Origin of the sequence: Alysiella crassa DSM 2578, assembly GCF_000745955.1 — a bacterium.
In the GTDB taxonomy this organism is placed as follows: domain Bacteria; phylum Pseudomonadota; class Gammaproteobacteria; order Burkholderiales; family Neisseriaceae; genus Simonsiella; species Simonsiella crassa.
Window position 1 is genome coordinate 1 of sequence record NZ_JQKH01000012.1, and the last position, 46110, is coordinate 46110.

The 46110-nt window shown below is 45.6% G+C and carries 43 protein-coding genes and 1 tRNA gene; 15 read left to right on the forward strand and 29 right to left on the reverse strand.

What is annotated here, in order from left to right; genetic code table 11:
• Positions 1–280: 280 nt before the first annotated feature.
• Both aroG and Q338_RS03245 read left to right on the forward strand, forming a co-directional pair.
• A complete protein-coding gene (gene aroG, locus Q338_RS03240; protein WP_034291898.1) occupies positions 281–1324 on the forward strand; it encodes a 3-deoxy-7-phosphoheptulonate synthase AroG in 1044 nt (347 codons plus the stop codon).
• Between the two features lie 118 nt (positions 1325–1442).
• The gene (locus tag Q338_RS03245; RefSeq protein WP_147293673.1) at positions 1443–3245 is read left to right on the forward strand and encodes a tetratricopeptide repeat protein; all 1803 of its coding nucleotides are present in this window, start codon (positions 1443–1445) and stop codon (positions 3243–3245) included.
• Positions 3246–3304: 59 nt separating this feature from the next.
• On the opposite strand, the gene Q338_RS03250 is transcribed toward Q338_RS03245, so the two are convergent.
• Entirely contained in the window at positions 3305–3889 is a 585-nt protein-coding gene (locus Q338_RS03250) for a Maf family protein (protein ID WP_034291902.1), read from the reverse strand.
• 120 nt (positions 3890–4009) lie between these two features.
• Between Q338_RS03250 and Q338_RS03255 the strand changes: the two genes are divergently transcribed.
• The 3 genes from Q338_RS03255 (at position 4010) to Q338_RS03265 (ending at position 5409) form a co-directional block, all read left to right on the forward strand.
• A complete protein-coding gene (locus Q338_RS03255; RefSeq protein ID WP_034291904.1) occupies positions 4010–4507 on the forward strand; it encodes a YceD family protein in 498 nt (165 codons plus the stop codon).
• Between the two features lie 36 nt (positions 4508–4543).
• Positions 4544–4723: a 50S ribosomal protein L32 gene (rpmF, locus tag Q338_RS03260; RefSeq protein ID WP_034291907.1), complete on the forward strand. Its 180-nt coding sequence runs from the start codon at positions 4544–4546 to the stop codon at positions 4721–4723.
• 155 nt (positions 4724–4878) lie between these two features.
• Positions 4879–5409: a phosphoribosyltransferase gene (locus Q338_RS03265; RefSeq protein ID WP_034291909.1), complete on the forward strand. Its 531-nt coding sequence runs from the start codon at positions 4879–4881 to the stop codon at positions 5407–5409.
• Between the two features lie 140 nt (positions 5410–5549).
• Here the strand turns inward: Q338_RS03265 and sstT are convergent, their stop codons facing one another.
• A complete protein-coding gene (gene sstT, locus Q338_RS03270) occupies positions 5550–6836 on the reverse strand; it encodes a serine/threonine transporter SstT (RefSeq protein ID WP_034291911.1) in 1287 nt (428 codons plus the stop codon).
• Positions 6837–7147: 311 nt separating this feature from the next.
• Here sstT and Q338_RS03280 point away from each other — a divergent pair, with 311 nt between their 5' ends.
• Genes Q338_RS03280 through Q338_RS13680 form a run of 3 tightly spaced genes read left to right on the forward strand, consistent with a single transcriptional unit; the run spans position 7148 to position 9446 of the window.
• On the forward strand, positions 7148–7822 hold the full coding sequence (locus tag Q338_RS03280) for a lysophospholipid acyltransferase family protein (protein ID WP_034291916.1): 675 nt from the start codon (positions 7148–7150) through the stop codon (positions 7820–7822).
• A complete protein-coding gene (locus Q338_RS03285; RefSeq protein ID WP_034291918.1) occupies positions 7806–8753 on the forward strand; it encodes a phosphatidate cytidylyltransferase in 948 nt (315 codons plus the stop codon). The genes Q338_RS03280 and Q338_RS03285 overlap by 17 nt, the downstream gene beginning before the upstream one ends.
• Before the next feature lie 60 nt (positions 8754–8813).
• A complete protein-coding gene (locus tag Q338_RS13680; RefSeq protein ID WP_051968461.1) occupies positions 8814–9446 on the forward strand; it encodes a DUF4303 domain-containing protein in 633 nt (210 codons plus the stop codon).
• 369 nt (positions 9447–9815) lie between these two features.
• On the opposite strand, the gene Q338_RS03300 is transcribed toward Q338_RS13680, so the two are convergent.
• Together Q338_RS03300 and Q338_RS03305 are read right to left on the reverse strand one after the other, a co-directional pair.
• Complete coding sequence (locus tag Q338_RS03300) at positions 9816–10103, reverse strand: hypothetical protein (protein ID WP_244773408.1); 288 nt, start codon at positions 10101–10103, stop codon at positions 9816–9818.
• Positions 10104–10185: 82 nt separating this feature from the next.
• Positions 10186–10959: a hypothetical protein gene (locus Q338_RS03305; protein ID WP_147293672.1), complete on the reverse strand. Its 774-nt coding sequence runs from the start codon at positions 10957–10959 to the stop codon at positions 10186–10188.
• 173 nt (positions 10960–11132) lie between these two features.
• Here Q338_RS03305 and Q338_RS03310 point away from each other — a divergent pair, with 173 nt between their 5' ends.
• Both Q338_RS03310 and Q338_RS03315 read left to right on the forward strand, forming a co-directional pair.
• The gene (locus Q338_RS03310) at positions 11133–15071 is read left to right on the forward strand and encodes a translocation/assembly module TamB domain-containing protein (RefSeq protein ID WP_084693506.1); all 3939 of its coding nucleotides are present in this window, start codon (positions 11133–11135) and stop codon (positions 15069–15071) included.
• A 99-nt stretch (positions 15072–15170) separates the two neighbouring features.
• A complete protein-coding gene (locus tag Q338_RS03315; RefSeq protein ID WP_034291926.1) occupies positions 15171–15431 on the forward strand; it encodes a hypothetical protein in 261 nt (86 codons plus the stop codon).
• Positions 15432–15518: 87 nt separating this feature from the next.
• Here the strand turns inward: Q338_RS03315 and glyA are convergent, their stop codons facing one another.
• Positions 15519–16769 (reverse strand): serine hydroxymethyltransferase, encoded by a 1251-nt coding sequence (gene glyA, locus Q338_RS03320; RefSeq protein ID WP_034291928.1) that lies wholly within the window; start codon positions 16767–16769, stop codon positions 15519–15521.
• Positions 16770–17147: 378 nt separating this feature from the next.
• On the opposite strand from glyA, the gene Q338_RS03325 reads away from it, so the two are divergent.
• Entirely contained in the window at positions 17148–17813 is a 666-nt protein-coding gene (locus tag Q338_RS03325) for an SgcJ/EcaC family oxidoreductase (protein WP_084693508.1), read from the forward strand.
• Positions 17814–17928: 115 nt separating this feature from the next.
• Here the strand turns inward: Q338_RS03325 and ubiG are convergent, their stop codons facing one another.
• The 3 genes from ubiG to mnmE all read right to left on the reverse strand — a co-directional run bounded on the left by ubiG (position 17929) and on the right by mnmE (position 20300).
• Positions 17929–18654, reverse strand: a complete 726-nt coding sequence (ubiG, locus tag Q338_RS03330; protein WP_034291930.1) for a bifunctional 2-polyprenyl-6-hydroxyphenol methylase/3-demethylubiquinol 3-O-methyltransferase UbiG — start codon at positions 18652–18654, stop codon at positions 17929–17931.
• A 109-nt stretch (positions 18655–18763) separates the two neighbouring features.
• Positions 18764–18839 (reverse strand) — tRNA-Lys (locus tag Q338_RS03335).
• 84 nt (positions 18840–18923) lie between these two features.
• Positions 18924–20300, reverse strand: coding sequence for a tRNA uridine-5-carboxymethylaminomethyl(34) synthesis GTPase MnmE (gene mnmE / locus Q338_RS03340; RefSeq protein ID WP_034291932.1), 1377 nt, complete (start codon positions 20298–20300; stop codon positions 18924–18926).
• Positions 20301–20418: 118 nt separating this feature from the next.
• Here mnmE and Q338_RS03345 point away from each other — a divergent pair, with 118 nt between their 5' ends.
• Positions 20419–21759 (forward strand): NCS2 family permease, encoded by a 1341-nt coding sequence (locus Q338_RS03345; RefSeq protein WP_034291934.1) that lies wholly within the window; start codon positions 20419–20421, stop codon positions 21757–21759.
• 90 nt (positions 21760–21849) lie between these two features.
• On the opposite strand, the gene Q338_RS15450 is transcribed toward Q338_RS03345, so the two are convergent.
• From Q338_RS15450 to Q338_RS03390, 10 genes are all read right to left on the reverse strand, one after another.
• The gene (locus Q338_RS15450) at positions 21850–21942 is read right to left on the reverse strand and encodes a hypothetical protein (RefSeq protein WP_169815840.1); all 93 of its coding nucleotides are present in this window, start codon (positions 21940–21942) and stop codon (positions 21850–21852) included.
• A gap of 283 nt (positions 21943–22225) precedes the next feature.
• Positions 22226–23167: a DUF2272 domain-containing protein gene (locus Q338_RS03350; RefSeq protein ID WP_115723595.1), complete on the reverse strand. Its 942-nt coding sequence runs from the start codon at positions 23165–23167 to the stop codon at positions 22226–22228.
• 9 nt (positions 23168–23176) lie between these two features.
• The gene (locus Q338_RS03355) at positions 23177–23884 is read right to left on the reverse strand and encodes an SEL1-like repeat protein (protein WP_147293671.1); all 708 of its coding nucleotides are present in this window, start codon (positions 23882–23884) and stop codon (positions 23177–23179) included.
• A gap of 86 nt (positions 23885–23970) precedes the next feature.
• Positions 23971–26298: a type I DNA topoisomerase gene (gene topA / locus Q338_RS03360; protein WP_034291938.1), complete on the reverse strand. Its 2328-nt coding sequence runs from the start codon at positions 26296–26298 to the stop codon at positions 23971–23973.
• Between the two features lie 57 nt (positions 26299–26355).
• Positions 26356–26724 carry a hypothetical protein gene (locus tag Q338_RS03365; protein WP_034291940.1) on the reverse strand — a complete coding sequence of 123 codons (369 nt, stop codon included), beginning with the start codon at positions 26722–26724 and terminating at the stop codon, positions 26356–26358.
• Positions 26725–26845: 121 nt separating this feature from the next.
• Positions 26846–27574: a DUF6882 domain-containing protein gene (locus tag Q338_RS03370; protein WP_034291941.1), complete on the reverse strand. Its 729-nt coding sequence runs from the start codon at positions 27572–27574 to the stop codon at positions 26846–26848.
• A gap of 122 nt (positions 27575–27696) precedes the next feature.
• Entirely contained in the window at positions 27697–28233 is a 537-nt protein-coding gene (locus tag Q338_RS03375; protein ID WP_034291943.1) for a hypothetical protein, read from the reverse strand.
• A 41-nt stretch (positions 28234–28274) separates the two neighbouring features.
• Entirely contained in the window at positions 28275–28895 is a 621-nt protein-coding gene (locus Q338_RS13685; protein ID WP_051968464.1) for a hypothetical protein, read from the reverse strand.
• A 209-nt stretch (positions 28896–29104) separates the two neighbouring features.
• Positions 29105–29818, reverse strand: coding sequence for a UMP kinase (gene pyrH / locus Q338_RS03385; RefSeq protein ID WP_034291945.1), 714 nt, complete (start codon positions 29816–29818; stop codon positions 29105–29107).
• Positions 29819–29929: 111 nt separating this feature from the next.
• Positions 29930–30565 carry an isochorismatase family protein gene (locus Q338_RS03390; protein WP_034291947.1) on the reverse strand — a complete coding sequence of 212 codons (636 nt, stop codon included), beginning with the start codon at positions 30563–30565 and terminating at the stop codon, positions 29930–29932.
• Between the two features lie 111 nt (positions 30566–30676).
• Between Q338_RS03390 and Q338_RS03395 the strand changes: the two genes are divergently transcribed.
• Positions 30677–32218, forward strand: a complete 1542-nt coding sequence (locus Q338_RS03395; RefSeq protein WP_051968465.1) for an ABC transporter permease — start codon at positions 30677–30679, stop codon at positions 32216–32218.
• A 214-nt stretch (positions 32219–32432) separates the two neighbouring features.
• Here Q338_RS03395 and Q338_RS03400 read toward each other — a convergent pair whose 3' ends face one another.
• Positions 32433–33389, reverse strand: a complete 957-nt coding sequence (locus Q338_RS03400) for a bile acid:sodium symporter family protein (protein ID WP_034291949.1) — start codon at positions 33387–33389, stop codon at positions 32433–32435.
• A 146-nt stretch (positions 33390–33535) separates the two neighbouring features.
• Here Q338_RS03400 and Q338_RS03405 point away from each other — a divergent pair, with 146 nt between their 5' ends.
• Both Q338_RS03405 and Q338_RS03410 read left to right on the forward strand, forming a co-directional pair.
• Entirely contained in the window at positions 33536–34162 is a 627-nt protein-coding gene (locus Q338_RS03405; RefSeq protein ID WP_034291951.1) for an HI_0552 family protein, read from the forward strand.
• 85 nt (positions 34163–34247) lie between these two features.
• Positions 34248–34655: a hypothetical protein gene (locus tag Q338_RS03410; RefSeq protein WP_034291952.1), complete on the forward strand. Its 408-nt coding sequence runs from the start codon at positions 34248–34250 to the stop codon at positions 34653–34655.
• Between the two features lie 325 nt (positions 34656–34980).
• On the opposite strand, the gene acnD is transcribed toward Q338_RS03410, so the two are convergent.
• The 10 genes from acnD to prpB all read right to left on the reverse strand — a co-directional run bounded on the left by acnD (position 34981) and on the right by prpB (position 45594).
• Positions 34981–37590, reverse strand: coding sequence for a Fe/S-dependent 2-methylisocitrate dehydratase AcnD (gene acnD / locus Q338_RS03415; RefSeq protein ID WP_034291954.1), 2610 nt, complete (start codon positions 37588–37590; stop codon positions 34981–34983).
• A gap of 167 nt (positions 37591–37757) precedes the next feature.
• Complete coding sequence (locus Q338_RS03420) at positions 37758–38945, reverse strand: phospholipase D family protein (protein WP_034291956.1); 1188 nt, start codon at positions 38943–38945, stop codon at positions 37758–37760.
• A gap of 39 nt (positions 38946–38984) precedes the next feature.
• The gene (locus Q338_RS03425; protein WP_147293670.1) at positions 38985–39497 is read right to left on the reverse strand and encodes a hypothetical protein; all 513 of its coding nucleotides are present in this window, start codon (positions 39495–39497) and stop codon (positions 38985–38987) included.
• Between the two features lie 10 nt (positions 39498–39507).
• Positions 39508–39858: a 5-carboxymethyl-2-hydroxymuconate Delta-isomerase gene (locus Q338_RS03430; RefSeq protein WP_034291960.1), complete on the reverse strand. Its 351-nt coding sequence runs from the start codon at positions 39856–39858 to the stop codon at positions 39508–39510.
• A gap of 136 nt (positions 39859–39994) precedes the next feature.
• Positions 39995–40447, reverse strand: a complete 453-nt coding sequence (locus Q338_RS03435; protein ID WP_034291962.1) for a GNAT family N-acetyltransferase — start codon at positions 40445–40447, stop codon at positions 39995–39997.
• A 50-nt stretch (positions 40448–40497) separates the two neighbouring features.
• Positions 40498–41130: a LysE/ArgO family amino acid transporter gene (locus Q338_RS03440; RefSeq protein WP_244773418.1), complete on the reverse strand. Its 633-nt coding sequence runs from the start codon at positions 41128–41130 to the stop codon at positions 40498–40500.
• A 180-nt stretch (positions 41131–41310) separates the two neighbouring features.
• Positions 41311–41853 carry an REP-associated tyrosine transposase gene (locus Q338_RS03445; protein ID WP_034291966.1) on the reverse strand — a complete coding sequence of 181 codons (543 nt, stop codon included), beginning with the start codon at positions 41851–41853 and terminating at the stop codon, positions 41311–41313.
• A gap of 87 nt (positions 41854–41940) precedes the next feature.
• On the reverse strand, positions 41941–43095 hold the full coding sequence (prpC, locus tag Q338_RS03450) for a bifunctional 2-methylcitrate synthase/citrate synthase (protein ID WP_034291968.1): 1155 nt from the start codon (positions 43093–43095) through the stop codon (positions 41941–41943).
• A gap of 233 nt (positions 43096–43328) precedes the next feature.
• Positions 43329–44561 (reverse strand): DUF711 family protein, encoded by a 1233-nt coding sequence (locus Q338_RS03455; protein ID WP_034291969.1) that lies wholly within the window; start codon positions 44559–44561, stop codon positions 43329–43331.
• Positions 44562–44712: 151 nt separating this feature from the next.
• Positions 44713–45594 (reverse strand): methylisocitrate lyase, encoded by an 882-nt coding sequence (gene prpB / locus Q338_RS03460; protein WP_034291971.1) that lies wholly within the window; start codon positions 45592–45594, stop codon positions 44713–44715.
• Positions 45595–46110 lie beyond the last annotated feature (516 nt).

Genomic DNA, 46110 nt, shown 5'->3' on the forward strand with positions numbered 1-46110 from the left:
TGATAGTATACAATCGTATGCGAAAGTAGGTCATCGCCAAACTATTTACACAAAACCCCAGTCTACTAGAAACAGTAGTCTGGGGTTTTATTTTGCGGAGGCATGAAATTATTTAAAATAATATGCGTTAAATATTAAAATAAATGGAATTTAATTTTATTGAAAATACTATTTATAGAGATAAACGCAATAAAATTCTAATAAATTTAATTCTGCTCTTGAATGAATGCGGCAAAACTGCTACTCTTACACTTTACATAATCAAAATAGGAATGTACACATGAACCGCTTAAAATCTACAGATGATGTTCGCATTAATGGTATTATGGAATTGTTGCCGCCAATTGCGCATTTGTATGAATTGCCCATCACGGAGCAAGTGGCTGATTTGGTTACGCAAACGCGTGCAGAAATCGCCGATTTGGTATCGGGTAAAGACAATCGTTTATTGGTGATTATTGGACCGTGTTCCATTCATGATACGAAAGCGGCAATGGAATATGCGCAACGCTTATTGCCATTGCGTAAAAAATATGAAAAAGAATTGTTGATTGTCATGCGTGTGTATTTTGAAAAGCCGCGTACCACAGTTGGTTGGAAGGGTTTGATTAATGACCCGCATTTGGACGGTAGTTTTGACATTAATTTTGGTTTGCGACAAGCGCGTAAATTATTGTTGGATTTGAATAATTTGGGTATGCCCGCGTCCACTGAATTTTTGGATATGATTACGCCACAATATTATGCGGATTTGATTTCGTGGGGCGCAATCGGTGCGCGTACCACAGAAAGCCAAGTTCACCGTGAATTGGCAAGCGGTTTGTCTTGCCCCGTTGGTTTCAAAAACGGTACGGACGGCAATCTGAAAATTGCGATTGACGCGATTGGCGCGGCTTCGCACCCCCATCATTTTTTATCGGTAACGAAAACAGGGCATTCGGCAATTGTGCATACGGCGGGCAATCCTGATTGTCATGTGATTTTGCGTGGTGGAAAAGAGCCAAATTATGACGCCAAACACGTTCAGGCTGCCACCGAACAATTGACTAAAGCAGGGGTTACGCCGAAATTAATGGTGGATTTTAGTCATGCAAACAGCAATAAAGACTATACCCGCCAAATGCTGGTGGCGGAAGATGTGGCGCAACAATTGCGTGATGGCGAAAACAATATTATGGGCGTGATGGTGGAAAGCCATTTACAGGAAGGTCGCCAAGACAAACCTGAAGTGTATGGCAAAAGTATCACGGACGCGTGTATCGGCTGGGATACAACGGAAATCTTATTGGATTTATTGGCAAAAGCAAACGCGCACCGCGTATAAATTAATATAAAAAACAAAAAGCTGTCTGAAAATGGGAAACTGATTTTCGGGCAGTTTTTTGTGTTTCAGGCTGCCTGAAAATGTTATAATCGCGTTTTTTAATGTTCGGGCGATGATGATGAGCCAATCTTCTACAAAATGGTCTTTTTGGAACGCAATCCTGTTTTTGTGCGGCGTAATTGTATTGATTGGCGTGTCCACGTTTTTGGCGATATTGCTGTTGCAGCATTTCCGCGACCCAACGCAATTGTGGGCAGCGATTAGCACGGTGTTTACGCTTTTTGGCGCATTGTTGGCGTTGGCGGCGGCGGTGGCTTTGGTTTCGCTGGCGGTTTCTTATTTGTCGCTGAACGGTAAATTGCAGCAAGCACAGGTTTATTTGGCGCAAGCGCGTTTACATCTTGATGAATACAATCAGCTTTCTCATCAGAAAAATGAAATTGAGCGCAAGGTACATGATTTATTGCGCCTATACGATGGGCTGTCTGAACAGCCGCATGTGAGTGAAGTAAATCATATTAAATCTTTGATTAAACAAGTTTTGACTTCGGAAGCGGCGGATTTTGAAGCGCGTTTATTGGCGCGAGCGGTGCAACAAGATTGGCAAGCAAAACAAGCATTTAATGCAGCCAGTACACAAGAAAATGAGACGGCTTGGCAGCAAGCAGCGCAGCAATGGCAACAGGCTGGCGTGTTGTGGCAAATGGTTTTGGCGGCGGTGCCTGAATTTTTGCAATTGGGACAACAAAAACATTTTTTGGCAACACAATTGAATCAAGCACTTGCGCTAAAAAATGCCGCCGCATTCAATGGCACAGACAGGCAGCCTGAATTTTATCGCCGTTTGCATGATTTATATTTGCCTTTGTTGCTGACGGAAAAAAGCAAAGATGGTGAATTAAATCAAATGATTCATTATGCGGCTCATCAAAGCGGCATTCAGGCGTATCAAGAAGGCGAAGTGTTATGGCAACAAGGTTCGCAAAATTTGGCTGAAGTGCGCCAAAAATGGTTTTATGCGCAACAATATTTCCAAAAAGCATTGGAAATGAATGAAAATAACGTGGAAAGCGCGTATCAATGGGGGAATCTGTTGGAGCGTGAAGCACGTTTGGTGGCGCAATCGGATTCGCAAAAGCTGCCTGAAGCGCGGCAATTGTGGTTGGCGGCGCGTGAAAAATACCGCATGGCTTTGGACGTGGACGAGCAACGAACGGAAGCCGCGTTTAATTGGGGCAATACGCTGACCGATGAAGCCACCGCTTTGGTGCAAACCAGCACGGAGCATTTGGCGGAAGCGCGTATTTTATGGCAGTCTGCGCGTGAAAAATTTGCGCAAGCATTGGATATTACGCCAGAATTTGACGCAGCCGCCCACAACGCGGGCATGACGTTTAACAAGGAAGCAGACGCAGTTTTGCAAATCAATCAAAATGCAGACGAAGCGCGTTCTTTGTGGAAACAGGCGGGCGAGCATTTTCAGGCTGCTTTGGAAATCAATAAAAACCGTTTTGAAACCGCAAATTCGTGGGGTTTGGTGTTGGCGAAGGAAGCGGATTTGTTGGTGCAGCTTGATGAAGCGAATGTGGGGGAAGCGCAGCGTTTGTGGCAATTGGCGGAGCAGCGTTTTCATCGTGCTTTGGAAATTGAGCCGAATTTGCAGGCTGCCGCCGCGAATTGGCGTACCATTTTGTATCATGAAATCAGCGTATTAGGCGATGATAATGCGGCAAAACGCGATTTGCTGCTGGTGGCGCGTGAAAAAGTGGCGGCGTTGGCTTTGGTGTCGCCGCAGCATGAGCAATCGGTTTTGGTGCAAGAATTAGCTGATTTTATTCAGAAAAAAATCAATGAATTGGAAAATGTAAATGTGCTGCAACCCCCTGTGGCGCAATTTCGTCCTGTAACCAGCGCGGATTAATCGCACAAAAACACAGGCAGCCTGAAAGAATCTTTCAGGCTGCCTGTGTTTTTATCAATTTAAATAATTTCTAGCCCAAAATCATTTAAACAATCAACCAGCCAAAAAATCGGCAAACCAATCAAAGCGTGTGGGTCTGTGCTGTCAATTCGGCGCAATAAAGCCGCACCCAAACCTTCGCTTTTTGCTGCACCTGCACAGTAAATCGCATCGGGTTCGCGCGCCAAATAACGCGCAATTTGTGCATCGGACAATTCGCGCATTTGCACAATTGTGGTGTCCACATGACTTTTCAGGCTGCCTGAACGCGTGTCCAGCACGCAGCAAGCACTATAAAATTCAATGCGTTGCCCTGATAATTCGCGCAACATTGCCGCCGCTTTTTCCACCGACATCGGTTTGCCAAGTTGGGTATGGTGGCACCACGCCACTTGGTCTGCGCCAATAATCAAATGTTGCGGATAAATCTGCGCCAGCGACTGCGCCTTGCCGATTGCCAAACGCAAAGCGGTGTTGGGTGCGGTTTCGTGGGGCAGAGGCGTTTCGTCAAACATGGGTTTGGCGGCGGTAAAATCCACGCCCAAAGTACGCAATTGTTGCTGCCTGAAAACCGATGTGGACGCGAGAATAAGCGGTAATGTCATCATAAAATCCTATTTAAAATAAAAAAAGGGCATTTTCAGGCAGCCTGAAAACAGTTTATCTCTTGAATTTCCCGAAAAAATATTGACTGCCAAGCCATAAAATTATATCATGCCCTGTTTATGTTAAACCGAATCTTGATTGACCCACAAGCGTTTGTCATCAAACAAGAAACGCGCCACGGCAGCGTGTTACTCAATCAGTTAGACAAGCGTACTTGGTCGCCCGACATTGCCGATACTGCCACCCATATTCACTACACCCTAACAGGCGGCGTGGATAGGTGGCAACGCCCATTTTTAGATTTATCCGTTTCAGGCAGCCTGAAACTGAATTGCCAACGCTGCATGAACCCTGTGGATTTCCCCGTGAACGAACAGGCGCGAATTGTGCTGTTTGACAATGAAGACAAATTGGACGAAGCCATGCTTGCCGATGATGAATTGGACGGCATGATTTTAACCGATGAGTTGGATATTTTAACTTTGGTGGAAGACCAATTACTGATGGCTTTGCCCATTTCGCCGAAACACGATGATTGTGGCAATGTTAATTTAGACAAAGTGAATCAAGATAAACCCAATCCGTTTGGCGTATTGGCCGGTTTGAAAAAAGGTTAAACTTTTTAATTTTTTATTATTTTTCAGGAGCTTGAAATGGCTGTTCAACAAAACAAAAAATCCCCTTCTCGTCGTGGTATGCACCGTTCACACGATGCTTTGACTGCGCCTGCTTTGTCTGTGGACACGGCAACTGGCGAAGTTCATCGCCCACACCACATCTCTCCAAACGGTATGTACCGTGGTCGCAAAGTAACGAAAGCCAAAGGCGAGTAATTCTAGCGGCGTAGGATTGAGAAAAAAGCCAGCGATTGTGCGCTTCTGCAATATCGGCTGGCTTTTTTGTTTTCAGGCAGCCTTTCAGTACGCTACAAAATTTGGCGTAGGGTAATGAAAGGCAGCCTGAAGATTTTACTTTGGAGAACGAGAACATGACAGTCAAAAAAATTTGGTACACTTATGACGATATTCACAGCACCATGAAAAAAATTGCCGAGAAAATTCAAGCCGATGGCGTGAAATACGATGCAATGGTGGCAATTGGCGGTGGTGGCTTTATTCCTGCGCGTATGTTGCGCTCGTTTTTGGATATTCCGATTTACGCGGTTTCTACGGCGTATTATTTGGACGAGTCGGGCAGTGGCGCAACGGCAAATGAAATTCAGAAAGTGCAATGGCTTGACCCGATTCCCGACAAATTAATTGGCAAAAATATTTTGGTGGTGGACGAAGTGGACGATAGCCGTGTAACCGCCGATTTTGTGTTGCGCGAATTTGTGGAATGTGGGCAGTTTACGGAAATTGGTTTTGCGGTGATTCACAATAAGTTGAAGCAGAAAAAGGGCAAAATTCCGTTTAATGTGCGCTATTATGCGGGCGTGGAAGTGGAAGATTGGTGGATTCATTATCCTTGGGACGCGCTGGATATTGACGCGCATAATGCGCGTGTGGAACATGGTTAATTAGAAAAAATCAAATATAGTCGCAGAACTGAAAAAGCAGTACGGCGTTGCCAACGCCTTATGTACTATTTTCATTTCTATGACTATCATCAGGCAGCCTGAAAAGTGTTCAGGCTGCCTTGTTTTATTTAGGGTTTTATTTAGGGGTTTTCTGAATACACTTGCGCGGCTTTTTCGCGTTCGGCAGCGATGTCGGCGGCGGCAGTAAACAGTACGTCTGTGGACGAATTGAGCGCGGTTTCGGCGGAATCTTGAATCACGCCAATGATGTAGCCCACCGCCACCACTTGCATGGCAATGTCATTGGGAATGTTGAATAAATTACACGCCAATGGAATCAGCAGCAGCGACCCCCCCGGTACGCCCGAAGCACCACACGCGCCGATGGTCGCCAGCAAACTCAATAATAGGGCGGTCAGGAAATCCACTTGAATGCCTTGCGTGTGGGCGGCGGCGAGTGTCAGCACAGTAATGGTAATCGCCGCGCCCGCCATATTGATGGTCGCGCCCAATGGAATGGACACGCTGTAGGTTTCTTCTTGCAAATTTAGTTTTTTCGCCAAAGCGATGTTTACGGGAATATTGGCAGCTGATGAGCGGGTGAAAAAGGCGGGTACACCGCTTTCGCGTAAACATTGTAAGACAAGCGGGTAAGGGTTTTTGCGGATTTTCATAAACACAATCAATGGATTAAATACAAATGCCACAAATGCCATACACGCCAGCAATACGCCAATCAGTTGCCCATATTCTGCCATCATTTTGGGGAAACCTGTGGTGGCGGCGGTTACGGTTACCAAACCAAAAATACCGTAAGGCGCACATTTAATCACGCCGTGTACCACTGCCGTAACTGCATCGGATAAATCATGAATCATGTCCAGTGTGGCTTGCGAAGCACGGCGTAAGGCTAAACCCAGCAACACCGCCCAGAACAAAATCCCAATATAGTTGGCGTTTACCAATGAAGCGAATGGGTTGCTGACGAGATTCATCAGCAGGTTTTTCAAAACCGCGCCAATCCCTTCAGGCGGGCGCACATCCACCGCGTCTGCCGCTACCAGTGTGATGGTGCTGGGAAACATAAAGCTACCCAACACGGCAACCAACGCCGCGCCAAATGTACCCAGTAAATACAAAATGAGAATAGGGCGGATATTGGTTTTCACGCCGTGATTGTGGCGGGCAACGGCAGAAGTTACCAAAACAAAAACTAAAAACGGTGCAACGGCTTTTAATGCACCCACAAACAGGCTGCCTAAAATGCCAATAACTTCCACCACCGTTTGCGCGGTGGCGGGGTTAAAACCTGAATTGGGTGTGTTGATGACATAATTGGCGTGTTGCCCGATGGCTGCGCCGAGAACTAGCCCGATGATGATTTGCCAAATCAGGCTGATTTTGGGTTTTTTGACGGTTTCAGTCATGATGATACCTGTGTGAATGTGTTTGCAAAGAAATGTTAATATGGGTTTATTGTAAAATAAAAATGCGCTAAATGGAAAGAAAAACGCTTTCAGGCTGCCTGAAAGGATTTTTTGGGAACATGATTATCAAAAAAATTTACAGTGCCAAAAACATCCTTATGTACTTGGTGTACACGGTGCTTACTGTCATCTTGTATGGACAGGCAGCCTGAAAACTGTCTCCTTTCTCCATCACTTTTCTATTTTCAGGCAGCCTGAAATGCAAAAAAGCGTTAAAATACGTTTTTCTTTTATTACAAATTGAGAATGTGATGCCGAAATTCATTAGTAAAATCATCGCATGGATAATAGACCGCAGTTTGTCTGCTTTCGTTTCATTTATCACAGGGGTTCGCCCAAAATTTGAAGGCGACCTGAATTTTACCCCCGATAATAAAGTGTATTTTGCCAATCATGCCAGTCATGGCGATTTTGTGATGGTGTGGATTTCTTTGCCGCACAAATGGCGTAAAGTGGTGCGTCCTGTGGCGGGCGCAGATTATTGGTTGCAAGGCAAAATCCGTAAATTTATTATTCAAAATGTTTTCAATGCTTTACTGATTATGCGTAATGGTAACGACCCCAAAGCCATCACCATGCAAATGACTGAAGAGATTAGCAATGGTTCATCATTGATTATTTTCCCCGAAGGCACGCGCAATACCGATGATCAAACCATTTTATTGCCTTTTAAAAGCGGGATTTACCATTTGGCGCGTGAAAATCCTGATGTGCGTTTTGTGCCCATTTGGATAGACAATATTAATCGCGTGTTGCCCAAAGGCAAGCTGATTCCTGTACCGATTATTTGTGATGTGTTTATTGGCGAAGAAATGGCTTTGCACCCGAATGAAAGTAAAGATGAATTTTTAGAACGCACGCGCAATGCCCTGCTTGCGCTTGCCCCAGAAACCAAACGAGGTAGCCATCATGCAAACGCTGTATAAACCTTTACCGATTGATGCGGGCTATATTTTTTTGGGTGTGTTGGTGGCGTTGTGCGTGGCGCATGGGGTGGGCAATTGGTTGAAAAATCGCCACCCGCAAAGTGATGCGGTGAATAATTTAAATGCGCGGATACGCTCGTGGTGGTTGATTGTGATTATGCTGCTGTGTGCGTTTTGGTTTGACCGCATTGGCACGATTATTTTGTTTTTTGGGGTGTCCTTTGCTGCGCTGCGCGAGTTTATGACGCTGATTTATCGGCGACGTGGCGACCATGACGCGATTGTGGTGTGTTTTTATTTGCTCTTGCCGATTCAATATTATTTGGTGATGACGGATTGGTATGGCATGTTCAGCGTGTTTATTCCTGTGTATGCGTTTTTGATTTTGCCGATTATCACGGCGTTTAGCGGCGACACGAAGGAAATTTTTGAGCGCACGGCGAAAATTCAATGGGGCGCGATGGTTACGCTGTATTGCTTGTCGCATGTGCCGATGATAATGAATTTGCAAATTAAGGGTTTTGAAGACCGCAATTTGTTGCTGCTGATGTTTTTTGTGTTGGTGGTGCAGATGTCTGATGTGTTGCAATTTATTTTTGGCAAACTGTTTGGTAAGAAAAAAATCATGCCAGCCTTGTCGCCCAATAAAACGGTGGTGGGCATGGTGTGTGGCATTGGGGCGGCGACTGTGTTGGCGGGGTGTTTGTATTGGCTGACGCCGTTTACGCCGTTTCAGGCTGCCTTGATTGGTTTGCTGATTTGCACGATGGGTTTTTTTGGCGGTTTGGTGATGTCGGGCATTAAGCGCAGCTATGGTGTGAAAGATTGGGGCAAGATGTTGGACGGGCATGGTGGTATGTTGGATAGGGTGGACAGTGTGTGTTTTGCTGCGCCGATTTTCTTTCATATTGTGCGGTATTATTGGGGGTAAGGGGTGTCTTGTTCAGGCAGCCTGAAACCTTTATTCCCAATATAAACAAGGAATAAGAATATGCTCACCGATAAGCAAAAACAACAAATCCACGATTTCGCCGTTGCCGAAATCACCGAAGCGATGGCGGATATTCGCCACAAAACGGGCGATGAGAAAATTTACGCCTTTGCTTTGGGCTTGGTGGAATATCCCTGTGGCTTTTTCTGCGCGGCAAACACGGTGGACGCACTCGCGCAGTCGTTGGAAGAAGACGATGACGCGGAAACGGAAGACACGCTTTGGTTTTGGTATCCGAGCGAGTGGAAATACGATGGTAATTTTGCCGACAATCGTGTTCACCAAACCATCACCGCCATCAGTCGCCGCATTGAAGACGATGACCAAATCCGCTACACGCAATTGCGCCACGATTATCAAGATTGCCTGATTGCCGCGTTGAAAACCTGCGATGAACGCGGCGTGTTTGGCAAGGAGCGCGCTCGCGGCGAGCTGGTGTTGTATGTGCATTATGTGGATATTTTTGATGAAGAGGTGGACGACCAATCTTCGGCGATACTCAATTCGGCGGCGTTGCACCAAGCATTTGTGCAGCGTTGGGACGAAGACATTTCAGGCAGCCTCACGGCAACGGTTCGCGCTTGGGTAGATGATTTGTATGAAGTGTATGACGATGAAGAGGGTGGGGCGTAATGTTTAGGCAGCCTGAAAATCAAATTCAGGCTGCCTGATTTACCTAGATTACTCATGGCGGAAATCAAATTGTTGGCGGCGGAAATGGAGTTGGTAAGGAAAGCGTGTTCGTTTGCGCTTACAGAACGAGAGCTTGCGCTTGCAGCTTTGGGGAGGGTTAAGCCAAAAGCGGTAGCAGTTAAAGCTGCATCTTTCACAATAATTTTGCTTTTCAGGCTGCTGCCGTTCATGCCTGTGATTTCCCAATCTGTGCCAATTAATTTTAATTGCCATTTTTGGTCGGCAGCCTGAAAAACGCCATTGCCTTTGTTTACCCATTTGGCTTTACTGATGTCCACATTGGCAATCAAAATTTTACCTTGATTATCTTTAGTCGTGAATGGTATCAGTATCGTTAGAATTGGTAATATCATTAGCAATTAAGTGATAGGTGTCATTACCTACACCACCTTTCAGTAAATCACTACCTCTACCACCATATAAATGGTCATCTCCTTGATTACCACCTAAAATATCATCGCCTGCATGACCATGTAGGGTATCTACATCATCTCCACCAATGATAATGTCTTTACCTGTATTTCCTTTGATGATGTCTTTACCTTTACCACCATATAAAACATCAAAATCTTTTTTAGTTTGAGCTATTATTGGCAATATCTGTATCATTATATTGAAGAGATTGTTTCAAAGTAGATACATAATCAAAGTTAATATTCATAATATACTCCTAAAAAGATTAGTGGTTTAAAATGTAGGCATACTGTATTAATTCAATAGTATTGGGAAAAGTACTATTTGACAAATTAAATGGGGACAATGGCAGGGTTTCCATATATAAAATAGGGTAATTAGGTAATTTTTTGGGATTTATCCAATAATATCGTGTATTGGGTTGGTAAATATTTTGTTTTGGTAGTTTAGCTTGGAGTTCAGACCGTTCTTTTTCATTTTCTATAAAACTAGTCAAAAAACCATCTTCATTAATTTCTTCTAAAGATAGTTGCTTGATGAACGGTGGGGGTAAGATGTTGGGATATTGCCCTTTATCTAAAGAACCGCCAAATGACAAATTTACTTGTTTAAACTTTGGGCTGGTATAAACATGTAAAGAAGCAAATTTTTCCACCTTCCCATTTATTTCTTTAATATTGCTTGTTCTGTAAATATATAAAGTATTTTTTTCATTAAAAATTTCATTTTCTAATTGTTTATTCAATTCCACCTCTTCTTTCATAGAATCAATAACTGGAATACCCCAAATTTGAATGAGCATTTCTTGTGGCATTTCAAACAAACATTGGCTGTCTAAATTGTCATACATTTGCTTCAGTAAATCATCAATATCCACCACCTTATGCAGATTTTTGCAGGCAGCCTGAACCCTTTGGGCTGGGCTGGGCGATGAAGCCATTTTGGTTTGTGTGATACTTGGCTGACACGCCGCCGCCAACAATATTGTCAGGCAGCCTGAAAGCCATTTTCTTGCTATTTTCATTTTTTTATTTTCCATTTATTGCTTAATTTTGCAATTAATTATTCTATTAATAAAAATAATTGTCAATAAAATTTACAATAAGATCGATGCAAAAAACATAGCTCCCAGTCTCCCTATTCGGCAGCCCCACAAATCCTGTTACAATCGCCCTATTTCAAACCATTCTCATATTTCCATTCACTTGCGCCATGACCGACCAAGCCACCACTTTACCCGACAATACCCCCAACACGCCCCCACAGCCACCGCGCCGCACACGCCATTGGTTGCGCCGCATGGTGTCATTTTTGGTGCTGCTGCTGACGGTGGTGGTGGGCGCGGTGGTGGCGGCGGCGATTTGGTTGTTTGGCAGCGAAGACGGTTTGCGCTACGCCATCAGGCTGCCTGAAAAACTGCCAATTGGCGTCAATGTGCAAGCAAAATCGGTAAATGGCACGATTTGGCACGGATTTTCGGCGAACGAGATTAGCGTGGACATGGAAAGCGCGCATATCCAAGCCAGCCATTTGCATTTCAAATGGCAGCCGCAAGATTTGCTGAAAGAGCATTTGCATATCAATCAGTTACACATTGGCGATGTGCATATTGACAACAAACCCACCCCACCCAAACCCAAAGCTGAACCACCCAAATTACCCGAAAGCATTTCCTTGCCGCTCACCGCCAGTTTGGACAGCCTGCAAGTGGGCAAAATCACGCAGGGTAAACAGAAAACGGTGTTGTTGCACCGCGTTCAGGCTGCCTATCGTTATGACCACAAACATCATATTCTCAATATTCAATCGCTGAAAACCGACTGGAGCGATAGTCAAGGCAGCCTGCAATTGAACACGGTGTTGCCCTATGCTGTGTTGGGTAAACTCACTTCGCAAGGCGAATTGGACGGCATTGCGGTGGACAATTTGCTGCAACTTTCAGGCAGCCTGAAAGACATTGCGCTGAAAACCAATATCAAAGGCTTGGGGATTTCGCTGGACGGCGACACCAGTTTCCACCCTTTTGCGCCGAATATCCGTGATTATATTGGGCATATTCAATTGAAAGGCGAAGGGATTAATCCACGCGCATTTTTGCAATCTTTGCCGCAAGCCAAATTGACTTTTCAGGCGAATGTGTTACCCGAATTGGGCGATGTGATTGGTTTAACAGGAAAAATTAATTTACAAAACCATCAGCCACTCACCGCCGATAAAAACGGTATTCCCGTGCGCCAATTGTCGGGCGATTTTCGTGTGAACGAGAGTGGCGCGGTGGAAATTGCCCGTTTACAAGCGAATTTGATGGAACGTGGCGAAGTGAATGTGTCGGGCGGCATTTACGCGCAGAAAAAAACGCTCAATCTTCAGGCTGCCATCAAAAATTTGACCAGCGCAGATATTGTCAATACGCATTTTCACGGCACATTCAATGGCAAACTCATGGCAACAGGTTCGTTTGTGCGCCCAAAAGTGGCGTTTGATGTGAACACGGGACGCGCCGATGTGCAGGGTGCTTTGTCGCTGATTAGCGATGAGCAAAATGGGCAGCGCACTTTATTATTGGAAAACGGCACAATCCGCCCGCAAAACGGCGGCGTGGCGAATGTGGCGGCGCGGTTTGAATTGTTTAAAAATCAAAATGTGATGGCAAATGTAAACAGTCAATCGCTTGATTTATCTAAACTTTATCCTGATTTGCCCAGCAGCAACATCAATGGCGACATTAAGCTGCAAGGCGAAGTGGCACGAAACGCTTACCACGCCGAATTGCATTTTCGCCCATCGCATTTTTCGGGGGCGAATTTGTCGGGAAATGGCTATGTTTCCTATGAAAACAATCACTTGAGTAAAGCCAATTTGTCGGTGAAATTGGGCAATAATATTGTGCAAACACAGGGCAGTTTTGGCAGAAAAAACGATGTGTTAAAAGTGAATGTGAATGCGCCTAGTTTGGCACAATTGGGTTTTGGAATCAAAGGTTTGGCGAATATTTCAGGCAGCCTGAAAAATACGGAAGACAGTTGGACAAAAATTGAAGCGGATTTGGCAGGTCAAGCGCGTGAGTTTACCATTCCCAATGTGGTCGTGATTAAAACTCTTGATTTTAAAGCCAAAGGTTCGCCTGAGTTTACCGCGCCTTTGGTGTTGGCTGTAGATGGCAAGGGCATAGTGTCGGGTGGTACGGCGATTGACAATGTGCAATTGGCGTTGAATGGCAGCGTGCGCGACCACGTTTTGCAGGGCGCAGGCAGCCTGAAATTGGACGGCAAGCCTTTTGTGTTAAAACTGGCGGCAAAAGGCGGATTATCTGAACAAAATCAATGGATAGGCACAGTCAATACTTTGGATTTGGCGGGGGCGTTGGATTTGCGTTTGCAAAATACGCTGAATTTGGAAGCAGGCGCGGAGCGGGTGGTATTGAGCGCGGCGCGTTGGCAGGCATTGGGGGGCAGCCTGAATTTGCAACAATTTGTGTGGGACAAGAAAAATGGGCTTACCACCAAAGGCAGAGCGGAAAATGTGCATTTGGTTCAATTACATAATTTCTACACGCCGCCGATTGAGCATGATTTGGTGGTGGCGAGCGAGTGGGATTTGAGCTACAGCAATGCACCGCGTGGTTATTTGAATTTGCGCCAATTGGGCGGCGATATGATTTTGCCGACCGCGCGTAAACCCAAGTTGGAATTGAATAATTTTGTTTTGCAAACGCGTTTGGCGGAAAAAGGGATTTTGAATCAGTTTAGCGGCGACACGCGTTATGGCAAGGCGAGCGGCGATTTCAATATTTTGCGCGGTTTTGGCGATGGCGATTTGCTGGCTGCGCCTGTGGGCGGCACGCTGCGTTTGGACGTGGCAGAGTTGAATAATTTGAAAAATATTTTGCCAACAGGTCAAACGGTTAGGGGGCGGATTGCGGCGGCGGCGGCGGTGTCGGGCGTGTTGTCTGCGCCGAAATTGGTGGGGACGATTAATGGCGAAAATTTGTATTATCGCAACCAAAGCGCGGGCATTGTGCTGAAAGATGGCAGCCTGAAATCGCGTTTGCAAGACCGCGTGTGGACGGTGGATTCCTTGCAATTTAGGCGCGGCGGCACGGCGACTTTAACGGGTACGGCGGATTATTCAGGCAGCCTGCCGATTGTGAATGCGGAGGTGGTGTTTGACAAATATCAGGCATTGAATCAGGCAACGCGTGATTTGACCATTAGCGGCAAAACGCAATTATTCTATAATGAACAAGGCTTTACCCTAAATGGCAAACTGATTACCGATGAAGGCAAATTTGGTTTCCAAGAAAGCAGCGCACCCACGCTAGACGATGATGTGGTGGTCTTGGGCGAAACGCAGCCTGAAAAATCGGCAAGCACGCCATTTAATATGAATTTGGTATTTGATTTAAATGATAAATTTCAATTTAGTGGCGAAGGTTTGCGCGTTTTATTGGGTGGACAATTAACGCTGACAACGCGTCCGCAACAAGACGTTACGGGCGTGGGCAGCATTCATGTGGTACGTGGTCGCTACAAGGCGTATGGGCAGGATTTGGTGATTTCCAAAGGACTGATTTCCTTTGTTGGACCTTTGAGTCAGCCGAATTTGAATATTCGTGCCGAAAGGCGTGGTTCACCTGTCGGAGCGGGGGTGGAAGTGTTGGGCAATTTAAATTCGCCGCGCATTACTTTGGTGGCAAACGAGCCGATGAGCGAAAAAGACAAATTGTCATGGCTGATTTTAAATCGCCCCAGTAGCGGCAGCAGCACCGACAACGCGGCGTTGGCAACGGCAGCAAGCGCGTTTTTGGCAGGCAGCCTGAACGATAAAGTGGGTTTGGTGGACGATTTTGGTTTGTCCAGTTCGCAAACGCGTAACGCGCAAACGGGCGAAATGAACCCCGCCCAGCAAGTGATTACTTTTGGCAAACAATTGAATCGTGATTTGTATTTTGGTTACGAAGCAGGTTTGCAAACGGCGAGCCAATCGGCGAAACTGGTGTATCAGTTGAGCAAATCATTTCAGGCGATTGCGCGGCTGGGGACGGAATCTTCGGGCGTAGAAGTGAAATACATCAAGCGATTTGATGGTGATGATTTTGACTGGTTTGGGCGCGATAAATCATTCCACAAGCCCAAAAATCAAGCTGAATAATGCCATGATGGGATTTTCAGGCTGCCTGAATTCCCATTTGGCACAGAAATGGCTTATACTTACTTGTTACACTATTTTTTATTTGATTAAGGACACGCCATGCAACAATTTGAAATCAACAATTACATCAAAAAACAATTGGGCGAATATCTGGACGCCAAACAATGCGACCTGAAAACCGCCATGGACGATGAAACCATGAACCATGAAATCGCCGCGATTTTGCACAAAGGTTTCCCGACTATGGTGCAGAAATTTTATTCGCTGAAAAAATTTGAAGTATTTTTATGGGAAAAACGCGAATTTTTGTACACCCATATTCAGGCGCGTTTGGACGCATTGAGCCAACCCAAGAAATAATCCAACAATTATTTGGCTAAATAACATTCAGGCAGCCTGAAAAAGGATTCCCCCTTTTCAGGCTGCCTGAATTTTTTAAATCAACAATTACGCGCCATACACAGGACGTTTGTCGCACAAGGCTTTGGCTTTTTCTGCCACTTGCGCCAACACGGTTTCATCGTTGGGGTTTTCCAACACGTCTGCCACCAAATTTGCCAATTCACGCGCATCGGCTTCATCAAAACCGCGCGAAGTAATCGCAGACGCACCCACGCGAATGCCACTGGTTACAAACGGTTTTTCAGGGTCGTTGGGAATGGCGTTTTTGTTGATGGTAATGTGTGCTTTGCCCAAAGCCTCTTCTGCCGCCTTGCCCGTGATGTTTTTCGGGCGCAAATCCACCAAGAAAACATGGCTTTCTGTGCGACCAGACACAATGCGCAAACCGCGTTTCACCAATTCTTCTGCCATGGCAGCTGCGTTGATTTTCACTTGTTTGGCGTATTGTTTGAATTCAGGTTCAAGGGCTTCTTTGAATGCCACCGCTTTTGCCGCAATCACGTGCATGAGTGGACCACCTTGCAAACTTGGGAAAATGGTTGAATTCAAAATCTTTTCATGCGTATTGTCGCGGCACAAAATCACGCCACCGCGAGGACCACGCAACGTTTTGTGTGTGGTGGTGGTTACAAAATCGGCAAATGGCACAGGATTGGGGTATTCGCCACCTGCCACCAAACCCGCATAATGCGCCATGTCCACAAACAAATACGCGCCCACTTTGTCGGCAATTTCGCGGAATTTCGCCCAATCAATTTGCAAGGCATAGGCAGACGCGCCTGCCACAATCATTTTCGGCTTGTGTTCCAAAGCCAAACGCTCCACTTCGGCATAGTTCAGCACTTCGTTTTCGTCCAAACCGTAAGTGATGGCGTTGTACAATTTGCCTGAAATGTTCACGCTGGCACCGTGTGTCAAGTGTCCGCCATGCGCCAAGCTCATGCCCAAAATCGTATCGCCAGGTTTCAACACGGCTGCGTACACCGCTTGGTTGGCTTGGCTGCCTGAATGCGGTTGCACGTTGGCGTATTCTGCGCCAAACAGTTTTTTCACGCGGTCAATCGCCAGTTGTTCTGCCACATCAACGTGTTCACAGCCGCCATAATAGCGTTTGCTGGGGTAGCCTTCGGCATATTTGTTGGTCAGTTGGCTGCCTTGTGCTTCCATCACGGCACAGCTCACATAGTTTTCAGACGCAATCAGCTCAATGTGGTCTTGCTGGCGTTGTACTTCGGCAGCAATCGCGGCGGCTAATTCGGGGTCGTATTTTTCAATGGTAACGCTTTTTGAGAACATAATTTGTCCTTATAAACAGGTTGATGGGAATGAGGCGGATTGTAGCATAATTTATTTTTCAGGCTGCCTTTTTGTGTGCGACAAAATGAAGAGTAGGGTAAAATTCGTGATTGAAAAATTATCGGCTACTGAAAGGCAGCCTGAAAATGTGGCTTGAATGGCTAATCGTGGGGTGGGCAGCGTGGTACGCGGCGCAACGCGTGTAGCAACAAAATGGGCATATTCAGGCTGCTCTTTCTCCCCCTAAAAATGTTGCCGCATGGCAACAGGCAGCCTGAAAATAGAATTATTTGATGTAAAATAATTTTTTTATCTTGTTGAAAATAAAATTTTATTTTATGATATAGACTTGTTCAACTAATATAATGGGTTTTCACAATGAATACGAAATTGTTGGTTGTATTGGCAGTAACAGGCGCATTGGCAGCCTGCGGTGGTGGCGAAAAACGCAAAAATAAACAAAGCGTTGAGGAAAAAATCACCGCCAGTGGCTATGTCTGCAAAGCGGTAGGCGATGACGAAATTGCCGCTCAATTCACGCGTTGGAATGAAGCCTTGAAAACTGGTGATGCGAAAGCCGTAGCCAACTTGTACGCTTTGGATTCTGTGTTGTTGCCAACCGTTTCCGATAAAGTGCGCTACACGCCAGCCGAAAAAGAAGATTATTTCAAACACTTCTTGGAGAAAAAACCCGTTGGCGAAATCAATGAACGCGCCATTCAAATCGGCTGTAACTGGGCTTTGGACGCAGGTATTTACACATTTACCTACCAAAAAACAGGCGAAAAAATTACAGGTCGCTACAGCTACACTTATCGCTGGGACGGCAAACAATGGCAAATCAGCAGCCATCACTCTTCATTAATGCCTGAACCATTGATGAAAGCCGCCGCAGCCGCTAAAGCCGCACCTGCACCACAACCCGCACCGCAAGCCGTGCCACACGCTGAACCTGCACACGCTGCCCCAGCACCGCAGCCTGCACCACAAGCAGCTCCTGCACCTGTTGCGCCACAAGCCGCACCGCAAACTTCAGCACATTAATTGGATAATCAAAAGGCAGCCTGAAAAACAATGGATTGGTTTTTCAGGCTGCCTTTTTTTGTTAATTTGGATGATAGTGGATTAAATTTAAATTGAATTCACTATAAAACAAATATCAAGGGTTCACAGGGCGACACGCCACCATATAATTCACCGATACATCATCGCCCAAAAAATAATGCCGCGACAATGGTTTATAACCCATACCACGCGTGTCCACCAAATCCAGTCCAGCCGCCCGACACATACGCGCCAATTCCGCAGGCGTGATGAATTTGCCCCAATCATGCGTGCCTTTTGGTACCAAATTCAACACATATTCCGCCCCAAAAATCGCGTGAACATACGATTTGGCATTGCGATTGAGCGTGGAAAAAAACACCCAACCATCAGGTTTCGCCAATTTCGCACAGGCACGAATCACCGAAGCAGGGTCGGGGACGTGTTCCAGCATTTCCATGCATGTTACCACATCAAATGAATGAGGCATTTCTGCCGCCAAATCTTCCACGCTCACGCAGCGATAGGCAAGGTTTTCAACATCTTGTGCTTGCGCGTGCGCTGTAGCCGCCGCCAAAGAACGCTCCGCCATGTCCACGCCCAAAACCTGCGCCGCCCCCAACACCGCCATGCTTTCCGCCAAAATGCCGCCACCACAGCCCACATCTACAATATTTTTACCTAATAAATCAGCATGTTGGTGAATATAACCCAAACGCAAAGGGTTAATGTCGTGGAGTGGCTTAAATTCGCCCGATTTGTCCCACCATTTATCGGCGAGTTTGCTGAATTTTTCAATTTCGGCGGAATCTACGTTTTGGTTTTGAGTGGGTTCAGTCATGATGATTTTTCCAATTAAATAAATAGGTTATCTTGATTTCAGGCTGCCTGAAAATAATCAAAATGAATATGAAAAAAGCCCGAACATTTTGTTCAGGCTTTTCAAAATTTGGTGGGTCGTGAGCGATTCGAACGCTCGACCAACGGATTAAAAGTCCGCTGCTCTACCGACTGAGCTAACGACCCAATAAAGATTTGAATTATATAAACCTAATCTTTATTCGTCAAGCTGATTTTCAAACTATTTCAATAAAACCCTATTTTTGTTGCTTATTTTCCAATGCAAAACCGCGAAAAAATCACGCCCAACAAATCATCAGCCGTAAATTCGCCCGTGATTTCATTGCACGCCACCTGCGCCAAACGCAAATGTTCCGCCAACAATTCAATTTGATGGTTGCCGCAAGCTGCCGCGTTGTCCAGTTCGGTTTGCGCGGTTTGCAACGCGTGAATGTGCCGCGTGCGCGCCAAAAACAAGCCTTCGCTTTCGCCTTGCCAGCCAACTTGTTGTAATAATTCATGTTTCAACAAATCCAAACCTGCGCCTGTTTTGGCGGACAGCTTGATGATGGTGCTTGCGCCCGTTTCGTTTTTCAGGCTGCCTGAACGATTTTCCACGCTTGGATTGTCATTTTTCAAATCAATTTTATTATGAATTTCAATGCATTTCAGGTTTTCAGGCAGCCTGAACAGGATTTCGCGCGTGGTGTCGTTCAAGCCCTCGTTTGGGTCTATCAAAATCAGGGCGACATCGGCATTTTGCACCGCCTTTTCGCTGCGCTGTATGCCGATTTGTTCCACAATATCATCGGTTTGGCGCAATCCAGCCGTGTCGGTAATGTGAATGGGCACGCCGTCCAGCGTGATGTATTCGCGCACCGTGTCGCGAGTCGTGCCTGCGATGTCGGTTACAATCGCCACATCATCGCCCGCCAAAGCATTGAGTAAACTGGATTTTCCGACATTGGGCGCGCCCACCAGCACCACATTCATGCCTTCGCGCAAAATCGCGCCTTGTTGGGCGTGGGCGAAAATGTTTGCCAACTGGGTTTGCAGGCTGGCTAATTTGCCTTTTGCGTCAGCCGCTTGCAGAAAATCAATGTCTTCTTCGGGAAAATCCAGCGTGGCTTCCACCAGCATACGCAAGGTAATCAAATCGTCCACAAGCGCATGAATTTGTTGAGAAAAAACGCCTTTGAGCGAACGCATTGCCATACGCGCTGCGGCTTGGCTGGACGCGTCAATCAAATCCGCCACGCTTTCGGCTTGCGCCAAGTCCATCTTATTGTTGAGAAAAGCGCGTTTGGAAAATTCGCCAGCCTCTGCCAAGCGTGCGCCCAATTCCACGCAACGCGCCAACAGCATTTGCAAGACGATTTGTCCGCCATGTCCTTGTAATTCAATGACATCTTCGCCTGTGAAACTAGCTGGCGAGGCAAAATACAGCAGCAAACCATTGTCAATCGCGCTGCCGTCTGCGGCGAGAAAGTCGGTGTAGAGTGCGGTGCGCGGTTTGGGCGTTTTGCCGCCCGAAATGGCTTGGGCGAAAGGCAGTAAGTCTTTGCCCGATATGCGGATTATGCCCACGCCGCCGCGTCCGTTGGCGGTGGCGATGGCGGCGATGGTGGGGGAATGTGGGTGGTTCATTGCAGGCTGCCTGAAAAATTTGAAGATGGTGAATTATAGCATTCAGGCAGCCTGAAACTGGTTTTCAGGCTGCCTGAATGCTATAATTTTCCTTTTTTGCCTTTGGTAAATATTCAAAATGTCTAATCCAAACAATCTTTTAGAACGCTTGTTCAAATTATCCGAACACGGTACCAATGTTCGCACCGAAATCGTGGCGGGTTTCACCACTTTTTTAACCATGTGCTACATTATTATTGTCAATCCGTCTATTTTGTCCATCACGGGCATGGATTTTGGCGCGGTGTTTGTGGCGACTTGCATTTCGGCGGCGATTGGCTGCTTTATTATGGGCGCGTTTGCCAATTATCCGATTGCGCTTGCCCCTGGTATGGGCTTGAACGCGTATTTTACATTCAGCGTGGTGCAGGGCATGGGGGTGAGCTGGCAAATTGCGTTGGCGGCGGTGTTTGTGTCGGGGATTATTTTTGTTTTATTTAGCTTTTTTAAAATTCGGGAAATGCTGGTAAACGCCTTGCCCATGAGTTTGAAAATGGCGATTGCGGCAGGGATAGGCTTGTTTTTGGCATTGATTGCTTTGAAAAATGCGGGGATTGTGATTGCCAGCGAAGCCACTTTGTTGAAAATGAATAATTTATATGAAATCAAAGACGGCGTGAAAGTACCGAATATGCCCGTATTGCTGGCTTTGGGTGGTTTCTTTTTAACGATTGCTTTGGATTATTTCCGTGTGCGCGGCGCGATTATCATCAGTATTTTTGTGATTACCGCGATTGCAGCGGCTTTGGGTTTGACGCAATTTGAGGGCGTGGTGTCTGCCGTGCCATCGCTTGCACCGACTTTTATGCAAATGGATTTTAATGGGCTGTTTAATGGCAGCATGATTGCGGTGGTGTTTGTATTTTTCTTGGTGGACTTGTTTGACAGTACGGGAACGCTGGTCGGCGTGTCGCACCGCGCAGGTTTATTGGACAAAAATGGACATTTGCCGCGTTTGAAACGCGCTTTGTTTGCCGACAGCACGGCGATTATTGCGGGCGGCGCGTTGGGGACTTCTTCAATTACGCCGTACATTGAGAGTGCTTCGGGCGTGGCGGCGGGTGGGCGCACGGGTTTGACGGCGGTAACGGTGGGTGTGTTGATGTTGGCGTGTTTGTGGTTTTCGCCATTGGCAAAAGCCGTGCCTGCGTTTGCGACTGCGCCCGCTTTGTTATACATTGGCGTGCAAATGATGCGTTCTGCCACCGAAATTGATTGGGACGATATGACCGAAGCCGCGCCTGCATTTATGACGATTGCGTTTATGCCGTTTACTTATTCCATTGCCGATGGGATTGCTTTGGGTTTTATCAGCTATGCGGCGATTAAATTGTGCTGCAAACGCCATCGTGAAGTGCCTGTGATGGTGTGGATTGTGGCGGTGTGCTGGTTGGCGAAATTTTGGTTTTTGGGGGCGTGAAGATTGTTCAGGCTGCTTTTGGGTACACGATAAAATAAATGTAGGGTGTAAATTATATGATTGATTTATATGGAAATATTTTCAATTTTGCTACGTGGCAGCCTGAAAATCCCCAATCATCTCCAACAATTCTTCCCCATATTCCGCGATTTTCTCATCATCAAAACCATGAATCTCGCGCAAATCGTCCAGCGTTTTGGGTAATTTATTCGCCAGCTAACAAGGTCGGCTATCTGAGCCAGCATCTATAAGTCCCAGAACTGAAAAAGCATTACAGCGTTGCCAACGCTCTTATGTACTATTCGTACATGGCGGGCGTTGTCGCCTTGTACTGCATTTTCATTTCTACGACTATACTCAAAAAGGCATTTTTTTCTTTTGATACAATAAATTAAGCAATCATCCATCATTTGAAATCTCGTGAATATCGGCTCGGAGAACCGACCTACGCTTGCTGAAAAGCAATTTATTGATGTGCCATTTTATTCCATTTCAACAACGCCACCCAATATTGCCGATTGGCATTGCACGCGGTTTCATTTTCCACTTCACAAACACCTTGCGCGTTATCGGGAAACACGATGAATTGCTTGTCGTCCAACGGCATTTTGCGCAACATCACCGTATCGGCAACATTGCCGCCAATCAAATGCACTTCACGCTCGTACACGTCCACCACCACATCGCAATGGGTGGGCAGAAAGCCTTGTTGCTGCTGCAAAAAATCTTTCAATGCCACATGATTTTTCACATCTTCGCTGCGGCTGTAACACAGCAAATCGCCCACTTCGGGTCGGGTTTGTATGGGCGGCAACAGTTGATAATGCCCCTGCTGCTGGGCGGCAGCGCGAATGTAGGTAATGTGCGCTGGGGCAAAAGCAAAATCTTTTACCCCCGCTTGCGTCATCACATGGGAAATAAAGGCGGCTGACCAAGGTTTGTCTAACAACAAACTGCGGCAATGATGAATATGCCGTTCTTGCGATTGAAAACAAGATGATAAATTGTCTATCGTATCCATATTTGGCGTTGCCCAATACAGCGCAACCCGTTGCCAAGCGGTTTGACCATTGCCCAATTTGGCATGGGTCGCCTCGCTGACACCGCGTTTCACAATATGCCCCTGTTGATTGATAAAGGGGCGATGCCACAATTCATGTTCCCATTTGGCAACCCATGCAATTTTTTGATTCAGCGAAAGATTTTCGGGAACGGGGATATTTTCCTGTTGCTGAATATAGGCGGTATGCTGCGAAATTTGGCAAGCGTTGAGTGAAAGCAGCGCAATCAAAATCAGCGCGTAAAATTTGAATGGATTGGGTAACATGGTGTTGAGATTGTGTGTTGATTTAATTGGAGAAATGTTTTCAGGCAGCCTGAAAACTTGTGTAGGGTGCGCCGTGCGCACCCTACTTCATTACCAAAGTTCGCTCAAACGATTGGGGTGCTTGATGAGCATCTCACTAAATTGCTCTGCTTGCTTAAACTGCGCTTTGGTAAGCTTTTCACCATTGCAATACAAGTCAAGGTGTCCTTTATTGACATCGCCATATAAATGATTGTTATATAAAGCCAATGTACAAGCCGTTAGTGGATTGGTTTTGACACCATAAACGGTAGCGTTTTCCTCCATACCATAAATTACGGTTAAATCAGACAGCGCCATATAATTTTGTAATGTAGCGGCTTGCTGCAATTTTCCGATGATTTTTAGATAATCAACAGGTGTCTGCTTTTCCAATAATTTAATTTCATCCATGATTTTTTGTGTACCATTAGGCGCAAATTCATCTGCGGTTTCTTGACTGCTCATACCATCTGCTGCCATATCAGCCAAAATATTTTGGGCAACCTCATGTCCATTATCGGCAGCCTTTTTCATCCAATGATAGAAATCACTTTCTTTGATGCGGGTAGGGTCAGCCGTTTCAAATAGCGATTGAGCCAAGAAATATTGTGCATCCACATCGCCTTTTTCAGCTTGAGCCAACAGATTTTTTTGTTCAACCGTGTAGTTTAAATGCGTATGAGCAGGACTGCTGGCAGTCATATTTTGTATGTCAGCAGTTGTTTCTGCGGAACAAGCGGATAATGCCAAAAGAAGTAATAGAATATGATTTTTCATGTATTTATCTATTTTAATTTAACAAAATACCATTTCAGGCAGCCTGAATTGCCGTCCGCTAGGACTTTCAGGCTGCCTGAACTGTTTTATTCTTCCGATTGATTTTTGCCAGCAGGCGGTTCAAGCTGTTCTTTCCAGCCGCATTCTTTCTGCGGACACACACGCTCCACGCCCCAACGCTTGGTTACTTTCCGCATGGTAATTGCCCAGCCGCATTGTGGACACGGCTCGTTGAGCGGCAAATGATTGACCGCATATTTGCAATCGGGGTAGCTGTCGCAACTGTAAAACGTTGTGCCAAAACGCGATTTGCGTTCCACCAAATGCCCTTTACCGCATTGTGGGCAGGGGACGCCTGTGGTTTTCGGTTTTTCCAAAGGCTCAACGTGTTTGCATTTCGGATAATTCGCGCAACCGATGAATTTGCTGCCTGAACGCGCCGTTTTGTACACCAACTGACCGCCACATTTGGGGCAACTTCTGCCTTCCAATTCAGCTTGTTGCGCGGCTTCTTGGGCAACGCGCTCGGCGGCTTGTTCGGCGGTTTCGTTCACATTGCGCGTGTAGCCGCATTCGGGGTAGCCCGCGCACGCCACAAAACGCCCTGCGCGTCCGAATTTGATTTGCAATTTGTGTTTGCCGCATTGTGGGCAGGTTTCGTCCAATTCTTGCGTGGTGAATTTGGCGCGTTCAATGCCTTCTTTTTCAACAACTTGCTTGTGGAAACCTTTCCAGAATTTTTCCATCACAGGAATCCAAGCGCGGCTGCCGTTGGCGATTTCATCAAGCTGGTCTTCCAATTTTGCCGTGAAATCGTAGTCCACATATTGCTCAAAATGTTCGGTCAAAAATTTGTTCACAATGTCGCCCGTGTCGGTGGGTTGGAAACGGCGTTGTTCCACCGTAACGTATTCGCGGTCTTTTAAAGTCTTGATGATACTGGCATAAGTGGACGGACGACCAATGCCAAATTCTTCCAAAGCCTTAACCAAAGTCGCCTCGTTAAAACGCGGTGGCGGCTGGGTAAAATGCTGTTCGCCATACAATTTATCCACAGGCAGCACATCGCCCACCGCCATTTCAGGCAGCTTTTTGCTTTCTTCGGCTTCATCGTCTTCGTCTGCGCCTTCTTGATACACGCTCAAAAAGCCAGCAAAAACCAACACTTGTCCAGTCGCGCGGAACACGCCATCGCCCACGTTAATGTCCACCGTTGTTGCGTCAAATTTCGCGTCCACCATTTGACACGCCACCGTGCGCTGCCAAATCATTTGGTACAACTTGAATTGGTCGGGCGACAAAAACGGTTTCACGCTTTCAGGCGAACGGTACACCGAAGTCGGGCGCACCGCCTCGTGTGCCTCTTGCGCGTTTTTGGACTTGGTTTTGTAGATTTTGGGCGAAGATGGCAGAAAATCTGCGCCAATTTTGTTGTCAATATAATGGCGGATTTCGGTCAGCGCGTCTTGCGACAGGGTTACGCTGTCGGTACGCATATAGGTAATCAAGCCGACTGCGCCTTGTCCCACGTCTATGCCTTCAAAAAGCTGTTGGGCGGTGCGCATGGTGCGGTCGGTGGTAAAGCCGAGTTTGCGTACCGCGTCTTGCTGCATGGTGGACGTGGTGTAGGGCGCGGCAGGTTTGCGTGTGGCTTTTTTCTTAACCACATCAGACACTTGTGCTGTTTTGCCTTGCAAGGCAGACAACACGGCAGCCTGCGCGTTTTCATCGGGCAGCGAAAACTGTTCCAATTTATTGCCCTGCCATTGAATCAGTTTGGCGGAAAATTTGGTGCGCCCTTTGTGGCTGTCCATGTGGACTGTCCAATATTCTTGCGTTTCAAAGGCGCGGATTTCGTTTTCGCGTTCGCAAATCAGGCGAAGAGCAGGGCTTTGCACGCGCCCAGCCGACAAGCCGTAGCGGATTTTTTTCCACAAAAGCGGCGACAAATTGAAACCCACCAAATAATCCAAAGCACGGCGGGCTTGTTGCGCGTCAATCAAATTCACGTCCAAGCCGCGCGGATTTTGTAAGGCTGCCTGAACGCCTTTTGGCGTAACTTCATGAAAAACAACACGTTGGATTTTTTCGCCCACGTTTTTCATGCCGCGTTTGGATTTCAAGATTTCATAAATGTGCCATGAAATCGCTTCGCCTTCGCGGTCGGGGTCGGTTGCCAGATAAATGGTGTCGGCTTCTTTGGCGGCGGCTACGATGGCATCAACGTGCTTGCTGTTTTTGCTGATGATTTGGTATTTCATGGCAAAATTGTCATCGGGATTGACCGCGCCATCTTTGGGAATCAGGTCGCGGACGTGTCCGAATGAGGCAAGTACTTCAAAATCACCGCCCAAGTATTTTTTTACAGACTTGATTTTGTTGGGGGATTCTACAATTAATAGGTTTTTGGACATGGTTTTTTGTTCTTTATTTTGTTAAATTAAAATGGTGTGGTGGATTTTCAGGCTGCCTTAAAATGACAACATGACCATATTTGCACAAATTTGATTGTCGGCACTTTCAAAACAAACATAATCGTCTTTAATGCGTTTGAATTGAGCCATTTTATTATTTAAAGTCAAGGTGTTTTCAACTGCCACGCTGTTTGAATTGTAAACGGTTTTTCGTTGCACTTCATGAACTTGATGATTGCCCAAATAAAAGATTGCAGCAGACACAACGGTTTGATTTGCACCCACTGCGGGCAAGGTCAATTCAACGCGACAGGGTATATTGTGTTGTGTGCGTGTATCGCAAGTGGTTTCGCGTACATTAAACCCATTCGCCCATACGTTTTGTGTTGCCAATAATAAAATCGGCAAAATGGTTTGTTTTTTCATGATTTTTGCGCTTTCAGTTTGTAGGGTGCGTATTACGCACCGTTTTCTTTGATTTTCAATATCTTGGTGCGTGGTACACACCCTACATTTGGGGTGGTGGATTTTTCAGGCTGCCTGAAAATCATTCATCACATTGCCCCAATAATTCTGCCAAACGTTTTTGTTTATCAAATTTGGCTTTCAAACAATGTGTGTCTTTTCGTGCGGTCAAAATGGATTGGCGCATTTGTGTTTGATAACCCTTTTGGTGCAAATAATGTTCAATGACACGTTGATGATTATTCAATGAAAATGAACCAATTATTTTGGGAATGGTTGTGATGATGTGTAAATGTTGTTGTTGAACACTGGCTTGTGTAGGTTGTTTTGTGTGGCGCACGGTCAAAACCACAATCATATTGTCTGTTCGTGCCAAATAGTAACCGTCTGCACCTGTAATGCCGACTGCAATGCTGGCAAGTTCATGAATATTTTGCTCCTGATAAGGGCGATGTTTGGCTTGGGTCAGCCATTTGATTTGATGATGTTTGCCGTAATCGCGTAACTTTTGGCTGTCGCGCAAAACATTCTCAGATAGCCCTGATTGTACATTTGCCCAAGCCCAAAGCCATGAACGGTCGCTTTGTGCATACGAACCAATCACTTGGGCATCAAATTCTTGTTGATTAAATTGAATTTTGCCTGTATTTAAATTTACTTGCCATTCAGGTTCGTTTCCAATTTTTTCCAATAATGTCCATTGTTTATCTGCGGCAATGCCAACATGGTTTTCCAATAATTTGTTTGGAATGGGTAAAGCATGAACATGACACACTGCGGTTAATAATAAAGTTAAAATGATTTTTTTCATGATTGCTTCACTTTCAGTTTGTAGGGTGCGTATTACGCACCGTTTTCTTTGATTTTTCAATATTTTGGTGCGTGGTACACACCCTACATTTGGCATGGTGGATTTTTCAGGCAGCCTGAAACCTATTTCGCCACCACCAAACTCAATACTTTTGCATGGCGACTGAATTTTCGTGTCAATAAAGGCAGCGTCAAATCATCGCCCACCGCGCTAAAATCGCCACCGTCCACGCGCACCGTCAGCCATTTGGCTTGGCGTGGAAATTCGGCAAATTGGCGCATTTCAATTTCGCTCATCGTGATTTGTTTCAGGCTGCCCCAGCGTTTTACCACTTCGCGCAAAGGCATTTTCGGGTGTATGCCGTCTGCCGTTTTGCAGGCTGCCGAAAAGGTTTCCAAAAAATCAATTTTGCCTGTGTCTTCATCAATATGGGCAAGGATTTCGGTTTGGCGATTGAATTGAATGGCGGTAAATAGTGCGCCTTCCGCATCACGGGTTGCGCTGAAACGGGCTTGTGGGAATTGGCGTTTCACTTGCGACAGGGTTTGCCCGATTTTCACGCCGCCCATGCCATTGGCGTGGATTGGGCAGGATTTTGGGGCAGCCTGAACGCTGGTTGCGGCAAATAATACAGTCAGCAAAATAATTTGTTTTTTCATTATTTTTTTCACTTTCAGGCTGCCTGAAATCCACAAAAACCCTATTGCGCCACTTCTTCTGCTGGCAAATTCATCACCGCAATACTGTGAATTTTCGCGCCTTCCTGATAATCGGTGGTGATTTTGGGCAAATTATTATCGGTTAAATCAAATGCGCCGCTATCGTCTATGCGGAATGAGAGTTCGGGCGGTTGCTGGTCAAATTCGGCGGTTTGACGCGCTTCGGCTTCGCTCATCACAATTTGTTGTACCGCGCCGTAAATTTGTTCTGCTTTGGCAACTTCCATAAATGGGTGTACGCCCTGTTCGGTTTTGCAGGCTGCTGACGCGGTATCCAAATAGGTAATCGGGCTATTATCGGCGGCGGTGGCTTGGCTGCTGTCGGTGTAGGCGAAAATCTGAATATCGGGCGTGAGCTGAATAGACGTAAACGCAATGCCTTCATTGTCCTGCAATGATTTAATCAAGGCTTTAGGGAATTGTTGGCGCACTTGCTCAATGGTTGTACCAAGCGGTATGCCTGCAATGCTGTTGCGGTCTATTTCACATTTTATGGGGGCGGGGGCTTGGGCTGTTACGCTGGCAGCCGCAGGGGTGTCTTCGTCTTCGCTGCCACAGGCGGCAAGCAGGGTTAAAGCTAATAGGAGTGCGATTGGGCGCATATTTGTCTCTAATATAAACGATCTTTTTTTATTTTTAGGGAATGTGTGCATTTTGGCAAGAGCTTTGTGTAAAAAAATTTAAAAATACGCAAAGAATATTGTTTTATCAAAAAATATTCAATTTCTCCCAAAAAACTTCAGGCAGCCTGAAAATCAGTTTTCAGGCTGCCTAAATAATTTCAATTATTCAAATAATATAAATTATTCAATTAATTATGAACTAAAGTACCTTCGTCTTCGCCCAGCACCACGCGTTTGAGCGCACCTGTTTTGGAAATGCCAAACACCACAATCGGCAAATCGCGTTCACGGCACAAGGTAAACGCGGTCGCGTCCATCACTTTTAAATTTTTCTCAATGGCTTCATTAAAGGTAACGCTTTGATAACGCATGGCATTGGGGTCTTTTTTCGGGTCGGCGGTGTAAATGCCGTCCACATTGGTGGCTTTGAGCATCACATCACACGCCATTTCCGCACCACGCAACGCCGCCGCCGTGTCGGTCGTGAAAAACGGGTTGCCCGTACCCGCCGCAAAAATCACAATTTTGCCTTCTTCCAAATACTGAATGGCTTTCGGGCGCACATACATTTCGGCAATTTGCTGCATGGACAAAGCGGATTGCACCCGCGCCGTTGCGCCCATGCTTTCCAACGCTTCTTTGAGTGCCAAGGCGTTCATCACAGTCGCCAACATGCCCATATAATCGGCGGTGGCTCTGTCCATATCGCCAGCTTGCGCCGACACACCACGGAAAATATTGCCGCCGCCCACCACAATCGCCACTTCCACGCCTAAATCAGATACTTCCTTGATTTGTTGCACTGTTTCTTTAATGGTTTCGCGGTTAATGCCAAAAGGGTCATTGCCCATCAAAGATTCGCCAGATAATTTCAGCAAAATGCGTTTGTATTTCAGTGCCATTTCTTTTTTTCCTGTAAAACGATGAAAACGGCGCAATTATACGCGTTTTTGCCGCACATTTGAGTGATTTACACAACAGTTTATTGTATTCAATCAAAATAAACTTGCTTTTCAGGCAGCCTGCAAAAACGCGTCCACCGCCGCCGCATTTGCCAAAATCAACGCGCCCGCCGCCGCCATTTCCGCCCACGCCGCCGCCACCGTGTCCGCCGCCATGCCACGACACGCCGCCTGATTCACCACCACACACCAATCGCCGCCACGCAATAATTGTAAAACCGTTGATTTAACACAATAATCAGTCGCCAAACCGCCCACCAACACCGTCCGCGCCCTACGCGCCTGCAACCATTCCAACAAGCCCGTACTCAAACGCTCTTGCACATCGTGAAAACACGCGCCATAAGGGTGTAATTCGGGCGACACGCCTTTCCACACGCAGAAATCGTAATCCGTTTCGGCAGGCAAATTATCCAATAATTCAAATCCATACGTTCCCACCATAGCGTGCGCCACCCATTTTTCAGGCGCGTTCACCAAACCTGTGGGCTGCAAAATCTCGTGGCGATGGGCGCACAACCACGCGGCGTGTGGCGAATGCGCGTCTTTGGTCATCACACGCAAATCCGCCAAAGCGGCTTGTGCGTTGAGTTCCGCCACAATTTCATCGCCGCCAATAATGGGCAATTCATCGGGACAAAGTGGCGTAAAGGTTTTTTGAGCATCTACATCAATGGAAACAATCATTTATTTTCCTTTCACAAATATTCAGGCAGCCTGAAACCATATTCCCCTTATACCGCAAATCGCCCAATCTCGCTACAATCTCATTTCCCCCAAATCCAAATTCTCCCACCCATGCGCCGCCATTTATCCACACTCGCCATCTGCTTTATTCCGCTAACGTTTCTCGCCATCACCATTATTGCGCCGCTTCATGCCATGCTGCGTTATGACGACACCAGCCCACTGTGGCGCGAAATTTTAAGCGACCCGTATTATCAACACCGTTTAGGGTGGACGATTTTTCAGGCTGCCTTCACCAGCGTGTCCACCCTATTGCTCGCGCTACCCATCGGCTGGAGCTTGGCGCGATTGCAATTTTTCGGGCGCAATCTGATTCAAAAACTGATGATGTTGCCCTTTATCATGCCCACGCTGGTGGCGGGTGTGGGCGTGCTTGCCCTATTTGGCGAACACGGCGTACTCTGGCAAGGTTGGCAAGATACACCTTATTTATTGATTTACGGCAATATTTTTTTCAATTTACCCGTTGCCGTACTCGCCGCCCAACACGGCTATCAATCCGTCCCCGCCTACCAACTCGCCGCCGCCCAAACATTCGGCGCAAACGCATGGCAACGATTTTATCTCATTGAATTGCCTGCCCTAAAAAACTGGCTGATTGGCGCAGGCTGCCTGATTTTTCTGTACTGTTTTTCAGGCTTTGGGCTGGCACTTTTGCTGGGCGGGCAACGCTACGCTACCGTAGAAGTGGAAATTTACCAACTCATCGCCTACGAATTGGACATGAGCCGTGCTGCCGTTTTGGTGTGGCTGGTGCTGGGCGTAACGGCTTTGGCGGGCGGCGCGAGCGCGTGGTTGGGTCGCCGCCATTTGGTTGGCAAACCCATTTTCAGGCAGCCTGAAACGCCACACGGCGCGGCACAATACGCCATCTTATTCATTTCAATAATTTTATTAACACTATTTTGTGCCTTACCCTTGCTGGCGGTCGCATTTCAGGCTGCCCAATTTAGTCGCCATATTGGGACAATTTTCAGCGCAAACGAAACCTTATTCGCCTTAAAAAACACATTAACATTCACAGGTTTAACTCTAATCGCCGCCACCTTACTGGGTTTTACCCACGCGGCGATGGCGCGGCGCGTGGCGTGGTTGCGCGGCATGACTTTTTTACCGTTTATGATTTCGCCTGTGTGTTTGGCGTTTGGCGTGTTACTCGTCTATCCTGATTGGACAGACAGTTTAATCATGCTGATTGCGCTTTACACCCTAATCGCCTATCCCTTTGTAACCAAAGATATTTTAGCCACATGGGACACGCTGCCCAGCCACTACCCACAAGCCGCCCGAATGCTGGGCGCAAGCCCAATTCAGGCAGCCTGCAAAATCATGTTTCCCCTATTGCGCCCTGCGTGGCGGCGTGGTTTGAGTTTGGCAGCCGCCACCTGTATCGGCGAATTTGCCGCCAGCCTATTTTTATCGCGCCCCGAATGGACAACGCTCACCACCCTGATTTACCAAAAACTCGGCAAAATCGGTGCAGAAAATTATCAACATGCGATTGTTTTAACGGGATTATTAATGGGCTTGGCGGTAGGGGTGTTTTTATTATTGGGGAATGGGTATGGCGGGCAAAATAAGGGGACAGAATAAAATCAGGCAGCCTGAAAAGCGAGATTTCTCCACTTTTCAGGCTGCCTGATTATTTTTTAATTTTGAATTCAGTATACGACAAAAATCACAGTAGGGTGCGCCATGCGCACCAAATATGCCAGAATACTTAAATTATTCAGCCGCTTGGTGCGCACGGCGCACCCTACATTTTGGGTGTTTGTAAAATTGTCGTGTACTAAAAATTTTGAATAATTTAATTCTGCCCTTTGCGCTTATCCCACCACGCAAACAGATTCCCCAACACAGTCCCCGACACCGAATGCCAAATACACGCCACCGCCGTTGCCACTGCCGATTCCGCGTTGGTTGGGAAAAATTTCGCGCTCAAACCCGTTGCCAAACCTGCGTTTTGTACGCCGACTTCAATTGCCATCGTGCGTTTTTTCGCCGTGTTCATGCCACACAACGCACCTGCATAGTAACCCAAGAAATAACCGCCAATATTGTGCGCCGCAATCGCCGCCACCATCACCACAGCCGATTCCATAAAACGATGTCCATGCACCGCCGCCACGCCACCCACAATGCACGCAAACGCCAATACCGCCACCGCAGGCATCACGCTACGCACATCTTTAAACCACGCTTTTTTGTCCAGCAACATATTGGCACCCGAACCCAAAACCACAGGCAATAAAGTTACCAACAGCATAAATTTAAACATGCCCCAGCCGTCCATTTCCACCGTTTGTCCGACCAAAACGGTCATCCACAATGGGGTCATCACAGGGGCTAAAATGGTGGAAACCGTAGTCATGCCCACCGAAAACGCCACATCGCCCTTTGCCAAAAAACTCATAATATTAGACGACACACCCCCAGGACAAGAACCCACCAACACCAAACCCAAAATCAGCCCGTCCGACAAATTCAAACCTTTGCCAATCGCAATCGCCAAAAGCGGCATAATCGTGTATTGCGCCACCGCTCCGATAAAAATATCCAAAGGACGTTGTGCCAAAATGCGGTAATCGTCCTTACCCAAAGTCATGCCCATGCCGAGCATAATCAAGCCCAACACCAGCACTTGCACATCGCCTTTGACCCATGAAAAGGTTGCGGGTTCAATCATGGCAATCACCGCCGCCAAAATAATCACGCCTGCGGTAAAACGGGTTAATTGCTGGCTAATTTGAATGAAGAAAGACATTTTGTTACCCTTTCATGATGATTATCAAAAACGGGTTTTATCATAACGTATTTTTACTTATTTTAAAATAAGGTAACAAAAAATGAGTTAATGAGTTCAGGCAGCCTGAAAACACATTCATCATCATGTAAACAAGGTTTAAGCCCATGCTCACGCCCACACATTGCGATTTATTCAAGCAACCCTTTTTCCAATTTGCCCAATTAAAACAATACTGCCCTGAACGCATAGCACCCCTAAAATCCGCCTACAAAAACGCATGGCAAGATTGGCGCGATGAGATTGTTCAGGCAGCCTGCGAATTGGGCGAACCCTTCGCACCGCCACACATTGAACGCTGGTGCAATGGCTGGCAAGTTCGCGCCCATTTTTTCGCCTATTTCAAATACGCCCAATATGACAATTCGGCAGCGATTTTATCGGTTCTGCTCAACCGCCGCCGTTTGACAGTATCATTGGACTGGCACGCGTATCGCGCCAATCGTTCGGCATACAGTTTGGCGCAATACAATCAATGGCTTGATATTTTAGACATACCCACTTGGGGCGATTTTGACATTTGGCATGGCAATGACGATGAATATGCCGATTATCCGCAACTCGCCACGCTGCCTGAAAACGGCTTGAATTTGCGCGACCCAAACGATTTTTTCTGTATCGGCAAACATTTGGCACGCGATGATTTGGCAAACCACAATAGCCTTGAATTTATTGTGGCAACAATCAGGCAATTATTGCCTTTGTATGAGCAAATTCACATTCAGGCTGCCTGAATGTGTCGCAATCAGCCTAAGTTGGCTTTCCGAACCTACCTACGCTTGCTGCGTTTGCTATTATCTTAAAAATATAAAGAAAATCATGGAAAAATATGAATATATTTTTATAAATGATAAAAATATTGATACAAAGTTAGAAAATCCATATGAATTATGGAAAAAAAGAATTTGTATTGCCATAACTACTATTTTAATTACTATGGTTTTTTTTGGTATGATTATTGTGAATTGGTTACCTGACTATTTAGCCGAACAATATGCCAAAGAAAAACTTAATATTAAAACAGGTTGTTTATATCAAATTAATACTGGCATAAGAAATAATGTCGCATTTAAAATAGAAGACGCCACATTATATACATATTATATTCAAATACCTAATACCAAAAATAAAGAACTCCCCCATTTGGAACCAAATAAATGCTTTACTGTTCAATACATAGAAGTAGATTTAATCATCTACAAAAAAAACTATGTTTATAATTTTTAAGCCATGTAGTCATGTAGGTTGGGTTGCCAAACCCAACTCTTTAACGATAACAAAAATATGGGGTTTGACAACCCAACCTACCCAAATAATCATTCAGGCAGCCTGAATTGCCCACCGCTAGGTGTTTTCAGGCTGAAACCTTTGCAAAACTCGGTTCGTAGGGGCAGATTTCATATCTGCCCCGTTTAGGCTTGTAGAAATTTTCATTTTTATCAATAAATTGAAAAAGGGGCGAATATGAAATTCGCCCCTACGTCAGTTTTAAAGTGGATTTTGCAAAGGTTTCAGGCTGCCTGAATTTTTATTTCAACATTTCAACGCAAAATCAAGCCACTTTCCCCTCCAAAAAATCCTGCGCGAAACGTTGCAGCACGCCACCTGCCTCGTAAATCAGCACCTCTTCCGCCGTATCCAAACGACAGGTAACAGGCACTTCCACCGTCTCCCCATTTGTGCGATGAATGCACAAGGTCAAATCGCAACGCGCTTCACGTTTGCCAATCACATCAAAGGTTTCCGTGCCGTCCAGTTGCAAAGTGTGGCGGTTTACACCCGCTTTGAATTGCAATGGCAACACGCCCATGCCAATCAAATTGGTGCGATGAATGCGCTCAAATCCTTCCGCCACAATCGCTTCCACACCTGCCAAACGCACGCCTTTTGCCGCCCAGTCGCGGCTGGAACCTTGCCCATAATCCGCGCCCGCAATGATGATAAGTGGTTGTTTGCGATTCATATAGGTTTCAATCGCTTCCCACATACGCATTACTTTGCCCTCTGGTTCCACACGCGCCAAAGAGCCTTGTTGGGTTGTGCCGTCTGGGTTTTTGACCATTTCGTTGAACAGTTTGGGATTGGCAAAGGTGGCGCGTTGGGCGGTCAAATGGTCGCCACGATGGGTCGCGTAGGAATTGAAGTCTTCTTCGGGCAAACCCATTTTTGCCAAATATTCGCCTGCCGCGCTGTTGGGCAAAATCGCGTTAGAAGGCGATAAATGGTCGGTGGTGATGTTGTCGGGCAAAATCGCCAAGGGGCGCATGCCGCGTAAAGTGCGTTCGCCAGCCAATGCGCCTTCCCAATAGGGCGGACGGCGAATGTAGGTGGATTTTTCGCGCCATGCGTACAGGGGCGATGGCGATTTTTCGGTGTCGTTGGCGGCAAACATGGGTTCGTAAATTTGTCTAAACTGTTCGGGTTTCACAAATTTTGCCACGATTTCGTCAATTTCTTCATCGCTGGGGAAAATGTCTTTTAAGCGGATTTCGCGTCCGTCTTCTGCCACGCCCAACACGTCTTTTTCAATGTCAAAACGAATGCTGCCTGCAATCGCGTATGCCACCACCAAGGGCGGACTTGCCAAAAACGCTTGTTTGGCGTAGGGGTGAATGCGTCCGTCAAAATTGCGGTTGCCCGACAACACGGCGGTGGCGTACAAATCGCGGTCAATGATTTCTTGTTGAATTTCAGGGCGCAATGCGCCGCTCATGCCGTTGCAAGTGGTGCAGGCAAAGGCAACGATGCCAAAGCCCAATTTTTCCATTTCAGGCAGCAATCCTGCTTCTTTTAAATACAATTCTGCCACTTTTGAACCAGGGGCAAATGAGGTTTTGACCCAATCTTTTTTCTTTAAACCCAAACGGTTGGCGTTTCGTGCCAACAATGCTGCCGCCACCACATTGCGCGGATTGGAGGTGTTCGTGCAAGAGGTAATCGCGGCAATGATGACTGCGCCATCGGGCATTTTGCCGTCTGTTGGGGTTTCGTAGGGCTGCGCCAAGCCTTTGGCTGCCAAGTCGGCGGTGGCAAAGCGGGCATGTGGGTTGCTCGGACCTGCCATATTGCGCGTTACGCTGGACAAATCAAATTGCAGCACGCGCGGATAAACGGCATTTTTCAGGCTGCCTGACCACAATCCTGCGGTTTTGGCGTAGTTTTCCACCAATTTAACTTGTTCGTCATCGCGCCCAGTTAATCGCAAATAATCAATGGTTTGTTCATCAATGGAAAACATGGCGGCGGTTGCGCCAAATTCGGGGGTCATATTGGAAATGGTGGCGCGGTCGCCAATGGACAAACTGCTTGCGCCTTCGCCAAAAAATTCCACAAACGCGCCCACCACGCGTTCTTTACGCAAAAATTCGGTTAAAGCCAACACAATATCGGTGGCGGTAATGGTGGGTTGGCGTTTGCCTGTCAATTCCACGCCCACAATATCAGGCGTACGCAACATGGACGGCAAGCCCAACATCACGCATTCCGCTTCCAAACCGCCCACGCCCACGGAAATCACGCCCAGCGCGTCCACATGGGGGGTGTGCGAATCCGTACCCACGCAAGTGTCGGGGAACGCCACGCCATTTTTCACTTGAATCACGGGCGACATTTTTTCCAAATTGATTTGGTGCATGATGCCGTTGCCAGCAGGAATCACGTCCACATTTTCAAAGGCGGTTTTTGTCCAGTTGATGAAATGGAAACGGTCTTCGTTGCGGCGGTCTTCAATTTCGCGGTTTTTGGCGAAGGCGTTGGGGTCATCGCCACCGCATTCCACCGCAAGAGAATGGTCCACGATAAGCTGGGTTTGCACAACGGGATTGACTTTGCTGGGGTCGCCGCCTTTTTCGGCAATGGCATCGCGCAAACCTGCCAAATCCACCAAAGCGGTTTGCCCCAAAATATCGTGGCAAACCACACGCGCGGGATACCATGGAAAATCCAATTCTTGCTTATTTTCAATCAATTGGCGCAACCAAGATTGCAAAGTGGGCAAATCCACATTGTCGGCACGATTGACCAAATTTTCCGCCAAAATGCGACTGGTGTAGGGCAATTTGTCGTATGCGCCTGCCTGAATGTCATCAATGGCTTGTTTGGCATCAAAATAATACAACTGGCTGTTGGGTAAGGGTTTTTTGTAGATTTGATTTGGATTCATGGTTTATTTCCTTTGTGTTTTTCTTGTGGTAAATTAAAACTACTGGGTACTGCAAAACTGGGGGGCGTAGGTTGGGTTGTAAACCCAACATTTTTGCCGTGATTTTATGATGTTGGGTTTGCAACCCAACCTACATTTTTTTGGGTTTTCAGGCTGCCTGAAAGATTTTATTCTTGATAATAAACACAATCCAATAACGCCATTCTGCCACACCAAGCACATTTTTCTTCTTCATTTTGTGGCTCTTCGCTGTTGAACCAAGCGGTATCATAGAAACGCTGTAAAACTTCAAACCAATAGCGTTCTGCCGTCATATTGGATTTTTTAATACCCAAATCATCACAAATTTTATGGCGATTTTTATTATTAAAACAAATAAATAAATCAGGGCGTTTCATACTTAACAAACGCGTAGCCGTTCCCAATGAATTGGGTTTATCGCTAAATTGCGGTGTAGATTGATAGATTTCAATATAATCAAAAAATGCTTGTTCCGAAACAGCACCAAAGAGAGGAATTTGGTTAATCGCTTGTGCCAACATGGAACTGTTTTCATTAATCGCATTCTTAAATTGACCATTACCAATCATACTACCAAACCAGCCCGATTTGCCTCGTCCAGTTCCCGCAATAAATTGACGGTTTGGCAAATCCATTTTAGAAAAATCATCGTTATTCAAAAATAATTCATGTGTAAACGCCAATATCTCCAATCGTTCCGTAAATCCATGATGAATATCTTTTTGAATAATATTAAAATATTCATGCCAAGAATAATTCAAAATATCAACATTTAAAATGCTTTTTTCCATATTTTTATTATTATATTGATTGCTTAAAGCATTCTGTTCTTTTTGGCGGAAACGATATAGCTGTTGGTATTTTTTAATTTCTTCCAATGTTAAGTAGCTAGCATCATTGAAACAATCTTTTAAAAAATCAATAATTTGTGAAAAAAATTTCGTTTCACTGTCATCACTACTTATCAAAATAGTACTTTCAATGTTTTTTCCATTGAATGCCGCATTTGTAAAATTGGCACTTCCCATCAAAATTGCCCAATCGGTTTCATCATTCCAAAATACATATATTTTGGGATGAAATACACCATTGGTTTGTTTCATAAATTTGATATTGTGATGATTTTCAAAATCCCATAAAACTCGTGGGTCTGTTTGATAAAAATGTAGACCAATAACTGAAAATTGAATTTTATGTTGATGTTTTTCCAGTAATTCTTGAAATGCAATATGTTGCGAACTCGCCCACGCTGTTGCAAATGCAATATTTGTATAAATTTCGCTCAACTCAATAAATTTATTGGTTAATTGATTGGCTTTTATGATGAATTTCATATTTTAGTTCCTTTCTATTTTTCAGGCAGCCTGAAAACCTCATCTGCGCTCTGGCACGGGCAAATTGCCAACTTGAATTGCCAAATCACGATGATTCAATTTATCCGCAATTTGACGCGCTGTGTCGCGGTCGGCATGGTTGCCAACGTCCAATAAAAATTTTTGCAATTCAATATCATAGCGTAAAACAAATGCTTTCACGCCTGCTTGTCGCAAAGTTTCAGACAATTCATCTTGTTCACGCAAAAACTGTTGGCGCGACTTTTTCGCTTGGCGAATCACCACATGACGGCGCATTTTTGGGCTTAATGATTTCAGCCACGCTTGGCGATTTTGATTATCGGCAAACAAAACAATGATTTGGAACTTGGGTTTGCGCTGAATGTACATGTCGCCATAATTGGGGTCGTTTTCGCGCTCCAAACGCTCGGATAGGGCAACAATATTGTCTATCCCCTTATTTTGTTTGGATTTTTGATTTTTGGCAAAACTGGGTTGCGTTGCCAACATCATCACGCCAAGCCATACAATCTTTTTGATGATTTTGGACATTTTCATCTGTTTACAAAATGATTTTGTGGTAACTTTCTCGTTCAATATCTTGCATTTGCACGGTAATTTGTGTGCCTGTGGGCGTGTATTCAGGCAGCTTGGCGGCAATGGTTTGGGCAAGATTTTGGCTTAATTCGGCTTTGATTTCTGCCTTGCGCCCCGCCATCAAATGCAAAGTCAAATGCACAAAACCGCTTGCTTTTGTGCCGCCCACACGGTAATCGGCATGGGATTGGGCGCGGATTTTGATGTCTTGTGGGTCAAATTGTCCGCTCTGAACAAGGGTTTCGTGCAAGGCGTTGAGCGTTTCGTCAAGGGGCAAAGCGATGTTGTTGGCGTATTCTACAAGCAAATGAGGCATGGTTTTTTCTCTTTAAAATCAAGTTAAAATAACGCGAATTCGGGATAAAGGTAATTGATAAATTTAAGTAACTTTGCTCCCTCTCCCTGTGGGAGAGGGCTTGAGAGAGGGAACAGATTGCAGGCTGCCTGAAACATCATTTCACGTTCCATTCATAATTGAGCCAATCGCGGTTTTCGTGTGCGCCCAAGCGTTGATAAAAGCGCAAACCGCCTTCATTCCACGGCGCGACCGTCCATTTGATTTGCGAACAGCCATGTTGTTGCGCGACTTCGTGCAAGGCGTACATCAATTTTTCACCCACGCCTTGTCCGCGATAAGCTTCTGATACATAAAGTTCTTTCATGTAAATATTGGGGCGATTTTGCGCGGTGTAGGGCAAAAAATAATACACCAGCATACCTGCAATCGTGCCGTTGTCGTCTGCCACCAAGCTGTGAAAATCGGGCGGATTTTTGCGAAAACCGCTTTGCAACACGATTTCTGGCGTAATGGCAAAGCTGTCAATATAATGTTCAAAAATCGCCAATTCTTTCATTAATTCAAATAGTTGGGTAACGTCTTGTTCTTTTGCAAAGCGAATGTGCATTTTTGTGTTTCCTCAAAATGTGTTCAGGCTGCCTGAAAAATGGTTTTTCATTATAACGCATTCAAAACAAAGCGAATTAAACCATAAGCCAACCACCACATCATCAGCGCAATCGCCATTTCCAAAATCTGCCAAGCGCGTGGTTTGGCAAAAATCGGTTTGAGCAAACGCGCCCCATACGCCAATCCAAAAAACCAAATAAATGAAACGCTTACCGCACCCAACAGAAAATACGGTTTTTCCTGTGCCGCCAAACTGCCCGACACGCTGCCAATCAACACCACCGTATCCAAATAAACGTGCGGATTGAGCAAGGTAATGGCGAGCGTGGCAAGCGCGGTTTGTTTCAGGCTGCCTGAAACTTCTGCATTTTCAGATATTTGCAAAGCATCATGTTGTTGCACCAATGCGCTGCGGCACGACCGAAAACCGTACCACAACAAAAACATCGCCCCCAAAATCGCCAGCACAACCGAAGCCGTTTGGCTACGCGCAATCGCGCCACCCAGCCCCAACACGCCCACGCTAATCAAAGCAAAATCGCAAAGAAAACAAATTGTTGCCACCGCCAAAACGTGTTGTTTCAACAATCCTTGTCGCAACACAAAAGCGTTTTGCGCCCCAATCGCCATAATCAATCCGCCTGAAATCATCGCGCCTTTTAAAATCATTTGCCACATCATTTTGTCTTTTTTCCGTTTGATTTAATGATTTTGTAATCATACTACAAAATGGGTTTGGGGCGACTCGGGTTTTTGAATCAAGATGATGAGAAAATGTAGGGTGCGCCGTGCGCACCGTTTCTAAAAAAATTCAAATATTTGTGTGATATTTGGTTGGTGCGCACAGCTCACCCTACTATTCTATTCCCAATCTTCAATATGGGGTAAATCCATGTTTTCGCCCCAATTTTCATCGTAAAAACCATTTTTCACATAACGATGAAATGTGGAATATTGCCAATCTTTTGTTTTTTCAACCAAATTGTGCTTAACTGGATTAAAATGCATGTAATTCAAATGGTTGTATAAATCTTGTTCATTACGAATCAAATGTTCGTAAAATCTTCTTTGAAAAATGCCTTTTTCGTTTCGCAATACTTTGGATAAACTTAAATCATCATCACGCAAATGATATTGTGGGCATAATTTTGTGGTTTTGCGTTTGATAATACTCCATATTTTACTAAAATCATGATTTTCTTGTTCAAAATTTAAAATACAATGCAAATGGTCTGGCAACTGAACCCACGCAATAATTTTAAAAGGATATTGTTTTCTCACTTCTTGAATGGATGTTTTGAATGCGCTTAAAAAATCGGGTTTACAGAAAATATTTCGGCGTTCAAATGCAACCAATGTGAAAAAATACATCGTGCCTGAATAATAACGTAAATAATTCGACATATTTGTAGGGTGTGCCGTGCGCACCAATCTGTTGAAATAATTGAGATTATCTCATAATTTGGTGCGCACAGCGCACCCTACAATTTTTTAACGCTCGCCCATCGGCACAAATGGCGTGTCATCGGGTCCTGTGTAATTCGCGCTGGGGCGAATGATTTTGCCGTCTGCGCGTTGTTCCAAAACGTGTGCGCTCCAACCTGTTGTGCGTGAAATCACAAACAATGGCGTAAACATCGCGGTTGGTACGCCCAATTTTTGATACGACACCGCGCTGAACCAATCCAAATTGGGGAACATTTTTTTCTCGTCCCACATCAACGTTTCCAAGCGTTCGGCAATGTCAAACAAGCGCATATCGCCTGTTTCTTTGCTCAAATCGCGTGCCACTTCTTTAATCACCACATTGCGTGGGTCAGAAATGGTGTAAACGGGGTGTCCAAATCCGATGATGATTTCTTTACGCGCAATGCGTTCACGAATGTCGGCTTCGGCTTCGTCTGCGCTGCGATAGCGTTTTTGAATGTCGTAAGCCACTTCGTTTGCGCCACCGTGTTTGGGACCTTTGAGTGCGCCAATTGCACCTGTGATGGCAGAGTAAATGTCTGAACCTGTGCCTGCAATCACGCGGCTGGTGAACGTGGAGGCGTTAAACTCATGTTCTGCATACAAAATCAGGCTAACGTGCATGGCTTTGATGTGGCTTGCGCTGGGGCGTTTGCCGTGCAACATGTGCAAGAAATGTCCGCCAATGCTGTCTTCTTCGCTTTCCACGCTGATGCGTTTGCCGTTGTGCGAATATTGATACCAATACAACAACATACTGCCCAAACAGGCAATCAATTTATCGGCAATATCACGCGCTTCGCTGGCGGGTTGGCTTTCGCGTTCGGGGTGCACACAGCCGAGCATGGACACGCCTGTACGCAACACGTCCATGGGGTGCGTGTGGGCGGGCAGGCTTTCCAATACCTGAATCACGCGAATGGGCAAACCGCGCAATGATTTCAATTTTTGCTTGTAAGCCGCCAATTCAAATTGATTGGGCAAATGTCCGTGAATGAGCAAATGGGCGACTTCTTCAAATTCGCAATGTTTTGCCAAATCCAAAATGTCGTAGCCGCGATAGCTCAAATCGTTGCCCGAGCGACCTACGGTGCAAAGCGCGGTGTTGCCCGCCGCCACGCCCGACAGGGCTACGGATTTTTTGGGTTTGAAAGCAGGGGTTTGGGTTTCGGTACTCATGGTTGTGTTCCTTTAAACAAAAGTGAAAAAGAAAGTGGAAAGATGAGTTTTTACTGCGGTTTTACTGCTTTTTGATTTTCAGGCTGCCTGAAAGTCCGAGCGGACGGCAATGTGTGTTGTTGCAGGCTGCCTGAAAATAGGTAGGTTGGGTTATAAACCCAACATTTTAGGTATTCAAACTGACGAAATTGTTGGGTTTACAACCCAACCTACACGCTGACTGAAAACAAAATTTAGGGTACAGACAACACAGCACAATTACACAAATCTGAACTCTCAAAAGCCGTCATTTCACCCGCTTTCAAATTGGGTACAGGAAATAAGCGAACTGTTAAAGGTTTATTCAAGCGAAATGCCATTGTGCCTGTATCACGCATAATTGCTGCAATTTTATCTAATGGTGTATCCCCTTCAATCGGCACAGTATCCAAACCAATGCCACACACACTGCTGTATGTCAGTAAAGAACGAATGTCAAATTGTCCTTCACAAGTTGCTGCAGCCAAACCTTTATCTTCGGTAACTGCCAACATCAATCCTGAAAAACCAAGCATTTGAGTATTTTCTAATGATTTAAATACCCGTGTTAGCAAAGATGAAACTTCCACAGTTCCACTAGCCCCAAAATGGGGTACACCCAATAATTGATACAATTCGGTCATAGAAGTACAATTTTTAGATGGTGCTGCCGAAGTATCCATACCAATGTATTTCCAATCATCATCAAGTGTGATGGATTGAATTATTTCTTGAATTTGTTGAACATGAAATTGCAAAGCATCGCGCATTGCCACAAAAGCAGCCTGCATTTTGCTAGCATAGTTTTTAGGCAGCCTACACTTATGTAACGCAGCAGCCAATAAATCTGGAGTTTCCAAACCCAATACCAAACAATTGCCACATTCGCCATTATGATAACTAGCTGGGAAATAAGGAATAAATGATTGGCAATTAAAATTCACTGTAAAATTAAAATTACCTTCTCCGCGTGGTGTTATTTGCGCAATTTTTTCCACTATCTTCACAGATAATTCAATTAACTCATTGTCTAAAAAACCATTTTCATCACTTGGAATATTAACACAAGCATTACATAAATCGCCATATTCTGCAATTAAGTCAGGCAATAAAGCAATTTCATGAGCAGTTTTGGCTTCACCAATCGCAAAACGGATGCGTAAACCATTTTGATTAAGTTGGTTAAGAATATTGCGAATTTTTTCCAACCCCAAAGCCGCACTCTTGGTACTTTGACAATCCAAATATTCTCCAAAAGGATTACTGACAATTCTAATGGATTGTACGATATAGCCTTGTTTTATCAAAACTTCTGCCACATGGTCGCACTGCGATTTAGCATTTGCCAACACCTGTTGCCATTGCGTTTCATCATTGGGTAAAACAGTAAATGCGGTAATGGCACGAATACGACATAATTCTTTGTTTTGTAAATAAATATCAACCATGATTTCATCTCAAAAATATTTTTCAGGCTGCCTGAAAACAAAATTTCAGTGAAAAAAGTTTACAAAAAGCCAACAGCGCATTTTCAAAAAATGTCTGTTTTCCCTCTCCCTAGCCCTCTCCCAATGGGAGAGGGGATTTGGGGGCAATGAATTATTTGTTTTGGCTAAACAATTCGTCCAGCTTATTTTCAAAATCGTGGTAATTTAAAAATTCGTAGAGTTCCGCACGGGTTTGCATGGTGTCCACCACATTGGCTTGCGTGCCATCACGCATAATCGCTTGATACACACCCAAAGCCGCTTTGCTTGCCGCTCGGAAAGAAGACAGGGGATACAGCACCAATTTCACGCCATTTTCAGCCAGCTCCGCTTGGGTGTAGAGTGGTGTTGCGCCAAATTCGGTGATGTTCGCCAAAACAGGCACTTGCACCGCTTTGGCAAATTGTTGATACATGGACAATTCGGTCATCGCTTCGGGGAAAATCATGTCCGCACCTGCTTCCACACAGGCTTGGGCGCGTTCAATCGCCGCATTCAAACCTTCCACCGCCAGCGCATCGGTTCGCGCCATAATCACGAAATTGTCGTCCACACGGGCATCTACGGCAGCCTTAATGCGGTCTACCATTTCCGCTTGTGAAACAATGGCTTTGTTGGGACGATGACCACAGCGTTTTTGCGCCACTTGGTCTTCAATATGCACCGCCGCCACACCAGCGCGTTCAAAATTGCGAATGGTACGCGCAATATTGAATGCACCGCCCCAACCCACATCAATGTCCACCAAAAGTGGCGTGTCCACATTGTCGGTAATGCGTTTTGCGTCAATCAACACATCTTCCATCGTGGTGATGCCCAAATCGGGAATGCCGCACGAACAAGCCGCCACGCCGCCGCCCGACAAATAAATTGCTTTGAAACCGCTCGCGGTTGCCAAACGCGCAAAATACGCATTCACACAGCCCACCACGGCTAATGGATTGGATTCTTGAACGGCTTGACGGAAACGCAAGCCAGCAGATTGAATAGTCATGTGAATTGCTCCTGAAATGTATTTTTCTTATGGTGTTATGCTCTGTGATGAGCATGTAGTGCAATGTAATTAAAATTAATCCGATTGTGAAATTGAATTTCACAATGAAGAAATTTATTTTCATAAAAAAATTCAATAAAAGCAAAAGCATAATATTAAATTGCCCAATCTTAATTATTTTTAACAAAAAATCATTAAAATTGGGCAATAAAAAGCAATAAGATAATTTGCAAAAAAATAATATGGCGGCGTTTTTTCAGGCAGCCTTTCATTGCCCTACAAATTTTTGCTTGCCACCCACCTGTTCCCTCTCCTTTGGGCATGGGTATCTACACATCTTTTTACAATAAAATTAAAAGGTTATTTGAAATATCAATTCAATAGCCCTTAATTTTAGTTTCAAAATCACGCGTAACACGGCGAGATTTTGTCAGCTTGTTTTGAAATTTTTGTTGAAAAACAATCAACATAATCTCAAAAAAAGATGTGTAGATACCCATGCCTTTGGGAGAGGGT

Coding starts and splice junctions, on each gene's coding strand:
- aroG (WP_034291898.1), top strand. CDS start 281: ATGAACCGCTTAAAATCTACAGATGATGTTCGCATTAATGGTATTATG.
- Q338_RS03245 (WP_147293673.1), top strand. CDS start 1,443: ATGAGCCAATCTTCTACAAAATGGTCTTTTTGGAACGCAATCCTGTTT.
- Q338_RS03250 (WP_034291902.1), bottom strand. CDS start 3,889: ATGACATTACCGCTTATTCTCGCGTCCACATCGGTTTTCAGGCAGCAA.
- Q338_RS03255 (WP_034291904.1), top strand. CDS start 4,010: ATGTTAAACCGAATCTTGATTGACCCACAAGCGTTTGTCATCAAACAA.
- rpmF (WP_034291907.1), top strand. CDS start 4,544: ATGGCTGTTCAACAAAACAAAAAATCCCCTTCTCGTCGTGGTATGCAC.
- Q338_RS03265 (WP_034291909.1), top strand. CDS start 4,879: ATGACAGTCAAAAAAATTTGGTACACTTATGACGATATTCACAGCACC.
- sstT (WP_034291911.1), bottom strand. CDS start 6,836: ATGACTGAAACCGTCAAAAAACCCAAAATCAGCCTGATTTGGCAAATC.
- Q338_RS03280 (WP_034291916.1), top strand. CDS start 7,148: ATGCCGAAATTCATTAGTAAAATCATCGCATGGATAATAGACCGCAGT.
- Q338_RS03285 (WP_034291918.1), top strand. CDS start 7,806: ATGCAAACGCTGTATAAACCTTTACCGATTGATGCGGGCTATATTTTT.
- Q338_RS13680 (WP_051968461.1), top strand. CDS start 8,814: ATGCTCACCGATAAGCAAAAACAACAAATCCACGATTTCGCCGTTGCC.
- Q338_RS03305 (WP_147293672.1), bottom strand. CDS start 10,959: ATGGAAAATAAAAAAATGAAAATAGCAAGAAAATGGCTTTCAGGCTGC.
- Q338_RS03310 (WP_084693506.1), top strand. CDS start 11,133: ATGACCGACCAAGCCACCACTTTACCCGACAATACCCCCAACACGCCC.
- Q338_RS03315 (WP_034291926.1), top strand. CDS start 15,171: ATGCAACAATTTGAAATCAACAATTACATCAAAAAACAATTGGGCGAA.
- glyA (WP_034291928.1), bottom strand. CDS start 16,769: ATGTTCTCAAAAAGCGTTACCATTGAAAAATACGACCCCGAATTAGCC.
- Q338_RS03325 (WP_084693508.1), top strand. CDS start 17,148: ATGAATACGAAATTGTTGGTTGTATTGGCAGTAACAGGCGCATTGGCA.
- ubiG (WP_034291930.1), bottom strand. CDS start 18,654: ATGACTGAACCCACTCAAAACCAAAACGTAGATTCCGCCGAAATTGAA.
- mnmE (WP_034291932.1), bottom strand. CDS start 20,300: ATGAACCACCCACATTCCCCCACCATCGCCGCCATCGCCACCGCCAAC.
- Q338_RS03345 (WP_034291934.1), top strand. CDS start 20,419: ATGTCTAATCCAAACAATCTTTTAGAACGCTTGTTCAAATTATCCGAA.
- Q338_RS03355 (WP_147293671.1), bottom strand. CDS start 23,884: ATGAAAAATCATATTCTATTACTTCTTTTGGCATTATCCGCTTGTTCC.
- topA (WP_034291938.1), bottom strand. CDS start 26,298: ATGTCCAAAAACCTATTAATTGTAGAATCCCCCAACAAAATCAAGTCT.
- Q338_RS03365 (WP_034291940.1), bottom strand. CDS start 26,724: ATGAAAAAACAAACCATTTTGCCGATTTTATTATTGGCAACACAAAAC.
- Q338_RS03370 (WP_034291941.1), bottom strand. CDS start 27,574: ATGAAAAAAATCATTTTAACTTTATTATTAACCGCAGTGTGTCATGTT.
- Q338_RS03375 (WP_034291943.1), bottom strand. CDS start 28,233: ATGAAAAAACAAATTATTTTGCTGACTGTATTATTTGCCGCAACCAGC.
- Q338_RS13685 (WP_051968464.1), bottom strand. CDS start 28,895: ATGCGCCCAATCGCACTCCTATTAGCTTTAACCCTGCTTGCCGCCTGT.
- pyrH (WP_034291945.1), bottom strand. CDS start 29,818: ATGGCACTGAAATACAAACGCATTTTGCTGAAATTATCTGGCGAATCT.
- Q338_RS03390 (WP_034291947.1), bottom strand. CDS start 30,565: ATGATTGTTTCCATTGATGTAGATGCTCAAAAAACCTTTACGCCACTT.
- Q338_RS03395 (WP_051968465.1), top strand. CDS start 30,677: ATGCGCCGCCATTTATCCACACTCGCCATCTGCTTTATTCCGCTAACG.
- Q338_RS03400 (WP_034291949.1), bottom strand. CDS start 33,389: ATGTCTTTCTTCATTCAAATTAGCCAGCAATTAACCCGTTTTACCGCA.
- Q338_RS03405 (WP_034291951.1), top strand. CDS start 33,536: ATGCTCACGCCCACACATTGCGATTTATTCAAGCAACCCTTTTTCCAA.
- Q338_RS03410 (WP_034291952.1), top strand. CDS start 34,248: ATGGAAAAATATGAATATATTTTTATAAATGATAAAAATATTGATACA.
- acnD (WP_034291954.1), bottom strand. CDS start 37,590: ATGAATCCAAATCAAATCTACAAAAAACCCTTACCCAACAGCCAGTTG.
- Q338_RS03420 (WP_034291956.1), bottom strand. CDS start 38,945: ATGAAATTCATCATAAAAGCCAATCAATTAACCAATAAATTTATTGAG.
- Q338_RS03425 (WP_147293670.1), bottom strand. CDS start 39,497: ATGTCCAAAATCATCAAAAAGATTGTATGGCTTGGCGTGATGATGTTG.
- Q338_RS03430 (WP_034291960.1), bottom strand. CDS start 39,858: ATGCCTCATTTGCTTGTAGAATACGCCAACAACATCGCTTTGCCCCTT.
- Q338_RS03435 (WP_034291962.1), bottom strand. CDS start 40,447: ATGCACATTCGCTTTGCAAAAGAACAAGACGTTACCCAACTATTTGAA.
- Q338_RS03440 (WP_244773418.1), bottom strand. CDS start 41,130: ATGATGTGGCAAATGATTTTAAAAGGCGCGATGATTTCAGGCGGATTG.
- Q338_RS03445 (WP_034291966.1), bottom strand. CDS start 41,853: ATGTCGAATTATTTACGTTATTATTCAGGCACGATGTATTTTTTCACA.
- prpC (WP_034291968.1), bottom strand. CDS start 43,095: ATGAGTACCGAAACCCAAACCCCTGCTTTCAAACCCAAAAAATCCGTA.
- Q338_RS03455 (WP_034291969.1), bottom strand. CDS start 44,561: ATGGTTGATATTTATTTACAAAACAAAGAATTATGTCGTATTCGTGCC.
- prpB (WP_034291971.1), bottom strand. CDS start 45,594: ATGACTATTCAATCTGCTGGCTTGCGTTTCCGTCAAGCCGTTCAAGAA.